This is a genomic window from Trinickia sp. (assembly GCF_057351765.1).
Genome location: NZ_JBMRBK010000075.1, coordinates 1 through 57,671, shown reverse-complemented (window position 1 = coordinate 57,671; position 57,671 = coordinate 1). Strand labels below are relative to the sequence as shown.

The 57,671-nt window shown below is 60.7% G+C and carries 50 protein-coding genes and 2 pseudogenes (1 of these 52 running past the window's edge); 30 read left to right on the top strand and 22 right to left on the bottom strand.

Annotated features, from left to right (window positions below):
* From truB to scpB, 7 genes and pseudogenes are all read right to left on the bottom strand, one after another.
* Nucleotides 1–48, bottom strand: the 5' end (the start) of a protein-coding gene (gene truB / locus ACO1XS_RS20745) for a tRNA pseudouridine(55) synthase TruB (protein ID WP_486391598.1). Its footprint begins 894 nt before the window's first position; 48 of the gene's 942 nt are visible here — the first part of the coding sequence; the start codon lies at nucleotides 46–48; the stop codon falls past the left edge of the window.
* Nucleotides 49–96: 48 nt separating this feature from the next.
* On the bottom strand, nucleotides 97–465 hold the full coding sequence (gene rbfA / locus ACO1XS_RS20740) for a 30S ribosome-binding factor RbfA (RefSeq protein ID WP_331565860.1): 369 nt from the start codon (nucleotides 463–465) through the stop codon (nucleotides 97–99).
* Nucleotides 466–609: 144 nt separating this feature from the next.
* The gene (gene infB / locus ACO1XS_RS20735; protein WP_331565858.1) at nucleotides 610–3,474 is read right to left on the bottom strand and encodes a translation initiation factor IF-2; all 2,865 of its coding nucleotides are present in this window, start codon (nucleotides 3,472–3,474) and stop codon (nucleotides 610–612) included.
* Nucleotides 3,475–3,585: 111 nt separating this feature from the next.
* Nucleotides 3,586–5,061, bottom strand: a complete 1,476-nt coding sequence (gene nusA / locus ACO1XS_RS20730; RefSeq protein WP_331565856.1) for a transcription termination factor NusA — start codon at nucleotides 5,059–5,061, stop codon at nucleotides 3,586–3,588.
* Nucleotides 5,058–5,516: a ribosome maturation factor RimP gene (rimP, locus tag ACO1XS_RS20725; protein ID WP_331565854.1), complete on the bottom strand. Its 459-nt coding sequence runs from the start codon at nucleotides 5,514–5,516 to the stop codon at nucleotides 5,058–5,060. The genes nusA and rimP overlap by 4 nt, the downstream gene beginning before the upstream one ends.
* Before the next feature lie 272 nt (nucleotides 5,517–5,788).
* Nucleotides 5,789–7,567 (bottom strand): 23S rRNA pseudouridine(2605) synthase RluB, encoded by a 1,779-nt coding sequence (rluB, locus tag ACO1XS_RS20720; protein WP_486391597.1) that lies wholly within the window; start codon nucleotides 7,565–7,567, stop codon nucleotides 5,789–5,791.
* Nucleotides 7,568–7,786: 219 nt separating this feature from the next.
* Nucleotides 7,787–8,515: pseudogene (gene scpB / locus ACO1XS_RS20715) on the bottom strand (SMC-Scp complex subunit ScpB); the annotation flags it as partial.
* A gap of 813 nt (nucleotides 8,516–9,328) precedes the next feature.
* On the opposite strand from scpB, the pseudogene ACO1XS_RS20710 reads away from it, so the two are divergent.
* Nucleotides 9,329–9,724, top strand: a pseudogene (locus tag ACO1XS_RS20710) (transposase); the annotation flags it as partial.
* Nucleotides 9,725–10,299: 575 nt separating this feature from the next.
* On the opposite strand, the gene ACO1XS_RS20705 reads toward ACO1XS_RS20710, so the two are convergent.
* Nucleotides 10,300–10,608: a hypothetical protein gene (locus ACO1XS_RS20705; protein WP_173256190.1), complete on the bottom strand. Its 309-nt coding sequence runs from the start codon at nucleotides 10,606–10,608 to the stop codon at nucleotides 10,300–10,302.
* Between the two features lie 262 nt (nucleotides 10,609–10,870).
* Between ACO1XS_RS20705 and ACO1XS_RS20700 the strand changes: the two genes are divergently transcribed.
* The 3 genes from ACO1XS_RS20700 (at nucleotide 10,871) to ACO1XS_RS20690 (ending at nucleotide 12,439) form a co-directional block, all read left to right on the top strand.
* On the top strand, nucleotides 10,871–11,596 hold the full coding sequence (locus ACO1XS_RS20700) for a YdcF family protein (RefSeq protein ID WP_486391596.1): 726 nt from the start codon (nucleotides 10,871–10,873) through the stop codon (nucleotides 11,594–11,596).
* Between the two features lie 175 nt (nucleotides 11,597–11,771).
* On the top strand, nucleotides 11,772–12,017 hold the full coding sequence (locus ACO1XS_RS20695) for a hypothetical protein (protein WP_331565848.1): 246 nt from the start codon (nucleotides 11,772–11,774) through the stop codon (nucleotides 12,015–12,017).
* 164 nt (nucleotides 12,018–12,181) lie between these two features.
* A complete protein-coding gene (locus ACO1XS_RS20690; protein WP_331565846.1) occupies nucleotides 12,182–12,439 on the top strand; it encodes a DNA-binding protein in 258 nt (85 codons plus the stop codon).
* Nucleotides 12,440–12,884: 445 nt separating this feature from the next.
* Here ACO1XS_RS20690 and bamC read toward each other — a convergent pair whose 3' ends face one another.
* The 3 genes from bamC to ACO1XS_RS20675 form a co-directional block, all read right to left on the bottom strand.
* Nucleotides 12,885–14,084: an outer membrane protein assembly factor BamC gene (gene bamC, locus ACO1XS_RS20685; protein ID WP_486391595.1), complete on the bottom strand. Its 1,200-nt coding sequence runs from the start codon at nucleotides 14,082–14,084 to the stop codon at nucleotides 12,885–12,887.
* A gap of 135 nt (nucleotides 14,085–14,219) precedes the next feature.
* A complete protein-coding gene (locus ACO1XS_RS20680) occupies nucleotides 14,220–14,456 on the bottom strand; it encodes a hypothetical protein (RefSeq protein WP_486391594.1) in 237 nt (78 codons plus the stop codon).
* 70 nt (nucleotides 14,457–14,526) lie between these two features.
* Nucleotides 14,527–14,943 (bottom strand): hypothetical protein, encoded by a 417-nt coding sequence (locus ACO1XS_RS20675; protein WP_331565842.1) that lies wholly within the window; start codon nucleotides 14,941–14,943, stop codon nucleotides 14,527–14,529.
* A 668-nt stretch (nucleotides 14,944–15,611) separates the two neighbouring features.
* On the opposite strand from ACO1XS_RS20675, the gene ACO1XS_RS20670 reads away from it, so the two are divergent.
* From ACO1XS_RS20670 to ACO1XS_RS20660, 3 genes are all read left to right on the top strand, one after another.
* A complete protein-coding gene (locus ACO1XS_RS20670) occupies nucleotides 15,612–16,658 on the top strand; it encodes a tyrosine-type recombinase/integrase (RefSeq protein WP_486391593.1) in 1,047 nt (348 codons plus the stop codon).
* Nucleotides 16,659–16,718: 60 nt separating this feature from the next.
* Nucleotides 16,719–17,123 carry a hypothetical protein gene (locus ACO1XS_RS20665; protein WP_486391592.1) on the top strand — a complete coding sequence of 135 codons (405 nt, stop codon included), beginning with the start codon at nucleotides 16,719–16,721 and terminating at the stop codon, nucleotides 17,121–17,123.
* Between the two features lie 736 nt (nucleotides 17,124–17,859).
* Nucleotides 17,860–18,702 (top strand): hypothetical protein, encoded by an 843-nt coding sequence (locus ACO1XS_RS20660; RefSeq protein WP_486391591.1) that lies wholly within the window; start codon nucleotides 17,860–17,862, stop codon nucleotides 18,700–18,702.
* Nucleotides 18,703–19,034: 332 nt separating this feature from the next.
* Here the strand turns inward: ACO1XS_RS20660 and ACO1XS_RS20655 are convergent, their stop codons facing one another.
* Nucleotides 19,035–19,517 (bottom strand): DUF2778 domain-containing protein, encoded by a 483-nt coding sequence (locus tag ACO1XS_RS20655; protein WP_486391590.1) that lies wholly within the window; start codon nucleotides 19,515–19,517, stop codon nucleotides 19,035–19,037.
* A gap of 643 nt (nucleotides 19,518–20,160) precedes the next feature.
* On the opposite strand from ACO1XS_RS20655, the gene ACO1XS_RS20650 reads away from it, so the two are divergent.
* From ACO1XS_RS20650 to ACO1XS_RS20615, 8 genes are all read left to right on the top strand, one after another.
* Nucleotides 20,161–22,944 carry a phage tail length tape measure family protein gene (locus tag ACO1XS_RS20650; RefSeq protein WP_486391589.1) on the top strand — a complete coding sequence of 928 codons (2,784 nt, stop codon included), beginning with the start codon at nucleotides 20,161–20,163 and terminating at the stop codon, nucleotides 22,942–22,944.
* 89 nt (nucleotides 22,945–23,033) lie between these two features.
* A complete protein-coding gene (locus ACO1XS_RS20645) occupies nucleotides 23,034–24,527 on the top strand; it encodes an HK97 family phage prohead protease (RefSeq protein WP_486391588.1) in 1,494 nt (497 codons plus the stop codon).
* A 127-nt stretch (nucleotides 24,528–24,654) separates the two neighbouring features.
* Nucleotides 24,655–24,849 (top strand): hypothetical protein, encoded by a 195-nt coding sequence (locus ACO1XS_RS20640; protein WP_486391587.1) that lies wholly within the window; start codon nucleotides 24,655–24,657, stop codon nucleotides 24,847–24,849.
* Nucleotides 24,846–25,151: a hypothetical protein gene (locus ACO1XS_RS20635; RefSeq protein ID WP_486391586.1), complete on the top strand. Its 306-nt coding sequence runs from the start codon at nucleotides 24,846–24,848 to the stop codon at nucleotides 25,149–25,151. Before ACO1XS_RS20640 ends, ACO1XS_RS20635 begins: the two co-directional genes overlap by 4 nt.
* Entirely contained in the window at nucleotides 25,148–25,561 is a 414-nt protein-coding gene (locus ACO1XS_RS20630) for a hypothetical protein (protein ID WP_486391585.1), read from the top strand. Before ACO1XS_RS20635 ends, ACO1XS_RS20630 begins: the two co-directional genes overlap by 4 nt.
* Nucleotides 25,562–25,947: 386 nt before the next feature.
* On the top strand, nucleotides 25,948–26,403 hold the full coding sequence (locus ACO1XS_RS20625; protein ID WP_486391584.1) for a hypothetical protein: 456 nt from the start codon (nucleotides 25,948–25,950) through the stop codon (nucleotides 26,401–26,403).
* Nucleotides 26,404–26,900: 497 nt separating this feature from the next.
* Nucleotides 26,901–27,134 (top strand): HNH endonuclease, encoded by a 234-nt coding sequence (locus ACO1XS_RS20620; protein ID WP_486391583.1) that lies wholly within the window; start codon nucleotides 26,901–26,903, stop codon nucleotides 27,132–27,134.
* A gap of 702 nt (nucleotides 27,135–27,836) precedes the next feature.
* Complete coding sequence (locus tag ACO1XS_RS20615; RefSeq protein WP_486391582.1) at nucleotides 27,837–28,067, top strand: helix-turn-helix domain-containing protein; 231 nt, start codon at nucleotides 27,837–27,839, stop codon at nucleotides 28,065–28,067.
* A gap of 84 nt (nucleotides 28,068–28,151) precedes the next feature.
* Here the strand turns inward: ACO1XS_RS20615 and ACO1XS_RS20610 are convergent, their stop codons facing one another.
* The 3 genes from ACO1XS_RS20610 to ACO1XS_RS20600 all read right to left on the bottom strand — a co-directional run bounded on the left by ACO1XS_RS20610 (nucleotide 28,152) and on the right by ACO1XS_RS20600 (nucleotide 30,691).
* Nucleotides 28,152–29,108: a DUF4062 domain-containing protein gene (locus ACO1XS_RS20610; protein ID WP_486391581.1), complete on the bottom strand. Its 957-nt coding sequence runs from the start codon at nucleotides 29,106–29,108 to the stop codon at nucleotides 28,152–28,154.
* Nucleotides 29,109–29,485: 377 nt separating this feature from the next.
* Complete coding sequence (locus ACO1XS_RS20605) at nucleotides 29,486–29,935, bottom strand: hypothetical protein (protein WP_486391580.1); 450 nt, start codon at nucleotides 29,933–29,935, stop codon at nucleotides 29,486–29,488.
* A 237-nt stretch (nucleotides 29,936–30,172) separates the two neighbouring features.
* The gene (locus ACO1XS_RS20600; RefSeq protein WP_486391579.1) at nucleotides 30,173–30,691 is read right to left on the bottom strand and encodes a hypothetical protein; all 519 of its coding nucleotides are present in this window, start codon (nucleotides 30,689–30,691) and stop codon (nucleotides 30,173–30,175) included.
* Nucleotides 30,692–30,873: 182 nt separating this feature from the next.
* On the opposite strand from ACO1XS_RS20600, the gene ACO1XS_RS20595 reads away from it, so the two are divergent.
* The 4 genes from ACO1XS_RS20595 to ACO1XS_RS20580 all read left to right on the top strand — a co-directional run bounded on the left by ACO1XS_RS20595 (nucleotide 30,874) and on the right by ACO1XS_RS20580 (nucleotide 34,393).
* A complete protein-coding gene (locus tag ACO1XS_RS20595) occupies nucleotides 30,874–31,617 on the top strand; it encodes a hypothetical protein (protein WP_486391578.1) in 744 nt (247 codons plus the stop codon).
* Nucleotides 31,618–31,888: 271 nt separating this feature from the next.
* Nucleotides 31,889–32,110 carry a DNA-binding protein gene (locus ACO1XS_RS20590; protein ID WP_486391577.1) on the top strand — a complete coding sequence of 74 codons (222 nt, stop codon included), beginning with the start codon at nucleotides 31,889–31,891 and terminating at the stop codon, nucleotides 32,108–32,110.
* Nucleotides 32,111–32,680: 570 nt separating this feature from the next.
* Nucleotides 32,681–33,724 carry a PDDEXK nuclease domain-containing protein gene (locus ACO1XS_RS20585; protein WP_486391576.1) on the top strand — a complete coding sequence of 348 codons (1,044 nt, stop codon included), beginning with the start codon at nucleotides 32,681–32,683 and terminating at the stop codon, nucleotides 33,722–33,724.
* Nucleotides 33,725–33,760: 36 nt separating this feature from the next.
* On the top strand, nucleotides 33,761–34,393 hold the full coding sequence (locus ACO1XS_RS20580; RefSeq protein ID WP_486391575.1) for a class I SAM-dependent methyltransferase: 633 nt from the start codon (nucleotides 33,761–33,763) through the stop codon (nucleotides 34,391–34,393).
* Nucleotides 34,394–34,574: 181 nt separating this feature from the next.
* On the opposite strand, the gene ACO1XS_RS20575 is transcribed toward ACO1XS_RS20580, so the two are convergent.
* From ACO1XS_RS20575 to ACO1XS_RS20555, 5 genes are all read right to left on the bottom strand, one after another.
* Nucleotides 34,575–35,021 carry a hypothetical protein gene (locus ACO1XS_RS20575; RefSeq protein WP_331573488.1) on the bottom strand — a complete coding sequence of 149 codons (447 nt, stop codon included), beginning with the start codon at nucleotides 35,019–35,021 and terminating at the stop codon, nucleotides 34,575–34,577.
* Between the two features lie 118 nt (nucleotides 35,022–35,139).
* The gene (locus tag ACO1XS_RS20570) at nucleotides 35,140–36,081 is read right to left on the bottom strand and encodes an ornithine cyclodeaminase family protein (RefSeq protein WP_331573482.1); all 942 of its coding nucleotides are present in this window, start codon (nucleotides 36,079–36,081) and stop codon (nucleotides 35,140–35,142) included.
* 18 nt (nucleotides 36,082–36,099) lie between these two features.
* Nucleotides 36,100–37,158: an asparaginase gene (locus ACO1XS_RS20565; protein WP_486391574.1), complete on the bottom strand. Its 1,059-nt coding sequence runs from the start codon at nucleotides 37,156–37,158 to the stop codon at nucleotides 36,100–36,102.
* Nucleotides 37,158–38,408, bottom strand: a complete 1,251-nt coding sequence (locus tag ACO1XS_RS20560; RefSeq protein WP_486391573.1) for a D-amino acid dehydrogenase — start codon at nucleotides 38,406–38,408, stop codon at nucleotides 37,158–37,160. Before ACO1XS_RS20560 ends, ACO1XS_RS20565 begins: the two co-directional genes overlap by 1 nt.
* 162 nt (nucleotides 38,409–38,570) lie before the next feature.
* Nucleotides 38,571–39,653, bottom strand: a complete 1,083-nt coding sequence (locus tag ACO1XS_RS20555) for a GlxA family transcriptional regulator (RefSeq protein WP_486391572.1) — start codon at nucleotides 39,651–39,653, stop codon at nucleotides 38,571–38,573.
* A gap of 226 nt (nucleotides 39,654–39,879) precedes the next feature.
* Between ACO1XS_RS20555 and ACO1XS_RS20550 the strand changes: the two genes are divergently transcribed.
* The 7 genes from ACO1XS_RS20550 (at nucleotide 39,880) to ACO1XS_RS20520 (ending at nucleotide 45,794) form a co-directional block, all read left to right on the top strand.
* Nucleotides 39,880–41,034, top strand: a complete 1,155-nt coding sequence (locus ACO1XS_RS20550; RefSeq protein ID WP_331573476.1) for a branched-chain amino acid ABC transporter substrate-binding protein — start codon at nucleotides 39,880–39,882, stop codon at nucleotides 41,032–41,034.
* A 184-nt stretch (nucleotides 41,035–41,218) separates the two neighbouring features.
* The gene (locus tag ACO1XS_RS20545; RefSeq protein WP_481581477.1) at nucleotides 41,219–42,169 is read left to right on the top strand and encodes a branched-chain amino acid ABC transporter permease; all 951 of its coding nucleotides are present in this window, start codon (nucleotides 41,219–41,221) and stop codon (nucleotides 42,167–42,169) included.
* 18 nt (nucleotides 42,170–42,187) lie between these two features.
* The gene (locus tag ACO1XS_RS20540; protein WP_486391571.1) at nucleotides 42,188–43,357 is read left to right on the top strand and encodes an ABC transporter permease subunit; all 1,170 of its coding nucleotides are present in this window, start codon (nucleotides 42,188–42,190) and stop codon (nucleotides 43,355–43,357) included.
* A gap of 17 nt (nucleotides 43,358–43,374) precedes the next feature.
* A complete protein-coding gene (locus ACO1XS_RS20535; RefSeq protein WP_331573471.1) occupies nucleotides 43,375–44,148 on the top strand; it encodes an ABC transporter ATP-binding protein in 774 nt (257 codons plus the stop codon).
* On the top strand, nucleotides 44,148–44,864 hold the full coding sequence (locus ACO1XS_RS20530; protein ID WP_481581480.1) for an ABC transporter ATP-binding protein: 717 nt from the start codon (nucleotides 44,148–44,150) through the stop codon (nucleotides 44,862–44,864). Before ACO1XS_RS20535 ends, ACO1XS_RS20530 begins: the two co-directional genes overlap by 1 nt.
* A gap of 344 nt (nucleotides 44,865–45,208) precedes the next feature.
* Nucleotides 45,209–45,490 (top strand): hypothetical protein, encoded by a 282-nt coding sequence (locus ACO1XS_RS20525; RefSeq protein WP_331573466.1) that lies wholly within the window; start codon nucleotides 45,209–45,211, stop codon nucleotides 45,488–45,490.
* Nucleotides 45,491–45,539: 49 nt separating this feature from the next.
* Nucleotides 45,540–45,794, top strand: a complete 255-nt coding sequence (locus ACO1XS_RS20520) for a hypothetical protein (protein WP_331573463.1) — start codon at nucleotides 45,540–45,542, stop codon at nucleotides 45,792–45,794.
* Between the two features lie 30 nt (nucleotides 45,795–45,824).
* On the opposite strand, the gene ACO1XS_RS20515 is transcribed toward ACO1XS_RS20520, so the two are convergent.
* Together ACO1XS_RS20515 and ACO1XS_RS20510 are read right to left on the bottom strand one after the other, a co-directional pair.
* A complete protein-coding gene (locus tag ACO1XS_RS20515; protein WP_486391570.1) occupies nucleotides 45,825–46,700 on the bottom strand; it encodes a lipid A biosynthesis lauroyl acyltransferase in 876 nt (291 codons plus the stop codon).
* Nucleotides 46,701–46,712: 12 nt separating this feature from the next.
* On the bottom strand, nucleotides 46,713–47,252 hold the full coding sequence (locus ACO1XS_RS20510; RefSeq protein ID WP_331573459.1) for a hypothetical protein: 540 nt from the start codon (nucleotides 47,250–47,252) through the stop codon (nucleotides 46,713–46,715).
* Nucleotides 47,253–47,404: 152 nt separating this feature from the next.
* On the opposite strand from ACO1XS_RS20510, the gene ACO1XS_RS20505 reads away from it, so the two are divergent.
* From ACO1XS_RS20505 to ACO1XS_RS20490, 4 genes are all read left to right on the top strand, one after another.
* Nucleotides 47,405–49,402 carry a methyl-accepting chemotaxis protein gene (locus ACO1XS_RS20505; RefSeq protein ID WP_486391569.1) on the top strand — a complete coding sequence of 666 codons (1,998 nt, stop codon included), beginning with the start codon at nucleotides 47,405–47,407 and terminating at the stop codon, nucleotides 49,400–49,402.
* Nucleotides 49,403–50,007: 605 nt separating this feature from the next.
* Nucleotides 50,008–52,209: a type I secretion system permease/ATPase gene (locus ACO1XS_RS20500; protein ID WP_331573455.1), complete on the top strand. Its 2,202-nt coding sequence runs from the start codon at nucleotides 50,008–50,010 to the stop codon at nucleotides 52,207–52,209.
* A complete protein-coding gene (locus ACO1XS_RS20495; RefSeq protein WP_331573453.1) occupies nucleotides 52,193–53,614 on the top strand; it encodes an HlyD family type I secretion periplasmic adaptor subunit in 1,422 nt (473 codons plus the stop codon). The genes ACO1XS_RS20500 and ACO1XS_RS20495 overlap by 17 nt, the downstream gene beginning before the upstream one ends.
* A 95-nt stretch (nucleotides 53,615–53,709) precedes the next feature.
* The coding region (locus ACO1XS_RS20490; RefSeq protein ID WP_486391568.1) for a beta strand repeat-containing protein at nucleotides 53,710–57,671 on the top strand (3,962 nt) is incomplete at its 3' end.

Genomic DNA, 57,671 nt, shown 5'->3' with positions numbered 1-57,671 from the left:
CCCATCGAGCACGCGACGCGGCACCCGGGGCCTTTGATTCTGATTCATCGGACAGTTGCAAAAAGAGCGGACATACACCGGGACCTCAGTCGGGACTCAATCGTCCTTGGCCCGGCTGGCATTAGCCTCGTCAATCAGGCGCGACATCTCGACGGCCTGTTCGATGGTCTTGTCGAAGTGAAAGTGCAGCGTGGGCACCGTATGGATATGCAGCCGCTTGAACAGCAGATTGTGAAGATGACCCGCCGCGTGGTTCAGTGCGCGCTCGGTTGCCTGAGCGTCGCCCGTCAGCGTCGTGAAATAGACCTTCGCATGCGCGTAGTCGGGCGTGAGCTCGACGCTTTGAATCGTCACGAGCCCGATGCGCGGATCCTTCACCTCGCGCATGATGAGTTCCGACAGATCGCGCTGGATCTGATCGGCAATCTGCACGTTGCGGTTAGGAGAACTACGTTTCTTCGACATGGCGAAAATTCCTGATGCAAACTTTGCGGGCCGAAAGGCCACACAACCGTTCTTGCGGCCATCGTTCGAACAAAGGGCCGCCCAAAAAAACAACGGGCGGGACAGGCTCGTCGCCCGCCCCGCCCCGAGCCGCGCACGTGGCGCTTACAGCGTACGCGCGACTTCGGTGACCTCGAACACTTCGAACTGATCGCCTTCGACGATATCGTTGAAGTTCTTGACCGACATACCGCACTCGAAGCCCTGCTTCACTTCCTTGACGTCGTCCTTGAAGCGCTTCAGGGAATCGAGTTCGCCGGTGTGGATGACCACGTTGTTGCGCAGCACGCGCACCGACGACGAACGCTTCACGACACCGTCCGTCACCATACAGCCGGCCACCGCGCCGACCTTCGGCACGCGGAACACCTGCCGCACTTCGACCATGCCCGTGATGACCTCGCGCTTCTCCGGCGACAACATGCCCGACATCGCAGCCTTCACTTCATCCACAGCGTCATAGATGATGTTGTAGTAGCGAATATCGATGCCGTTGGTCTCCGCCAGCTTGCGGGCCTGAGCATCGGCCCGCGTATTGAAGCCGATGATGACCGCTTTCGACGCCGTGGCCAGATTGACATCCGACTCGCTGATGCCGCCCACCGCGCCGTGCACGATCTGCACGCGCACTTCGTCGGTCGAGAGCTTTTGCAGCGACTGCACGAGCGCTTCTTGCGAACCCTGCACGTCGGCCTTGACGATGAGCGGCAGGTTCTTGACCTCGCCCTCGCCCATTTGCTCGAGCATGCTTTCGAGCTTCGCGGCCTGCTGCTTGGCCAGCTTCACATCGCGGAACTTGCCCTGACGGAACAGCGCGATTTCGCGCGCCTTGCGTTCGTCCTGAAGCACCATGACTTCTTCGCCAGCGGCAGGCACTTCCGACAAGCCCTGGATTTCGACCGGGATCGACGGGCCGGCCGATTTCGTCGCCTTGCTCGTTTCGTCGAGCATCGCGCGAACGCGGCCATAGGCGCTGCCCGCGAGCACGACGTCGCCGCGCGAGAGCGTACCCGATTGCACGAGCACGGTCGCAACCGGGCCCTTGCCCTTGTCGAGCTTCGCTTCGATCACGAGTCCCTTCGCAGGCGCATCCACCGGTGCGGTCAATTCGAGCACCTCGGCCTGCAGCAGCACGTTTTCGAGCAGATCGTCGATACCCGCGCCCGTCTTGGCCGACACCGGCACGAACGGCGAATCGCCACCGTACTCTTCCGGCACGACGCCTTCGGCCACGAGCTCTTGCTTCACGCGCTCGGGGTTCGCTTCCGGCTTGTCGATCTTGTTGATCGCGACGACGATCGGCACACCGCCCGCCTTCGCGTGCGCAATGGCTTCCTTCGTCTGCGGCATTACGCCGTCGTCGGCAGCCACGACGAGAATCACGATATCGGTGGCTTTCGCGCCACGTGCCCGCATGGCCGTGAACGCTTCGTGGCCCGGCGTATCGAGGAACGTAATGACGCCGCGCGGCGTTTCGACGTGATAAGCGCCGATGTGCTGCGTGATGCCGCCCGCTTCACCCGCCGCCACCTTGGCGCGCCGGATGTAGTCGAGCAACGACGTCTTGCCGTGGTCGACGTGGCCCATGACCGTGACGACCGGCGGACGCGGCAGTTGCTCGGCGTCGTTCGCTTCTCCTTCGACGAGCAACGCCTCGGGATCGTCGAGCTTGGCTGCCACGGCACGATGTCCGAGCTCTTCGACGACGATCATCGCCGTTTCCTGATCGAGCATCTGGTTGATCGTGACCATCTGGCCGAGCTTCATCATTATCTTGATGACTTCCGATGCCTTGACGGACATCTTGTGCGCGAGGTCGGCAACGGTGATCGTCTCCGGAACGTGCACTTCGCGCACGATCGGCTCCGTCGGTGCCTGGAAGTTGGCGGCCGCATCCTGATGCTTGCCGCGGCCCTTCGGACCGCCGCGCCAGCCGCGGTCGACACCGCCGCTCGAATCGCCGCGCGTCTTGATGCCGCGACGCTTCGCGGCGTCGTCCTGCCAGCCCGCTTTGCCGCCAGGCTTTTTCTTGTCGGCGGAGGGAGCCGCCGGGGTCGTGCTCGGCGCGGCCGCGGGTGCAGCCTTGCGCGCGGCCGGACGGGCCGCCTCGCCCGGCGGGCGCGCGGGCTTGTGCAACGTGCCCTTCGCTTCGGCGGTCTTGACGGCAGGCTCGGCCGGCTTCGCGGGCGCGGGCTCCGGGGCCTTTACCTGCGCCTTGCGCGGCGTATTCATCATCTCGCGAATCGCGCGCGCTTCGGCCTCGGCCGCCTGGCGGCGCTTGGCGATTTCCTCCTGCTCGGCGCGGGCCTTCTCGGCGGCCTCGCGCGCAGCGTCTTCGGCCTTCTTGGCCGCTTCGCGCTGTGCGGCGCGCTCGGCGGCGGCTCGCTCGTCCTCGCTCGCACCACGCTCGGCCTGCTCGCGCGCAGCGACTTCGGCACGCTTCGCCGTAGCCTCTTCCTCGGCGCGGCGACGCTCCGCCTCGGCGGCTTGCTCGCGCGCCTGGCGTTCCGCTTCCTCGCGCTCGAGACGTTCTTGCCGCTCCTTGAGCTCCTGCGCCTGTTTCTCGAGCAGCTCGGCCTCCCGGCGTGCCTCTTCCTCGCGCCGCTGCAGCTCGGCGCTTTCGGCGTCGACCGCCTGACCCGCCGCTTCGGCAGCCGCTTCACCGGCTTCATCGCGCTTCACGAACACGCGCTTTTTGCGCACTTCGACCTGAATGGTGCGAGCCTTGCCCGTCGCGTCGGACTGTTTGATTTCCGACGTATGCCGGCGCGTCAGCGTGATCTTGCGCTTGTCCGCGTCCGCCGAGCCGTGCGCTTTGCGCAAGTGGTCGAGCAAACGTGCCTTGTCCGATTCGGACAGCGCATCGTCCTCACTCGCTTTTTGGACGCCCGCAGCCTGGAGCTGCTCGAGCAGCACCCCGGCAGGCATTTTCAGTTCCGCGGCAAATTGGGCTACGTTGTTACTCGCCATTCATTCCTCTTAATGCAAGGACCGATTCCTTGCGGTTAGCATCGGGTCGTGCGACCGGCGCGTGCTAAATCTATCGCCGTCGCGATCGTTTCAGTGCGTCATGGTATTCACTCACTGGAACCAGTGTTCACGTGCTTTCATGATCAACGCTTTCGCGGCTTCCTCTTCCATTCCAATCAATTCGACCAATTCGTCCACGGCCAGCTCGGCAAGCTCGTCGCGCGTCTGTATTTGATGCGCGGCCAGCTTCGCGAGCAAGTCGGAATCGACTCCGTCGAGGCTCTTCAGATCGAGCGAGGCGTTTTCGACTTTCTCTTCGTTCGCGATGGCCATCGTCAACAGCGCATCGCGTGCGCGGTTGCGCAGCTCGTGAACGGTGTCTTCGTCGAACGCCTCGATCTCGAGCATTTCGTTGAGCGGCACATAGGCGATCTCTTCGAGGCTCGTGAAGCCCTCGTCGATCAAAATGTCGGCCACTTCCTCGTCGACGTCCAGCCGCGCCATGAACAGGTCGCGCAATACGCCCCGCTCCTGGTTCTGCTTCTGCGCGGATTCGTCCGGCGTCATGATGTTGATCTGCCAGCCGGTCAGCTCGCTCGCGAGCCGCACGTTCTGGCCGCTGCGGCCGATCGCGACCGCGAGCTCGTTTTCGTCCACGACGACGTCCATCGAATGTTTTTCTTCATCGACGACGATCGACTGGACCGCTGCCGGCGCGAGCGCACCGATCACGAACTGGGCGGGATCCTCCGACCATAGCACGATGTCGACGTTCTCGCCACCGAGCTCGTTGCGCACCGCCTGCACACGCGAGCCGCGGATGCCTACGCAGGTGCCGATCGGATCGATCCGCTTGTCATAGGCGATGACGCCGATCTTCGCCCGCACGCCGGGATCCCGCGCGGCGGCCTTGATTTCGAGGAGGCCCTGCTCGATTTCCGGCACTTCCATTTCGAACAGCTTCATCAGGAACTCGGGCGCGGTGCGCGAGAGCTCGATCTGCGGCCCGCGAGCCGTGCGATCGACCTTCGCGATATAGGCGCGCACGCGGTCGCCCACGCGCAAGTTCTCTTTCGGAATCAGTTGATCGCGGCGCAACAGCGCTTCCACGCGCCCCGATTCGACGATGAAGTTGCCCTTGTCGAGCCGCTTGACCGTCCCCGTCATGATCTTTTCGCCACGCTCGAGGAAATCGTTCAGGATCTGCTCGCGCTCGGCATCGCGCACCTTTTGCAGGATGACCTGCTTCGCGGCCTGTGCGCCGATGCGGCCGAACTCGATCGACGGGATCGGCTCTTCGATGTATTCGTCGATTTCGATGTCGGGCTGCTCTTCGCGCGCCTCGAAAAGCAGGATTTCCTGATCCGGCTCTTGCAGACCGGCCTCGTCCGGCACGACGCGCCACCGGCGATACGTTTCGTGCTCACCCGATTCACGATCGATGTGCACGCGAATATCGACGTCTTCTTCGAAGAGCTTCTTGGTTGCCGAAGCAAGGGCGGCTTCGAGCGCAGCGAACACGACATCCTTGTTGACGTTCTTCTCGCGCGCCAGCGCATCCACCAGCATCAATACTTCGCGACTCATTGTTTCCGGCTCCTAAAATCAACGTGCGGGACGAGGCGCGCGCGGTCCATATCCGCAAGCGTAAAGTCGAGCATCGCGGCGCCTTCTTTCCCAACAAATTCCAAACCGATCGTTTCCCCGTTCGGCGCATGGAGAATGCCCCGGTACGTCTTGCGTCCGTCCAACGGTTTTTTCAGCGTAACGACCGCCTCGCTCCCCGCGAATCGCACGAAATCGGCCAATTTCTTCAGCGGACGGTCGAGCCCAGGCGACGACACTTCGAGCCGCTCGTAATCGATATTTTCAACCGTCAAAACGTGCTGGAGCTGACGAGTGACCTTTTCACAGTCCTCGATCGCGATACCGGAGGGCTGATCGATATAGATGCAAAGCATGCCGCGCCCGGTACGCTCGAGATCGACCAACTCGTAGCCCATGCCCGAGACCGTGGTTTCTATCAGTTCCGTCAGTTGCACAAGTGCCCTCTAAGATATTCGCGCGCGACGCGAACATCTTGCGGGCCGCGCGCCTGGCCGGCGCACGGAAGGTCAGTGCAACCCGAGATGCTGAACCGCAACGGCAAAAAAAAATGGGCTGAACGCCCATCTTCTTCTTACCGGTGGTCGCACCTGAGCCGCACGAAAAAGCCGCACGCCCAGCGACTTCGAGATTCTAGCATTTTTCAAGAGCACGTGCCAAGCACGCGCTCTTGCGAACAGCGCCTTTCTCGAATGCGGACCGCTGGCCGTTACCGGCCCCGCGCCCGATTGCGCGGCATTCCGCGCGGCCCGTTGGCGCTCCCGCCCGGGCGATTGCCGCCGCCCGCAGGCCGGTTGCCGCCGGGGCCGCCACCACCGCCGCCCGGGCCGCGCTTGGCACCACCGGCAGGCAACGCGCGATTGCCATCCACGTCGCCACGTGCGCGTTGCGGCCCGCTCTTGCCCCGGTTTGCGCCCGGACGCCCGCCGAAACCGCCAGGCGCATCGCCGAATCCGCCGCCCGGACCGCGCCGGCCCGGACCGCGGCCCGGCTGCTCGAAGCGGCCGTGCGCCGTCAGCACCGGCTCGCGGCTGATGAAGCCCATCGACGTTTGCATCGGATCCGGTTGGCGACGTTCCTGCGTCGCGCGCCGCGCACCCTTGTCTTCGACCGGCGCCTTCAGCCCGACCGCGCTCATGAGGCTGCGCACCTGATTTTCTTCGAGCTCCTCCCAGCGGCCGCGGCGCAACCCGCGCGGCAGCGAGATCGGGCCATGCCGCGTACGAATCAGACGGCTCACCATGAGGCCGACCGCTTCGAACATCCGGCGCACTTCTCGATTGCGCCCTTCCGCGAGCGCAACGTGATACCAGTGGTTCGTCCCTTCGCCGCCGCCGTCCCGAATCCGCAGGAAGTTTGCTGGGCCGTCTTCGAGTTCGACGCCGTGGAGCAGCTTTTGCCGCGCCCCTTCGCCGAGCTCTCCGACTACCCGAACGGCGTACTCGCGTTCGACGCTATAGCGCGGGTGCATGAACCGGTTGGCCAGATCGCCCGACGTCGTGAGCAGCAACAGCCCTTCGGTGTTGAAGTCGAGCCGGCCGACAGCCAGCCATTTCGCCGTTTTCATCGGCGGCAGCTTGTCGAAGACCGACGCCCGGCCCTCGGGATCGGCATGGCTCACGATCTCCCCGGCTGGCTTGTGGTAGACGAGCACGCGCGGCGGCTTCGTCTGCACACGTCGCTTGACCGGCTTTCCATTGATCCTGACCTGGTCCGTCGGCATGATGCGCTGACCGATATGGGCCGGCTCGCCGTTCACCGATACACGCCCGGCAACGATGAGTTCTTCCATTTCGCGGCGCGAACCCATGCCGGCTTCGGCCAGCACCTTGTGCAGCTTCGGCGCATCGTCATCGGGCGACAGCACCCGCTTTTGCGGTGCCTCGCGGCCGCGGCGCAGCATCGGCGCACGAACGCCGGCCGTCGAGCCGTTGTCCGCATCGAACGCCGGCGACGTCACGTACGAGAACAGGTCGTCGGACCCTCCTGTCGCTGCCGCGCCGGGCGCATCGCCACGCGGTTCCTCGGCACGCTTGCCCTCGCCTGCCGGACGACCGGGGCCGGGACCCGGTCCGCGCTCGCGGCGCCCGCCAGCAGGCTTGCGCGGCGGTTTCCCGCCCGCGCTTCGTTTTTGATCCCGGCGCGGCGGCGCGGCGTCGAGCGCGTCGCCTCCTGGCGCAGCGAGCTCGGCCGGCGCATCCGGCTCCGATTGCGCCGCCGGATCGCCGCCCGCCGGACCGCCGGCCGCCTGATCACCGGCCGCCGGATCGCCTTTGGTCTTGGCCGCCGCACGACGCCGCGCGATGAGACTGCGCGGCCCGCGGCGCAGACCGCGCCTCGGGCGCTCCTCGCCGCCGGCATCCGCCGCCTGGGCCTCTCGCTGGTTGGAGCCGTCGGGTGCCTCTTGCGCGCCCAATGTCTGTTCGCGGCCCGCAGCGTCAATAGCGTGCCCGGACGCGGACAAATCGGTGTCGTGGGTATCTGTCAAAACAACCTCGAATGTCAGAGGGCTCGCACTCGTCGCGAGTGCGGCAAAAATTCGGTTAATTCAGGCACGGCGCGAGGCCGCTTCGTGGTTGGCGAACGGGTCGTCGTCGACGCCATTCACCGAATCGTTTTCGTCATGTTCCGAAGGTGCAGCGGGCGACTCGATCGCACGCAGCGCAGGCGCGGGCACCGCGCCCACCGACGCTTCGCCGTCGCCTTCATCCGCTTGCCGTGGCGCGTCGCCGATATCCTCCGCGCATAAATCGTGCTCTGCGGCGTCGCCCGCGCGCACCGGCTCCGCCGGCTCGTCCGCCGCGGCATCGGCCGCGCCGGCGACCTGCGCCTCGTCAGTCTTGCCGGCTGCGTCGAATTCCTGGCTCGCCGACTCGGGAAACTCGATTGCGTGCTGAGCGAGCGGCGTTCCGTCGAGCTGGGCAGCTGGATCTTCGAGCGGCGGCAGCTCGTCGAGCGCCTTCAAACCGAGATCGTCGAGAAATTGCTTGGTCGTCGCATAGAGCGCGGGCCGCCCGGGAACGTCGCGGTGACCGATGACCTCGATCCAGTTGCGGTCCTCGAGCTGTTTGACCACTTGCGTATTGACCGTGACGCCGCGAATCTCCTCGATGTCGCCACGCGTGACGGGCTGCCGATACGCGATGATCGCGAGCGTCTCGAGCACCGCTCGCGAATACTTCGGCGGCTTTTCGGGATGCAGACGGTCCAGAAAATTGCGCATCGCCGGCTTGCTTTGGAAGCGCCACCCCGACGCCAGCGCGACGAGTTCGACGCCGCGACCGGACCACTCGCTTCTCAAATCCTCGAGCAACGCACGGACTGTGTCCGCCGACAGGCCATCGGCGAAGAGCTTGCGCAACTCGCCGAGCTTCAGCGGTTCTTGCGCGCAAATCAAAGCAGTCTCGAGGACGATCTTCGCCTCTTGGGTATTCATGCAGCTAGGCCAGACCCTGTGTGGTCAAACGAACCGGATCAATCAGACGATGTTGGAACAGAAGACGCGCTCGCCCGATTTTGATCGGTCATATTGATGGGAGCACGGACCGGGGGGCGGCGAATCGGACAGCTATCGAGCCAAGCCCAGCCGGACAAAGCGGCGGCCTTCCGAAGATGGCGCCGCGTGATTGAACGTCATCTTACGCAAAAAGGTTCGGTGCGTAAACGGGCAACCGAGCAACAGGGCCCACAACTGCCCCGCGCGCTTTCACAGACGACCCGAAAACGAGCCGGGACGACAAGCCGCTCGGCCCCGGTGAATCGCCCCGCTCCCTCGACGCGTTGGATTCGAGCCGAAAGTCGCTGCGCGCTGCCGGGTTCGCATCGCGCGCCCGGCCCCGCCACCGATGCTGCAGGTGCAAAAGCGCCCGTGTGGCGCTGGGGTACAAGTCGACCGTCGGGCGCCGGGCCAATTTTGCGCATCGCAATATTCGGGCGCCAACGCACCCACGGCGCGCCGTACTGCACTGGATTGGTGATTGTCCCGATTTTCCCCGGCGGGGATTTGGCGTCTTATACGCCCCTAGCTGATCCCCCGACAGGCCCGCCGCCACGCGCCTCGCGGCGCCCGTCGACCCGCGTGGCACGCTTGTTGCATTGATCGGGCCGCCGAAGCCGGTACGGCGCGCTCGATAGCTTGATTGGCGAGCGCGGCCACAGCCGGCGCACTCGGCACTCGTTTTATCGGGTGTTTCGAGCGTGCGCAGCACGGGGCGGCGCACCGGGTCAGTTTCGCTGAGGTGAGGACATGATGCTGTTCGACGATTTGAGAGATAACGAATGGGCGCTGGTGGAAGCGTTGTTCTGCGCGGAACCCGCACGCAGTGAACGGCGCGGACGCCCTCGCGTGGAAGCACGCGCAGTCGTCAACGCGGTGCTCTGGGTGCTGTCCACGGGCGAGGGCTGGTCGAAGCTTCCGGGCCGCTACCCTTCTCCGCCGACTTGCCGGCGCCGCTTCGACGAATGGCAAGCGGACGGCACACTCGCTGAAATCGTCAAGCGCCTGTCGACCTGCGGACGGCAGATTTCGCTGCGCGGACGTATCGGCGCCTCCACCGTCAAACCGCCCGCGCCGCCCAGCCGCGACCGCCTGCGCGGCGCATTCTGGACCAATCCTGAATCCTGGCGCGCGCCGGTGAAGATGGCCTGATCGGCGCGTACGCGAGCGGGTGCGCCTGCGGCCAAACGCAGGCGAAACATCCATTTACCAATATTTACAGCGCGCTTTCGCGGCCCCGCGTACCTTGCCGGTATGCAGACAAGCCTTTTGCGCGGCCTGCCCGCGAACGTCCTGCTGAAGTGCATACCGTTGCTACTGGGCAGCATGATCGTCCCGCTCGTTATCGCGGCGATCATACCGGTGGGAGACGGCGGTGTACGCAGCAGGGGCGCCCGCGCTCAGCCGCATCCCCCACCGAGCGCGTCGACGACCGTTCCCATGCCGGTAGACGTGCCGCGTGGCGATTTGCGCAGCGATATCGTCCGCAATGCGCGGTCGCACCCCGAAGTATCGAGCCCACCGCCCCCACCGCGCCCACGTAACGTTCGCGATCAGCATTGATTCGGTGTTGGAGGGCGTGATTACGACAGCGAAGGGAACCGTGCGCGTTCGCCGCGGTCCGAGTGAATGCCATGAGCACATCGTGGCAGCAGAAATACACCGGTAGCCCGTATCCTTGCGATACGGGCTTTTTTTTGCCGGCTTTCGCCCGCGTTACGGCGCTAACGTGCGACGTCGACTGCGACGGCCATCTTGAATACGTAGTCGTCGGCGCGGCGCGCATCCCAATCGAGGGCGCGCTCCTCGCGGGCGAGACGCGTGAATTCGGCGCGCCCCTTGTCGGTGAGAACGGCAATATCAACCGGCGCATGAAAGCCCGCGCCAGGGGCGACGGTACGCTGACGCACCGTCTCCATCAAGCCGAGTCCTCGCAGATATTCGAAAACACCCGGGCGCCTGGCCCATGGAACCTGACGGTATTGGACCCGCCTTAGCGCTTCGAGCACCGCTTCATTTGAAAACGTGGCCATCTCGACTCTTTTTCAAATCCGGCCATCGCACAGTTCATGCCTGAGCATGCGCCGCACGGCAAGGCCGCACTGGGTGCGGTTTGCCGATTCGGGAGCGATGGTCCGGAACATCCGGCGTCGCCGTATCATCGATACTGTCCGTGATTTACGAGCCCCATTTGGGGGGGCGGCGCCCCATGACATCGGCGTCGCCGATGCGCCGCGGCTGGATCAACCGCCAGCTCACTCGTGGATCCCGAACCCATACGTTACCGCATTCGAATTGATCATATTCACTTTATTCGCGCTTTTTTTTGCAGTTTTCGTACTGTGGCGCCGCGCACGCCTCGCCCTCGGTCCGTCCGCCATCCTTCTGTTGTGGCTGCTCGCCGCCGGGTGGCTCGCGGCGCCTTTGCTCAACGCGGTTCAGGCACGCGCGCCCGACTCATCTCCTATCCGATTCGGTTCACGCACGGTCATCGTGCTGCTGGGAAGCGGTACGGAGTACGACGCCCGCGGCCGGCTGATACCCAAGAAGGACGCCTCGGCTCGCATCGCGAAAGCCGCGTCGGTGTATGCCGAATGCAAAACGGCTGTGCCGCACGGCGAATGCCGTGTCCTCGTGAGCGGCGGCAATCCCCAGCGACATGAGGCGAGCGAAGCCGATACCTATGCGCCGTATCTGCTGCGCTCGAAAGTCGCGCGCGCAGACCTCGTACTCGAAAACGCGAGCCGCAATACTTACGAGAATGCCAAGTTCGTGGCGCATATGCTGCGCGATCGACATTACGATTCGTTGATACTCGTCACGTCGGCTTACCAGATGCCCCGCGCGCTGCTGGATTTCGACCGCTTCGGGCTCCCGGTACAACCGGTCGTTTCCAACGCGCGCGAAGTGCGATGCGGCGCGCTGCCACGCTTGTCGAACCTGGTCAATGCCAATATCGCGCTGCACGAACTGATCGGCATCGCCCAATTCCATGTTTACCGGGCCTTGGGGTGGTTTTGATAAAGGCCACTACAATGGAAGCAATGCGGCAATCGGATGTAACGACATGTAACGGAGCGTCTCTTTTGCCTTACAAAGGAGTCTGGCTCCGAATATGCTCGCTAGAATGCAGTGTCCCGAGAACGGGCAGAATCTCGACCATCACCTATCTACCTTTTTCGCACGGAGGCAAATAATGAAGAAAGCGTCACTGACTGTCCTGGCTTCTCTTTCGATGCTCGCCGGTGCCGCCTATGCGCAGACGGAAGGCGTCCAAATGAGCACTGACCCGGCCAAGGCTGCAGAGGTCGAGCAGCGCGCGCAGGCACTTCAGTCGCAGCAGGAAATGCAGCCACAAGAGACGATGCCGATGGACCATACGAAGCCGATGCGGCATCACAAGAAGGCAATGAAGCACAAGAAGGCCGAATCCGGCGAGTGAAACCGTTGCGGGGTGAGCCCCGCGCAACAGGCAACGACAAGCCGAACCGGCCTCGCCGGTTTCGGCTTTTTTTATAGCCGGAACCGTCCGCCCCGCTGTGCTAAAGTCGCGCTCCGATATTTCTTCGCCAATACTCTCGACGCACCCCGGTGCGGAGGAAAAGCATGAGCAACATCCAACTGGACATCGAATGGACCGAGGCCGCGTCGCGCAAGATCGAGAAACTGATGCCGCGCGGCTCGCAAGAGGCGTTTCTCGCATTGCCGCCTATCGAGTGCCTGCCCGTGGAAGGCGATGTACTCTTTCTCGGGCCCGCGGGCAAACAGCAGCCGTTCATCGTCGTCGAGCGTCAATACCATCATGACGGCGAAGCCGATTGGACCATCGTTCTGATTCTCGACGTCCCCGATACCGCGCATTGACCTGACGTTGGGTTGGCTAAGCCGGCCGCACGACAATCCTCTGGCCACGAAAAAGACCCGCGTTCCGGAGAACGCGGGTGAAACCGTCGCCCTACGAGGATGGGCGACGGGGCCATCGTGTCCGGCATGCTTTCTCCCGCCGGCCATGCCGTTGCCATCCGTATCGCACCGCATGTGGCTCGTCCGCGGCTGCCGGCTCCAGAGAGAGCAGCTAACATGCCAGTTGCTCCCGCCACCGCCAAGTCGCTGATTCGCATCGACAAATTACCGCGGCAAAGCGCAAAGCCGACGCAGGGGTGCCATGTTACGGGGTAACGTCACGTGACAAAGGCCGTGACGTGAGCCGCCCATGGCCGATTCGTCCCGTTGCGACGACGGTCCGCACAAGAAAAAACCCGCCTTGCGGCGGGTTTCTACGGGGTGCTTCCTCGGGAGCGATGCGTAATCAGTGCAATTGGTCCTCGAGCAGTCCCATGATTTGCCGGGCCTGCGGAGTCGACTCGACATCGCCTTTATCGTCGACGACAGCAATGCGAGTTTGATTCGGCGTCAGCGCACGCACGTTGATGCGGTATTGCTTGGCGATCTTTTCCTTCTTGCCGTGGAACACCTGATTCCAGAAGCCCTGCTTGTCCGCGCTCAAGTCTTTCGGATCGACGTAGCGGATGTAATAGAGGCCGCGCGTGCGGTCTTTGTCATCCACCGTAAAGTTGCTTCGGTCTAGCGCGATCCCTACGCGAATCCATGCGTTGTCGTAGCCCTCGCCAAGTTCGACCTCGGACGTTGCCGCGTCGCTGCTCGCCGCTTGCTCTCGCTTGCTGGACTGGGCGGTAAACGCGGCATTTTGCGCGGCAATCGCCGCAGCATCGGACTTCGCCTTGCCCGCCTTGGCAACGTCCGCATCTTCAGCGGGTTCCTCGCCGAGCTGGCTGGCGCCGCGCGAATCGGCCCGCGCGAGCGTTGCCATGAGACGTTTCAGATACTCGGTCTCGAGCGCCGGATCGTTCGGCTTCGGCTGCCATGTGCTCGTATCGTTGTGGACGCCTTCGAGCGCTTCGCGCATGCCCTTCTGACTCACGAACACATAGGTGCCGCCGTTGGGCGCGGTATCGAGGCGCGTCCGATACTTGTTGCGCTCCGCGGCGACGTACGAGTTGCCCATCGCCTTCGACAGCGTGTTGCGAATGAGGCCCTGGTTCACTTCGGGGCGCGTCTCATTCCAATCCGTTTCCATGACGTGCTTGTCGCGCTGATCGACGACGAGCAGGAAGCCCTGTTCCTGCCAGAAGCGCCGCACTTGCGGCCACACCTGATCTGGTGTTTTGCCGTCGATCACGAGCCAGCTCGCGGTACCGTCGCGTTGAATGTGCATGCCCGCGACGGGGGGAACCACCGCGGTTTCGGACGGGGCGGCCTTCTGCACCTGACGCAGCGAGGAAAGCGAAGTCTGCCCGCCGAGAGGCGGCAGCGAACGCTGATCGGAAGTCTCCTCGAGCAGGTTGGGTGGAACGGCAAGGGATGCCTGCTTCGATTTCGAATCGCTCCGGTAGTCGACCTGGGTCGGCGACGGGGAACTGCAACCGGCAACGAGGCCGCCGGCCAAAACGAGAGCTGCGAACCGCGAGGTAAAACGAAGATCAGTCATGTTCGGGAAATCCTTGCGCTTTCGCCACGGGTATTTCCGTGGATCAGCCGCGCATTTTACCGGTCCCGGACCATCGTGTGTAAAACCGGCGCCGCGCGCCCTATCGTTCGCGCTCGGAACGCCGGTTCGCGACGGTCAATGTCGCGGTTCGCCGTGCGAAAGAATCCAGCCCAGCGCGGCCGATTTTGCTGCTTCTTCAGCCTCGGCTTCGGTGGCGAACGGGCCTTGCGTCACATGCACCACATGCCGTTCGGCTTCATCGGTGCCGTTACCGCCTACCCGAAAGCGCGCCGCGAATCCCCGCGCCGCGGCGGGCACCACTTCGATGTCGACATCGACGCCCTCGATCCGATGGGTCACGAATCCGTCCATCTCTATCTCCTTCATCGCGCTGGCGTTCGACGATCGTAGCATTTGCCACGCCGCGCTTGTACGGGGTTCTTCAACCGCTGGTGGATTCGTCGTCGGCATCAGCGTCCGCAGGTTTGGCCATCTCTGTCGGAGCGAGCCAATGCGTCGAGACGAGAGCGTCGCCGTTGAACGTGCATTCGAGCGCGGCGGCCCGGCTGCGCGTTTTGGCGGGCGCAGCGCGGGCCGCCGCGACCGCGCCCGATGCCGCCGCCGATACCTCGCTTGCCGCGGCGGGCCCCTGCAATGCCCCTTCGACGACGACTCGCGAGCCGCCGATGCCCACGCCTACATTCGAAATTTTGAGGCGATCATGCGGGGCGGCTCGAGCGAGCTCACTGCGCATCCGCGTTTCGCAAGCGCTCGGGTTTTGATAAAGCGTACAGCCGCCTGCCAGAAATGGCATGACGAGGAGCAGCCCGGCGAGCGGCGCGATTCGGATCTTGTTCATCGGCGGATCGATTTTTGTGGGCGATCATTTTAACGCTGTGAGCGCTGGCGTGCGTCGGGCTGCGCCGATGGTAGAATCGCGTCCACCCTGCCCGGGTGATGAAATTGGTAAACATAGCGGACTTGAAGCAATTGAGTGCCCGGCTGGAAACGGTCGGTGCAGAACCCTTCAAATTCGGCGAACCCCCTGGTGCATGACATCTGTTCGTTATGGATGTCAGGCGGCCGAGGCAACGCCGAGCCAAGCCCGGTGTGCGTCGTCACCGATGCGCGCCGCGGAAGGTGTAGAGACTAGACGGGGGGCGCCTAATGCTGCGCGGCACATCTCGAAAATGTGCGCGGCGATGGCGAAGGCATAGTCCAGCGCACAAACGGCAATGCAGTCCCTGAGCGCATCGCCGGCATCGAAAGATGCAGTGTGATGAAAATCCGCCGCCTAACGGCTTGCCGGTTCGATTCCGGTCCCGGGCACCAAACAGAAAAATCGGTCATCGCTCGATAGTTTCCGCGATTTTCCGTCTAGCGACAAAATCGATAGAAATCAGCGATTTGTAGCGAACTCGGCAATGATCGCTCCGGAGCCGCGCTCCCGATATTTCCGCCAAATGCGCATATTTGGTAGACTCGTCTGCACACAATCTACACACGCAACTGCACACGAGGCTGCGCATGGCATCTATCACCGCGTACAAAGACGGTTGGCGGGTATTCGTTACGGTCAAGGGAAAGCGGCGAACAAAGACATTCGCCAAGAAGCGGGAGGCCCAGGAGTGGCTCGCGCATACCGAAGCGGCAATGCGCCTAGATCAGTCCACGCCCGAGGCTGAGCGACGCACGGTTCGAGAGGTTCTCAAGCGGTATAGCGCGGAAGTGTCCGAGAGCAAGCAAGGCGCTCGGGCGGAGCAACTACGCATTGCTGCATTCCTTCGAAACTTTCCCGACTTCGCGGATAAGCCTTTATCGGCTGTGCATACGCCCGATATTGCAGCGTGGCGCGACGCGCGGTTACGTGGTTTCACGTCGCCAGAGGGCAAAAAAATTGCAGCAGTGTCTACCGCATCTGTCCTGCGTGACATTAACTGGCTGCGCAACGCCCTTTCCATCGCACGCCGCGAATGGCATTGGATGGAGCACAACCCTTTCGAGGGCTTGCGCATGCCACCGGAGCCGCCGCCGCGCGACCGCCGGATAACCCCCTTCGCCGAAGTACGCCCCATCTGTCGATGGCTTGGGTACAGGACGGGGCATGCTCCAGAAACAAAGAGTCAAGAGGTCGCATTAGCGTTTCTCATCGCACTGCGCACGGCCATGCGCGCAGGAGAAATTCTTAGCCTCGGCGCGGCATCGATAGACCTTGCTAAGCGGGTCGTGACCGTCAAGCATAAGATGCAGTACCTAACGGGCCGCCCTCGATCCATACCGCTTACGAGGGCGGCGGTGCGCCTCCTTCGCCCTATTGCAACTCGCGAGCGCTGCTTTACCGTAACTTCGGCGTCACTCGATGCACTGTTCCGCAAAACGCGGGACCGGCTCAGCATTGCAAATCCCGATATCCGGGGTATCCACTTTCACGACACACGCGCCGAAGCCCTTACGCGGCTATCCCGCAAGGTAGACGTTATGACCTTGGCGAAGATCAGCGGACACAAGGATTTGTCCGTGCTGCAGAACACCTACTACCGGGAGACGGCAGAGGAGATAGCGGCGCGGCTATGATGGCGCAAGCCTAGTGGATGCGTAGTAAACTATAGTGCTTGTACACAAGGAAGCTACGCAATGAAATTCGATCCCAATTCCCCTATTCGAAGCCAGCGAGAAAACATGCAGCCGTACCAGCTACGGCTACCGAAAGAAACAGTTCGCGACCTTCAAATCTTGCGGGTGTTTGCCAGCGTCAAGGTGTCCGAGGAAATAAGAGACCTCGTAGTTAATTACGTCCGGGAACGTCGGCATTTGATCCAGCAGGCGGCCGCTACCGTCATTCCCCCCTCTGGAGACAACGAGTTCCGCGACGCGATTGCGTCGCTCGTGGACAGCGGCGACGCAATCGCGTCGGAGCATCGGACGATCGGCAAGGTTACGGTTCAGGTAGATGCCGATGGTAAGCGATCATTGGTAGACCACCCGCTTACCGATGAGGACAAAGAGCCTCGCGTAGCCGTACGACGGCGCAAGGATTGACGGGCGAGGCGTTGATCGCGCCCTTTATTTTCCTGTTGCGTAGTGTTTTTTATTGCATTACATTTGCGCTTCCGATGGCGCGGCAGGCCTTGTGACTGAAGGGCGTGCGTAGTGGTTTTGTATCACTCCGCAACCACGCAGCGACCGGAAACAGGAAACGATCTTTGATGCAAGCGACATGGTTACGGCCTACCAGTCCGGCGCGTAAGTCCTAGCGATAGGCGGAAACGGGATAAAGAGCCAGTGAGCGCTAGAGACAATCACTCCGGGAAAGTGGGCCGGGTGAAAACGACAGCGCAACGAGCGAGGCGGCATCTCCCCAATGCCAAGGACGCGAGTCCGCTCCTACGCGGTAGCAGCAGAGGCCCTAAGGTCTGCTCCTGCCCCGTGTACAGGCGGTTAGAACTTCGGTTCATAGAGCGTACTCCCTGAGTGCGTTCCATTAACCGAACCACACGAGGAAGACCAACATGCAGACAGTAATGAGCAACAACGACCATTACTCCTATACACGCCTGCACGTCGCCGACGTATGCGACGGGGTTGCAGCAGAGACCGCAGCGGACGACGGACGGTACGTCCTTGCCGTCGATGCGATCTGCCGAGAAGCCGTTTTGCAGGGCCGCATTCGCGAACTTGAAAGACAGGTACGCAACGCCGCTCAGATTCGACGAGGCTAATGCTGTTTCGAATTCGCCGCAGGGCACGGACCAATAAACAAACTGAGGGGTTAAACATGAGAAAACTAATCGGGGCTTCTTTGCTGCTGTCGGCACTCCTGACCGCGTGCGGGGGCGGCGGTAGCGCACCGAGCGCGCCTGCGACGGCTAACGCGTCATCTATCAAGCTGTCCTTCTATGGAAACCCGATGGTTAGCGTAGCGGGCTCAGTAGTCCACAACGCAGCAGCCTCGGGCACAGCCACCACGACCGACGCGAACACGGCTACCGCGCAGGACTTGACGGACGCACTCGCTGCGCAGGGAGTTACAGCTAACGTCAGCGTCCAGGTAATGGACGGGACGACGCTGCACAATCTCATCATGGGATCGAATAACGGATTGCCGCCGACTCCGGATCAATTCAAGACGGACCCCAGTGAATGGCTTATCGCTAACTTCGCGCTTGACGATATGGTTACGCCTGTGGATCAAGCGTCGCAGCGGGCAGCGCTCGCCCAGTTCCAACAGGATTTGACCGTGTTCATTCAGCGGGCGCGGGTGAGCGGGAAGATTACGTTTATCGTGCTCCCTATTCCGACGTGCGACGCACCACAGGGCCTTACAGCGGCGGAGGGTCTCGCGCTCGCCGAGGACAACGCTACGATTACAGCCCCCGCGTTTCTGACAGGTGGGTTGCCATCGGCCTATACGACCGTCAACGGCCAGCCGGTCAACACGTACATTCAGGGGCACGAGGGCGCGGATTGCAGGACGCCGGACGCCTTCTTACAGAACGCTCGTACGCAGTCGGTAGCAACAGACATTGCGGAGCGCGTAAAACTGTCCACCGCTGCGACTACTCCAGTTAGCGGGGGTTCTGACACGTCCTCTGCTTCGGGCACTGCGGGCGCGCAATGATGCGGGATACATCGACCGCCCGCACGAAGCCGCCCCCAACGCGCGGAATCAGCTTTGCGGGTTCCGAGGAACTCCGCGCAGCTTATGCACCGCTGCTCGCAAGACTTCGATGCCAGCGAGCGCGATAAGGAAGCTGACAACGAACATGGCCGTTACCATCATCGCAGCGTTACTCTCGATTCCGGCAGCATGACCGAGCATCAGTAGCGGGTGGAACGTCGCCCACCCGCTCCCGTACAGGAACCAGTCATTGACCGTTGGGTTGTTTGCGAGGCCCAGGTAAACAGGGAGCGTGAGCAGCACCGCAGCAGCTACATCGATTAGCGCGCGCCTCATTGGACTGTCACTGTGCCGTAATAGTCTATCTGCGTACCGGGAATCTTCGCCGTTTGTTGACTCCTAAGCCATGTCCGCAGCGCGGAGAAACTACCAACGCTCGGCAATGTAATGCAGCCCTCTGAAATACCCCAGTAACCCACCGGGTGGAGTCTAAAGTTATTGCGGCGCACGCCCTTAATCGTCAGAAAATCCCCGATGGGCGGGACAGTCGTATATAGAGCGAACCATTCTTCACGGCGCGTACCGTTTACCGCGTCTTCTACAGCATCCACTATACCGCCGTGGCGCCCTCCGGATTGACGTGCGACGATGTAGTACTTTCCTCGCGGGATTGGCCCGTTCTTAGGTACGGCAGTTGAGCCTGGGTCATTCACATAAATGTCGTTACCCGAGAACGCAAGCACACTGCCGAATCCCAAGCAGTCAAGCGTAGATATTCGCTTTCCATTGAGTCGAAAAATACATGTCGCTGGCATAAAGGCCGCTCCGGCTCGAAAAGGCCTCGATTATGCCACGAAAGGACGCTTGTAAAACTCGGAATCGATTTCGCCTCTTTTCACCATATAAAAAGGCCGAGAGCTAAGGAGAGGCCCCGCATTTCGCGACATAAAATACAACATGGCTAAGGAGAGACACTCGATTTCACGATACAAAATAGGACGCAGCTAAGGAGAAAGGGTAAGCGAATTTCACGATATAAAATACCCCACAGCTAAGGAGAGGACGAACCTTTCCCGCTGGGTAGGCATGCCCGAGGTTGCCCCAGGTCCGTGCAAGGCGTCGTATCCCACGATGTAAAACACCCCACAGCTAAGGAGAGCCCCTCTCCGAGCCCGCCCTATTCGGCGTTTCGCGCCACCCACACGCAGCCTGCTACATGTCCGTTCTCTTGAGCGCGCATCGGCAGGTTGTGTTTCTTTGGTCTACCACTGAGGAGTACTAACTAATGTACAAAGGGAAAATTCCCGAAAAACCGTATGAGTCGTCTCGCGTCTTGAGCACCAAGGTAACGCCCGACTTTCATAGGCAGCTACGGCAAATCGCAGCAGACAAAGACGCTACGGTAAGCGCCGTTGTGAAGGCCGCAATTGAGCAGTATGTACAGGTCAACGCGCACTGATGACGAATCAGACGACCGTGAAGGTCACAGCGGACGCCTCCGGATACACCGCAGAGCTAGACAAGGGGCGACGATCCGCAGAAGCGTTTATGCAGACGCAGGAAAAGGCAGCCGAGCGCGTACGCGTTGCCCAGGAGGCAATCGCCGAGGCTGCGCAAAACGGCTCGAACGTATCCGCCCGCGCAATCAATAATTTCGTCTCGCAGCTTGCGCGCACCGCCGATCAGGCGGGAAAGACGCGCGCCGAACTGCTGCAGATGCGGGCGGCGCAGCTGGGGATAGCTGACTCAGTGTCGGCGTACGTGCAACAGATTGACGAGGCCGCGAAGCATACACACGAGTTTTCGCTCAATAGCTCGGGAGCACGGCGGGAACTCCTCGTACTGGCTCACGAGGCATCCCAAGGTAATTGGACTCGCTTTGCGGGTTCTATGGGCGTGCTCGCAGAGCGCACAGACGCCCTCACCCTGCTCCTAAGCCCTCTCGGTCTCGGTCTCGGCGCAGCAGCCGCAGCCGCAGCCGGTTTCGTGGCCCAAATCGTCAAGGGCTACGAGCAAGTAGACGCGTTCAACCGGGCGATTAGCAGCACAAACGGTTATATGGGGCTTTCTGCCGCGGATATGCTGGAAATGTCAAACGGTCTCGTTTCGACTACCGCGCACCTTACCGAAGTTCGAGAGGCTATGGCGCAGGTTGCGGCCACAGGCGCATTTACAGGCGACGAGCTACAGCTTGCAACGCGGGCCGCGCTCGCTATGGCTGCGGACATTGGCATCGGTACGGATAAGGCGGCGGAGCATCTCTCCCGCATCCAGGATAACGTCCTGGAATGGGTGCAGAAGTACCAGGAGGCACACCACGCGTTTAGCGCTGCACAGGTCGAAGAGATAGATAACTTCGTCAAGCAGGGCGATACCGCGCGCGCGGTCACAGCGGTTATGCAGGACTTGACCGCTGAGCACGAGAAGCTTGCCGCTGAGGCAGAAAGGAGCGTTGGCTATCTGACTTGGCTTTGGAAAGCAGCCGCGTACAGCATCGATTTCTATAAGGAAAAGCTGCGCAATATCGGCGCGCCCGAGAGCATCGACAAGCAGGTAGGGGACCAGTACGAGCGAGTAGTAGCAGCACAGCGTAATCTCAAGCAGCAGCAATCGGCGGGTCTGTTCGGTAATGTCTCGTCGGCGCAGCAGGCGCTAGATACTGAGACTAAAAAACTCGATGTATTGCGCCAGCAGCAGGGCCAGATTCATCTGCAGCAGCAGGCGCGCGAAGCGGCGGCCAAGAGCGGCGACGCAAAGGTAGCTGTAGACGCGTACCTCCGCTCCGACAAGTACGCGAACCCGAGCGACAAGCACCAGCACGAGCTAGACGTAGAGAACGAGGCCTTTAAGAAGGCAACAGCGAAGCTCGATCAGAACTCTGCGGATTATCAAGCAGCACTCAAGCGGCACTACAACAACGTCCAGCAGATCAACGACGAGTACGCGAAAAAGACAACGCCCAAGATGAACGAGAGTGGTCTTAACGCGGTGCTCGCGGCGATCCAGGGTGCAAACCAGCTTATCGAAGCGGAAGAACGCAGAGCCCAGGCCACGCTTAAAGCGCAGCATCAAGCGGGCCTCGTAGATACTGAAACGTACTTTGCGCGCCTCCGGGACATGCAAGCGAACGCTCTCGATCAAGAAATCGCGAACGCTCAGAAGCGCGCCGAACTCGCGGCCCATAAGAAGAATCCAGTAGCAGAGCAGCAAGCGCTCACCGAGTACAAAAAGCTCGTCCAGGATCGGTTAGCCGTTGAGCAGACGTACTCGCAATCGCTGCAGGAGTACGAGGCTAAGCGCGCGGCGAACGTGCAGAAGTTCGCGACTCAAGAGGCCGCCGCGCTGCATCGTCAGCAGCAAGGGTATACGGACCTCGACGCTACCCGCTTCTCAAGTTCTCTCGACAAGGCGCGATACACCGCGCAGGCTCAATTGGCGGAGCAGTACTACCAACAGGTAGCATCGCTCAAAGAGCATTACGAGATGGACCCGGCCTCCGATAAGAAGGAGTACCAAGAGAAGCTGCAGGCGGCGCAGGACTCGTACAACGCTCAGCTTACCGCGTTGCAGGACCATCTAGCGCGCGAGCAGTCGGTACGCGAAAGCTATTCCGATCAGATGCACTTGGCGGTAACGAAGCTCGCAGGCGATGGACAGACAACGGCGCAGATGCTCTCGGAGTCCTTCACGTCCGCATGGCAGGACGCGGCTAACGCTCTAGATCAATTCGTGACTACGGGCAAAGGAAACTTTGCGCAATTCACGGCATCGATTCTCGCAGACCTTGCGAAGATTGCGATTCACCAAGCGGAGATGCAGCTATTCCAGACCATCGGAACGGCGTTCTTTAGCGAGGGCGGATCGGTCGGCCACTACGCGGACGGCGGCTCAATCGCTGGCCCTGGTACGGCCACTAGCGACAGTATTCCCGCGATGCTTTCTAACGGGGAGTTCGTCGTCCGTGCGGCACAGGCCAGCAAGTACCGTAGCTTGCTCGAAACGATCAACAGCGGAACGGCGGCCCACTTCGCTAACGGTGGCCTCGTTGGTGCTGCGGGCTCCGCACCTAGCGGTAGCTCACCCGTTGCCGTAACCGTCCATAACAACGGCGGCGGAGGGCTGACAGAGCGGGACGCAAAGGAACTGCATGCGCTCGTGACTGCTTTCGTCGATAGAAGGATGGATCAGAAAATGATGGGCCAGGGAGGCTATAGCTACCGAATGAAGTATGGAATGATTTGACGTAGTAACCGTAGGCGCGTCCGTCGCAGACCGGGCCGGATGCGCCGATATTTCTCGCCGGCCACAACCCTTATTTATTTAGGACTACTTTGCAAAAATCAATCTCGTCGGTTGAAATCAAGTCGCTTGATGAAGATCGACGCGAAATAGAAGGCATCGCAAGCACGCCTACACCCGATAGGGTAAATGACATTGTCGATCCCCTCGGGCTGACCGCCAAGGGCGCTATCCCTCTCCTCCTCAACCACAAGTCGGATCAGCCCGTAGGCACCGTGGAATTCGGCAAGGCCACGGCTAAGGGTCTCCCGTTCAAGGCCAAGGTTGCCAAAGTTGACGAACCCGGCACCGTAAAAGATCGCACAGACGAGGCATGGCACAGCATTAAGACTGGCCTTATCAAGGGCGTTTCTATCGGGTTCATTCCGACCGAAACCAAACCGCTGAGCAATGGCGGCACGTACTTCGCGAAAGCCTCTGTGCACGAGCTTTCGCTAACCGCCGTTCCCTGCAATCCGGAAGCAGTGATCACAGCATTCAAGGCCCTGGAAGCGGCCCGCACACCGCCCGCCAGCAGCAGCGCTCAGCAACCGAAGGCCACCTACATCAATACGACAAAGGAAACTAATACTATGGAAAAACCCAACCACAATACCAGCATCTTTATTCGCTCGGCCATCGCAAAGGCGCTTGCTAATCCAGGCGGCGAGACCGGCTTCGCGGAGACGCGCTGGGGCGCGCAGTCCGGGGTAGCTCGATACATCAAGGCGGCAGTCGGCGCGATGTCTGCCGGGCCGGACGCTACAGGCGCGCTGGCCGCCGGTACTATCAGCCGCGATTATTTTGTTCAAGCTGTATTCAGTCGTTCGATTATTGGTCAGTTGCAGGGTTTGATGCGCGTCCCAGCAATCACGCGTATCAACGTCGAAGCTGAGCCGACAGCGGCGGCATTCTTCGGCGAAGGTGCACAATGCCCCGCTGCTCAGGGGGCCTTCGGCGTCGCATTGGCAGATAAGCGAAAGATCGGCGTTATCTCCGTCCTCTCGCAGGAGTTGATGCAAGCAACTGACGAGGCGGCGGAAGCGGCTGTCACGGGAATCCTGCAGCGTGCCATGAGCCGGGGGCTCGATAACGTGTTCGTCGGAGCGCAAACGCGAGACGACGTATCACCCGCAGGCCTTGCATCCGTCGCGGCGCAGGCATCGAGCTTCGCGGCAGGCGTCGAGGCGCTCACAGGTGACCTGACGATGGCGAGTGTCCTCGTACATCCTCACACAGCGATCACCCTGCGCAGTCCAACAGAAACACAGATTACTGCGAAGGGCGGAGCATACGGCGGTCTGCCCGCTATCGCGTCCTATGCTGTTCCCGCCGGCAAGCTGTACATCGTGGACGGCTCACGCGTGCTCGCCTACATCGGAGCCGCCGAAATTCACCCATTCACGCACGCGGACGTGCGGGGCCTCGCTGGCGTCGCGCCGAACGTGCCGGTAAATATGTTCCAAACATCCCAGGTAGCCCTTGCCGCTGGGCAGTACGCCGATTGGGCCTTCGTTGACGGTGCTGCGGTTGAGGTCACACTGTAATTTCGCGAGCGCGGGTGCAAAACCCCGCGTGAAAATTCAGCAAGCTATCGTCGAGCATCTTTCGACGGTCGCGCAATGAGAGTAACGCGGCGGGAAATCGCCGCATATAAATTAGGACTCCGAATTAATGACAGAACAAGCAGTATCCGGCGCTTTGACAATCGATGAACGCCTCACAGAGCCCGAGCTTACCGCCCTCGTGGCTACTTTGGACGCGGAATGCACACGCCTCCGGGGAATGATTGACGATTACTCAGCCATCAGTGCCAAGGCGCAGCATCGCCTTATCGGTCTGCAACTCGCGGACGCCGAGCGCGAATGAACGAAGATATTCGCTTTCGGATCAGCAAGGCCGCGTTGCGCCGACTGTACCGAGACTCGAACGCGACGGGCATCGCTGCAAGCCAAGCATTCAAGCGAAAGGCTCGTCTCCTCGCACGGACGGCGCGCACGACAGATCCGAAATTCAGCGTTAGTGGTGCTTCCCTGAACCGTGCGTTTTCAGTGGCCCTGCATTCGGACTTGTACGCGAGCTTGGTGCTGATCGCTAAGCGCCTCGACGTACCAGCCCAATATATCGGCGAATTGGTATGCTGCTTCGACCAGACGGGGGAGCTTCAATGAGCCGCGCGCAGCTACTCGCAGCGGCACGCACTCTCGGCATTCGAACGGACCTTGTAGCTGGGAGAAAGCGTCTAGCCAAGAACCCGGACGCCCTCCGTATCGATGTGCTAGAGCGCTGCTATGGGCGCAATCTAGGCAACGTTCGAGCGAAGTCCGCCGCCGAAATGGACGAACGCGTTAGCCGCGCCGCAGACTGTGCTGTAGGCCGCCTCGGATATTTGCTCATGGTCGCACAAGGTTCCATCGCGGACGCACGCAACGCACTGGCCGAATGGGCTCGTATCCGAGAACTCAAGCGTCGTCGGCCAGACGACGAAGCACGGCTGCTGCGCGATGCTCGACACTCGCTAGAAATCAGCGATATTGCGCAGCGTCTGCACGAAACCGAAGCCGGGATGCGCACGAGATGACTGCGGGCCTCCAGATATGGAACTCAAGCGGTCAGATCATCCTGGACGCCACGCAGCGCTGCTCTCGCGTTATAGGCATCCGTACACTAACTGGCGGGCAGAGCGACAGTTTCAGCGACTCTCGCCTAACCGCCGGTACTGTTTTCTGGGCGTACCAGCGAGACAAGTCCTTTCACCTCAGCTACGGCTACGGCGGCATTATGAGTCCTAGCTTTAGCTTTTCAGGAGACACATTGACATGGACTTACACGGCCAAGCAGAACAATTTCGACGAGTACGCCGCTGGCACCTTGATTATTGGCGTTTATTGAGCAATTGAGGAGAACGACATAGCACGACGAAGTAAGGCGGATCGAATCCACGAGATTCTGCTGCTGAACCCGGCTTTGCACCGGGACGATCCCCGAATCAACGAGCTTATCAGCGCGGAGACGCTGCTGCGCCGTACTCAGCGAGCGGCCCGCAACGCCCCGGTAGCAGTGACCACGGGAACGGGTTCTAAGCGTAGTCCGGAGCTTGTCGCCGTCGATAAGGCCGAAACCAGCGTCCGCAGGCTGCGCAACGAACTAGGAATTGATCGTCGCTCGGTTAAACGCAGCGAAGCCGCAGGCGTCAAGATTCGGCGTAGCCAAAAGGCGCAGGCGATCCTTGACCAGCAAGCCGACCGCTACGCAGAGATGGCGGATTTAATGCCGGGGCTCGCGGCTGTTTGGGCCGCATATGGCATCGTCGCCGAGGACTTACCGGAGTGCCATCAAGAGCGATTCCGTAGAGACCTAACGGAGCAGGCGGACCATGTACAACCGATAAGGGAGCGGCTCCAGCAGTTCGGTATGCTGTAACCATCGACGACCCAGGGGGGCGAATAGGTGCTCGTATTTGCATAGTAATTTTTCGGCCAGATTCCTTATATATCAAGGGTTTCCCGCCCTTTCGTCGCGGCAAAAAGTTTTATTTCGACTTCTTGCGATAACACAAGGGAGACCGGTCGGATTCCGGTCGTTTGACCCTCGCACTTTGACCTACCCCCGCCCTCTGCAGCACCCCAGCGGGCTGCCGTATCGCCTCGCTACGCCGCTCTCAGCTACTCGCCAATGCCTGCGCATGCCCGCAGGAGAAGAAGGCCGTAGGCGGGCTTCTATGAGACAGGTACCTATCATCGGTTATCGATAAAGGACGAACCACATTGAGTGAATGCGGCAAACACCCGCAATGGCAGCCGCAAGGCCTGGAATGGAAGTGTCCGTACTGCGTAGCCAGCAAGCCCGCTACGAAGGCCACTGCTAAGCCTACGCGTTACAGCGGTAACCGGGATAAACGTATCCTCGGTAGACAATGGATGGATACCATTCAACGTATCCGACAGCGAGACGGTTACCTATGCCGCTCTTGTGGTACCGCAGTTCGGACCGGAGAAGTAGACCATATCAAACCGCTAGATCAAGGCGGAAGCAACGACGATAGCAACCTGCAATTGCTCTGCGATAGCTGCCACGTCGATAAGACGAACAAGGATAACGGCTACAAGGTAAAGCGTCGGGTGGGCTTGGACGGTATCCCCGATGGATGGTAACTAGGCGACGGCCCGGCCAGCGAGCGAACGCGAGCAAGGCTGTAGGCCGGAGCGGTTACAACCTCGCAACCGATAAGCTGATACGAGCGCGAGCAGTATTCGAGGGGCTATCGCTAGGACGCGCAGCGAGGAAGTACGGGAACGATCTTCGGATAATCACATCCGGATCGAGGTCATACATAGCGAGGGACGAGCACCCGCCATTGATCGATACGGAAATGGTCAGTAACGAGGAGCTAGCCTTGATGTTCCATATCAACGACTTCGCCGAAGGTAAGTCAACGACGTTGAAGCAGTCGAATCCGAGACTGCATGAAAAGATACTGCGTATGTCGGTTGCGATAGCAGCAGAGCGACTTAGCCGACTTCGGCGGGCCAAGCATACGCCGCATGTGCTGGCCCATGCTCGGCATCTATCCGCGTTAGCTAGGTATCGAAAGCTGCATGCGTACGAGGAGCTATCGGAGAGCATTCCGTATTGATCCATTGCACTCGGCCTGCGGCCTCGCCCGCTTTCGCTCGCAATAGCTTTCGGTACTTTCGATAGATATCTATATGCTGGTCGGGAGCTTATAGGGGACCACGGCGCGACGAGGGTTTGCGGGGCGGTGCTCAAAAAGTGGGCACGGTGACATAAGGCCCAGCGGTCCGTCCCTTTTCTCGATTCCTGCTTCGTTGTAAAAAAACTTGCCACGGGAGACCATGACTTTTCCAACCATTGAACAAGCCGTTCGGTACCGGCTTGGGCTGTATCTCGACGCACTCGATGATGAACCGCCGAAGGACGTGCTTCGCATGGTGATCGATGCAGTGGAGCGTCCCGTACTCGAAATGATGCTCGAGCATGCGGGCGGTAATCAGGCGCTTGCGGCCGAGTATCTTGGCATCAGTAGACCAACGCTTCGAGCAAAGTTACAGCATCGAGGAACGTAACCTGTAGTCTCGATTCACAAAGTGAGCAAGGTGGGTTACAGGCAATCGAGCCGGAACGCTTTTCGACGTGCTTTTTCCGGACCGCTAGAAAGGTATGTCATCGTCATCCTTCCGTGGCTTCGTCAACGCTACCCACGACTCATCCCACTCGGCCTGGGAAATAGGAATTAATTCGCCAGTAGGTTTAAAAAACTCCCGCTTAAACTCGATCCAACCCAGTTTATCATGCACCCATTCCTCAACGCTGTCGGAGGCGTAAATTTCCCGGTTTCCCGGTTTAAATTGCCTAGCCTTGAGCCAAGCAACCATTTCATCGTGATTCGTGAAATATATTCGATATTGAGTACCGGTCAGATCAGCAAGCCGCGAGAAAATTGGATGATTCGTGAATAGTATCGTATTAAGTGCCTCATCCTTGTCTTGATTTGAGCGAGACAGGAAATCGACCATTTCGCGGAGTGTGCTCGCCACCGATTTCATATCTTCAAGAACAGACACCTCGGTCATCCGCTGCTGTTGACTCAAATATCGTTGAAAAAGGCCAGCCCACTGCTCTTGAAGAAATGAGGTAACATCCACCATTGTCTTAAAGCCGGCAATCGGATTGTTTTGCGGCAAACCGTGCAGCCTATCGAGAAACGAGTATATTCTAACATCATCGGCATATCTAAATTTCATTGCAGATGATTCCTTGTTTATCTTCCATGTCTGATATTCAGTGAGCGTATTCTGCTCAACAAAAATGTAAACCTGGATACCCCGCTCCAACGCACGGGTAATTTCGCTCTGGGTTATAGAGCTACCATCGTACTCCTTGGACTCCGAGCCGAACTTACCCCCGATGATCGTGACGAATATATCGCAGGTATCGACCTCTCTGTATGCAGACGTCTCCAGCCGAGAGTCCCTAGCGTAAGGGATGGCGCCCGTTTCATGGCGCACGCAGTCGTAGCCGAGCGAACGAACAAAGCGCTCGATATCTTCGCGCGACTGATAGAGATCATAATAGGTCGAACTTAAAAATATTCGTGGCTTTGCCATGGCGCACCCGTTGGCGGTAAAGCTTCAGATTTGAACTAATTTGGTATGGGCAAAGTTTTTACACTTCCACCTTCACGCTTGACAAAACAGAAAAATTATAGCCTTATCGCCTCGGTGATACTCAGCGCGCAGCGAAAAACTTTGCATGCCCTCATGCACTGCAAAAACGTCGGCCACTTTCAGAAGTTTCCACCCGGTCGCCTGCCCGCCCGCGCTACCTCCCGATTGTTGGTAGCATCGGAGGACCTCGGCGCCCTGTTTGTCTCGTCCATACGCATAAGGCTCCACTGTCCGCGAATATCCGTGGTAGCGAAGTTCGAGCGTTCTCCGGCCGTTAATTGCTGTACAGATTGTAAGATTCATGGCTGCGAATTCCGTTATTGTCGCTTTTTCGGGATTTCATAACTCGCACCGCCATCGTACTTCTGACCACACGCAGTGCAAATGTTCTCATTTCTAATTGAACCGCTCGCAGCAACCAGTTGTCTTTGCTTGTGATCGGTTTCCCAGCAACGCAGGCAGTACGCCACGCCCATAGGCTCATCGCTTGCATCCTTCGCGTACATCGCGTCACGGTAGCGTACAAGCGCATCCCTGGACTGAAACGCGTCCTCAAGCTCGGTTATGCGTTTGTCTTTTGCAGAAATCGTCTCTTGTAACTCGGCGAGTTCTATCTTGGTTTCTGCGAGAGCGCCGATGAGTTCGGCTAGTTTGAGTTTCAGCTCCGCTCTTTCTATAGAAAAATCGCTTTCACGAAGAAATTTGGCGATATCGGTCGCCGTCTTTAGACTATTCAAAACGGTAGCGATGGTTGTGATATCAGGCATTATGCCCCCGCGTGTTTAATATCAGGCCGGTTTTGTTGTGCCGGGAGAACCGGAAACCCCGCATCGGCAGCCCATCCTACGTTTCGCCATGGCGGAGGCGGGTACGACTTTATAGGTCCGCCTCGCACATCATACACCGATCATGTCCACGCAACCCTTAATAGAACAGTAGCTGCGAGCAACAGTATTCACACCGGCCTTGCCACGGCCACAGAGCAGCAAAGGCAGATGGCGCGGCTAGCGGTTATGCTCACTAAGCACGCCTGCCTTGCGGAGGCGCCGCAGCGTATCCTCGATACCGCGAACTAGCAATTCGTGACTCACTTTCAGTTCATCCGAATACCGCGTGAGTTGTTGACGATGCCATTCGTACATCTGCTCGTTTACATCGGTTGGCGCCTGAGATTTTACAAAGAAAGATTGCTCCAATTTTCCTATCAGGGTGTTATTGAATCCAACCGAATCAATGAGCGACTTCGCGTATGTGTATGCTTGAATTATGGATTTCCTAAGAGCATTATCATTCAATCGACCTATGAAAACGGCGTTACCGTGGTAGATCGAGAAGTACTCAGAAGATAGCGGCCAATGGAAGAGGAATGGCTGTCCAGATGGGTGTGCGGCAATCTGATCGCCAATCGTCGACCGGTACACCTTATACAGAGTGACTAGCTCGTCGTGCAGCGCTTGTAGTATCGCTTTTACTTGTATATCCTCGCTGCGCGTTTGTGCAACATCTCCCGCCTTGACTTGCATTAGCACGCCGACGAGGGTGCACAAGCCACCTATAAGCGCCCCACCAAGCCCTGACAAAGCGGATATCCATTCCCCTGGCATTCTTGCACCCCGTATCTTTGATTAGTGCCACCGCAGCAACGGCAGGGCATATCGTACACCGTCCTGGTAAGCTGTTAGCTCCGTTCTAACAGCAATCGAACATGGACAAGCACTTTCGACAGAGAATCCAAAGGGCGGTGCGAGGCGGACAGCTTCCGGACATGCGTAATCCGCTACCGTCGGGCGGCTACACTCCGCCAGCTATGGGCACTGCCTTCGCGCGATTCGTGGGTTACTTCGAGCTTGGACCGCATGAGGAGGAGTTCGAAGGAAAGAAGCACGAGCGGGAAAAGATATGGTTAATCTTTGAACTGAGCGGCCCGAATCACGAACCGACCAGCAATCACGACGGGTCGGTAATACCTCACCGTATCACCGTAATGGAAACGCTCAGCATGGACCCGTACTCGTCGTTCTACAAGCTGTTCGCGGCGATGAACAGTGAGTGCAAGGCTACGCACATGGCCGAATTGCTGGGCAATCCGTTTATCGTCGAGGTGTTCCACAATGAGAGCAAGGACGGTAAGCAGGTCTACGCGAACCTCAAAGGGCCGAACGGCTACAACGTGCGCGGTACCACGGTCCAGGACCCTGTATCGGGCCAGCCGGTAGTTATCGAGGTAGCGCCTGCAATCACAGAACTCAAGGCGTTTATCTGGGATATCGCCGATAAGGAAATGTGGGACAGCATCCACATTCCAGGGGAATGGGACGCGCGCAGGGACGAGAAGACAGGAGAGGTTATTTCGCAGGCGCGTTCGAAGAATGTGATTCAGGAGAAGATCAAGAGCGCGAAGAACTGGATCGGATCACCAGCGCAGAAGGCGATCACGTCGGCCGCGTAGCTGAACCCCCAACGTATCGAACCATGTCAATTCGCTATCTCACTATCAAAAAATTCGCCTCGGAGTCGGGCTACACCGAGAACGCCATCCGGACGAAGATTTGCAGGGGTGTATGGCCCGAGGGTTCAGTTTGGCTTACCGCACCGGACGGCCGGCAACTTATAGATGTGCAAGGCTATGAGGCGTGGGTCACGGGTGAGTTTACCCTACTACGAACGGCGTCGAGCAAGACTAGGACTGGGTAGACATTAGTCTCAATCAACTGGAGTACATGACAGAACAGGAAGCTATCGACATGGCGGTCAAAGCGGTTGCGATCTACGCAGCACGTCACCCCAGGCCGCTACATGTCAACATTACCCAAGCAGCTGCTATGCTTGGGCGCAGCCGCCCCACGGTACGGCGGATACTGCTAGAGAACAAAATTCGCCTGAACGCCGCAGGCCTGATTCCAATCGAGGCGGTCGATAAATTGCTCGCGTCCCGCACATAATGTGCACACGAAATCCTCGAAGCCTTGCAAACAAAGGGTAGACGAGTCCGGTCCCGGGCACCATAGAATGTTCCGGCTTGTGCCGATGGGTTCGGAAGAACCCAGCTAGGTCAAGGTTCTCCGGGGGTTGTTATTGCTTTTTGGACCGGCTTGGTCCTTAGACAGCCAGTTGTATACGGTGGTATTTTTGGTGGTATCTGCGACGCTGCCGCCCTTCTCCGATAAGAGATACCACCATGCCGCTCACCGACGCTCAAGTTAGAACCGCGCGGTATAACCCGGGCGGAACGGGTAGGCGGACGGTGGGCGTATGAATCTCCAACTCGACGAATCCGGCGCGAAGTACTGGCGGATGAACTATCGATCCGCCGGCAAAGACAAGACACTCGCGGACTTTCGGAACACGAGTTATCGGAACCGCGTGAATGACCTCACCAACTCAGCCGGTCGATGTCGCCGACCTCGCGCACAGGCAGCGGGCCCCAGTCTTGCCCGGACCGTTGTCCCGACCGGTCTCGCCCGGGATAATGCCCCCACCTGTTGACTAACGCTGCTCGCACGGATGGCTGCATGACCGATTCTCTAAGCCCATGGGGCGACGACGATTACCGACACTGGTTAACCGAGCTTAAGCAGCGGGTTGAACTCGCACGTCAGCGCGCAGCGGCAAGCGCGAATCGCGAACTCGTCACTCTGTACTGGCAGATCGGGCACGATATCTTGGACCGACAACAACGCCAGGGCTGGGGCGCGAAGGTCATCGACCGGCTTGCACGGGATCTAAAGGCGGCTTTTCCCGACATGCAAGGGTTTTCACCACGCAACCTCAAGTACATGCGGGCGTTGGCGCAAGCATGGCCGACGCCCGCAATTGTGCAACAGGCCGTTGCACAATTGCCTTGGTCTCATATCGTGACCTTGCTAGACAAGCTCAAGGAGCCGGGCGCACGCAATTGGTACGCGGCACAATCGCTCGAGCACGGCTGGTCGCGCAACGTGCTTGCGATGCAGATCGATACCCACGCTTATTCGCGTGCCGGTGCCGCGATCACCAATTTTGATGTGCGACTCCCTCCACCGCAATCCGATCTGGCGCGCGAAGCATTGAAGGATCCGTACGTGTTCGATTTTCTGGGGCTGACGGAAGACGCACAGGAACGCCATATCGAAACCGCGCTAACGCGTCACATCACGCGTTTTCTGCTCGAGCTGGGTGCCGGCTTCGCGTTCGTTGGTCGCCAGTATCGGCTTGTCGTCGGTGGCGACGAATTTTTCATCGACTTGTTGTTCTATCACTTGAAGCTACGCAGCTACGTTGTGGTCGAATTGAAGGCGACGTCCTTCCGTCCCGAATACGCTGGCCAACTCAACTTTTATCTGTCTGCGGTCGACGCAGAGCTGAAGGGGCCCGACGATCAGCCGACGATCGGCTTGCTCTTATGTCGAGAGAAGAACCGGCTGGTTGCAGAATACGCACTGCGCGGGATGACCAATCCGATGGGCGTCGCGGAATACCAGCTTCTCCGTCAGGTTCCGGAGCCGCTCGAAGCAGGCTTGCCGTCGATCGACGAGATCGAGGCAGAACTCGGCCCCGATCTGCCCGACGTCGAATGAGGGTGACGACGTGCTAGGCATTGGAGACCTCTTCCCATGACACTCACCGCTGGCGACCTCGAACGGATCAGCACCGCTACGCTGCAGCACTATAACGCGCATGCGGAAGATTTCCGCGAAGGCACGAGCGACCACGACGTCACGCAGAACATCAACGCTCTTTTGCGTCATATCGTCAGCGAGCCGCCTTTTGCGATCCTCGATTTTGGCTGCGGGCCGGGGCGGGATCTCAAGGCGTTCACTTCGCTGGGACATCGCGCAGTCGGCCTCGATGGTGCCGAACGCTTCGTCGCGATGGCACGCGCGGAGACCGGCTGCGAAGTGTGGCATCAGGATTTTCTGCACCTCGACTTGCCAGTTGCACACTTTGACGGCGTTTTCGCCAACGCCAGCCTGTTCCATGTTCCGAGTCAAGCTTTGGCGCGCGTGCTGCGGCAATTGCACTCGACGCTAAAGCATGGCGGCGTGCTATTCAGCTCCAATCCGCGCGGCGCGAATCAGGAAGGCTGGAGCTACGGCCGCTATGGCGCGTTCCATGATCTCGAAGCATGGCGGCGATACATGGTGGATGCGGGATTTGTCGAACTCGAGCACTATTACCGGCCCGCCGGCTTGCCGCGCGAGCAACAGCCTTGGCTCGCCAGCGTATGGCGCAAGCCGTCCGCTTGAAGTGCCAGGCGCATTGGCGAACTCGACGGGCGCCTAAACTTTTATCGTCTGACGAGATCAGCCCGAACGAAGGCTCGTTGCAGCAGCAACCCATAGCCGGATCGAGATTGCGGGGCAAAGAGATATCGTGCAGCCACTGCGCGAACACCCTGACCCGCCATGCCTGAACCACGCCCGCGACTCAATTCCCTTCGCATAACACAGCTGTAATCAAGAGGGGAACCACTTCATGAATAATGGCGTCGCTGCCCGCTTGGCGAACGCGCGCCTCGACCGACTCGGCAGGGCCGGTTACTACCACGCCGTACGATGACGCCGTAGCCGGATGGCCACTTCCCTGTTTGAACATCGCATCGTTCGGTTCGTACCCGAAGACCGCATAGACGCGAAAGCCGAATGCCGTCAAATTACTGCCGTGCACTGGCCGAAACGCGTTGACCGAGTTCGGCTCAATGCGCATGGGCTTCGCCTCGATGGCCTTGTCGCCCACAAGCGCGGCGATGAACTCGTGCGCATTCGATTTACAGTCGAGTTGCGGATCGAGCGCATGGGCATCGCAGAGCACCGGAGGCAGTCCAGCGCCCAACGCCGTAACGAGGGTTAGCGTGTTGAAGGCGACCTTTCCCATCGTAGCCACGCACGTCGTTCTATCAGATTGCATACTCGCACGCCCAGCATTTGGCGTCGGTACGGTGGCGCTCCATGTTGCGCGCCACACGACCGGGACATCTGGACGTCTGGTCCCGTCAAAGAACCGCCCCCCCACATTCCGGCGCTGCCATAGCCCTGCGCGTGACTAACTCGCCGAGCGCAACATCGGCAAGCGCGATCCCCAGGGATTTGAAGACTGTTATTTCGCCACGCGGTCGCTCCTGGACATAGCCATTGGCGATGACGTCGCCGAGCTCCACAATGTTGCTCCAGTCAACCACCCCCGGCGCCGCCATCAGTAGGTCCCCCGCCTCTTCCTCTGCCTGCGCGAGCGATTCGACGACGATCATGCCGGCTCGAGAAAGCGTCGTGTCGTCGATTTCGCGCGCGCTCGGCTTGCTGGAGCCGATCGCTGCGACGAAGGTTCCCGGCTTGAGGTTGGCACCGTCGAAGAGCGGGATGGTGCTGCGCGTAGCAGTGACAACGACGTCGGCTGCCTGCACCGCCGTTTCGGCCGTGGACGCCTCGAAGCATACGCCAGCGTAGCGTGTCTGCATTTGCGCAACCGTTTCCTGCACGCCCTCGCTGCCGACAATCAGCACGCGCTCGATGCCCGATTTCTCGACGAGAGCCCGGATGTGCGCTCTGGCCTGCACGCCGGTTCCGAATATCGCGAGCACCTTCGCGTCGGCGCAGCCGAATGCGTCAAACGCAATGCGGGTCACCGCCGCTGTGCGATATTCCGTGAGCGCTCCGCCATGGATGATGGAGAGCAACCTTCCGTCATGTGTGGAGAACAAGGGAATCACGAAGTCGAAAACCCCCTTGTGCGTCGAATATACCTTCGCGCCGCACACACCAGCGCCGGGCAAGATTGCTCCCATGGTGCTCAACGACACGTCTTCGCCGAGCGTCCGTACGCGTGGCTGGATCTTCGCTCTTCGCCTGCCTTGTTCAGCAAGCGCGAAGCGCAGCGCTTCAATGGCGTCGCTCATCGTGATCAGGCGGCGGACCTGATCGTCGGTCACTATGTACATTGTGTTTCCTGGCAGGGGTCAAAAGCGATAGAAGGCTGCCTGCAACGCGCGGCGCTCGTCCGGATTGGTCAGCATCGCCAGCATCAAGAGAATGCGAGCCTTCTGAGGCGGCTGATCGTCAACGACGATCCAGTCATAATCGTCGTCAGGCTGTGCGCCGTTGCGGATCACTACGCCGCTCCCGGTCCGTGAGGCCCTCACCACGTGCAGCCCCTCACGCGCGGCCTCCCGCAGCGGCTCGACCATATGTTCGGCGATGTTGCCATTGCCAGTGCCAGCGAATACAAGGCCGCTCGCATCCGCTGCAATGGCGCGGACCAGTTCACTCTCAAGCGCGCCATAGGCATATACGACGACGACTTTCGGCAACACCTCGATGTCGTCGATAAACCACGGCGTGGAAACAGTGTGATCTCGCGATGGCGTACGGTAGTAGCGAGGCTTGCCTTGGATCACATAACCGAGCGCGCCGTAGGGCGAGCCGAATGCCTCGAGCTTGAAGCTGTTTGTCTTCGTGACGTCTCGAGCAGTATGGATCTCCTGGTTTGCGACGACGAGCGTTCCTTTTCCATGCGAAGACGGATGAGTGGCTACCGCGATCGCGTCGTATAGATTCAGCGACGCGTCGGAGCTCATCGCCGATGGCGGCCGCATGGAGCCGACCACGACGACGGGCTTCACGCTCTTCAACGTCAGGTGCAGAAAGTACGCGGTCTCCTCAATGGTGTCGGTGCCGTGCGTGAGAATGACGCCGTCTACCGTATCGTTCTTGAGTACCTCGGATATCCGCTTCCCGATCATGAGCAGGTGCTGTTCGTTGAAGTTCTCCGAGCCGCTCTGCAGCAGCTGTTCCGCGCTCAGGTTCGCAAGCGACGACGCTTCCGGAATGGCTGACAGGATTTCGTCGATCGCCAGCACGGAGCACGCGTAGGAGGAGGTGTCGACGGCGCTTGCGCCGCGGCCGGCAATCGTACCGCCCGTGCCGATGACCACAATATTGGGCTTGTCTTTCATTCGGTATCGATTCGAGGAATTTGTGAGGGAGGACAACCGCGCGTCACACCTTGTACGGCTCATTAAACGAGCGAGAAAAAGTTGGACAACGACTGATCGGGCTTTCCGTCGATCCAACCCGTGAGCAACGCGGCCGACCCGGCGGCCAACGTGAAACCGAGCGCGCCATGCCCAATGTTGAGCCAGAGATTCGGATAACGCGTGGGCCCGATAATCGGTGTGCCGCGAGGCGTGGCGGGCCGCAGCCCGGTCCACTCGGTCGCGTCGGCGTGATCGGCTACAACCTGAGGGAACAGCGCGGCGACCTCCGCACGTAGCGCGGCAACGCGCGACGGATCCAGCTTGAGGGAGTAGCCGTCGAAGTCAGCCATGCCCGCCACGCGCAACCGGTCACCAAGACGCGCATAGACCACTTTGCGTGCGAAATCAGTGACACTCAACGTCGGCGCGATCGACTGCGGTCTCAGCGGGTAGGTCAAGCTGTAGCCCTTGAGCGGATAAACAGGAACGTGAAGGCCCAAAGGCTGAAGCAGATGCGTTGCGCCGGCCCCGGCAGCCACGACGACATGGTCCGCTTCGAGCGCCCCGCCACAGCTGCGCGCCACGATGTGTCCGCCTTTGGCGACCTCCAGTGCGTCGATGCGCGTATTCATCGAAAACCGCACGCCGCGCGCCCTCAAAATGGCTTCGAGACCTTTGCTGAAGCGATGGCAATCGGCTGTATCTTCGCTGCGCGTATAGATGCCGCCGACGATCCGTTCGCGCACATGAGCCAGCGCGGGTTCGAGCGCGACGCATTCGTCGGCGGATAGCGCCTCCTGCTCGCAGCCGAGCGAGCGCTGAAAATCGAGCAGATCGATGGCGCCTTGCATCGCAGCAGCGTCGCGGTGCAGGACGAGCTTTCCAGAGTGCTGAAAGTCGAAGTCGAGCGTGGGTTCGTCGCGCAGGAGTTGGTGCATGAGCGCACGGCTCGCGAACGAGAGCGAGAGCAGTTCGCTCGTGGTGAGATTGCTACACCGTTGCGTGCAAGCGAACAAGAATTTCAGGCACCAGAGCCACTGCTCCGCGCTCATGAACGGTCGAAAGCGCACCGGCGAGTCCCGCCGAGTGAGCCACGCCGGCAGCTTCGACAATACGCCCGGCCCGGCCAGTGGCGCGACGTAGCTGTACGATAACTGGCCACCGTTGCCGAAGCTGGTTTCGGTAGCCACCTCACCATGCCGGTCGATGACGATGACCTGATGTCCCGCCCGGTTCAGATAATAGGCGCTCGACAGACCGATGACACCTGCACCCAATACGGCAATCTGCATGTCGCTTGTTTCCCCTGGTTCACGGTCCACTCACATGAGACAGGATGTTGAGCCAGGCGACACCAGCGGGATTGCACCGATGAGCAAAAAAATAGAAGAAACGCGACAACGAACCGCCGCCGGACAGGGGCGCGATGATGGCATCGCCGCCGTCGCCGAGCTTCAGTCTCCGCTTGGACCTGTGCGCGAGCCGCGCAGCTTGCCCGGCGTCACGCCGTAGGTCTCGCGGAAGACCCTGATGAAATGCGCGGAATCAGCGAAACCGCACTCGTATGCGATGTCCGTGACCTTGCGCCCGGTGTTCAGCAGCATCCAGCGTGCGTATCGTAGCCGCATACCGCGATAGAACTCATTCGGCGACACCTTCATTTCGGCCATGAACGCCCGCTCGAGCTGACGCACGCTAGTGCCGATCATCTTCGCGATCACCGCGATATTGAGCGGCGCTTCGAGGTTTTCCTCCATGAGCAGCGCAGCATGGCGGACGGTTGCGTCGTCCACCGACAGGTAGCCAAGTGCGCGGCGGCGCTCGATGAACGATGCGCCGGCCTGCCGGCTGACGGTCATCTGGTGAATCACCTTTGATGCGCGGTCAGGTCCGCAATGCAGATTGACGAGCCGCGCAGCGAGCTCGATGACCGAGATGCCGCCCGCACACGTGATGCGATCCCCGTCGATGAGGTAGTCGGCATGCGTAACGACGCGTAGTCCGGGAAACCTGTCGCGATAGTCGTCGAAGTGAAAGCTGTGCACGCACGCGACGTGATCCTGCATGAGTCCGGCATGGGCGAGGACGAAGCTGCCGGTGCAGATGCCGACCAGCGGAACGCCCGCTTGTGCAGCGGCGCTCAGATAGTCCCAGTAACGCCTGTCCACCTTATCGAGATGCGGCAGCAGGCCGCCGATGACGACGATGTAGTCGAACTGCCCGACTTCCGGAAAGGCCGCCTGCACCGGAACAGCGATTCCGCAGCTCGATTCGACGGTGGTGTCGTGCACGCCAATCGTCGTCCAGAGACAGCGCAACTGGCGACTCTGATCGCTGCGATCGGCAGCGTGACGTAACGCGTCGCAGAGCCCGCCGAGCGACAGGAGCGGAAAGCGCGGCCATAGCAGGATTCCGACGTTGAGCTCCGCGCCGGCGCGCCCCTGGGGCGAGTCGGGCGCCGTGGAAAGTGAATCAAGCCGCTCCACCAGTTTGTGGGCCGGCGGCGCTTTGGCCGGGGGAACGTCGGAGGAAACCATGGGCGGCGCGAATGATCGTGTGACGCCATTATAGGACCGCGCGACACGCATCGCCGCTGTCGCATTTCTTCTGTTTTCTGGCAAATCGGTGCAATGCCGCTAGTTTGTGTCCGCATAAATTTGTCTCGCCAGCGCAGACCACATGCCGCGCGGTACCAGGACGGAGGCGACGGGGACAATCCGGCGGATCGACCTCGATGCAGATAACTATCGATGAGGTAATGCAATGACCAAGAGCACAATATTGGGTCGCCGTGCGACGACCTTTGGCATTCTGGGGGCCCTGGTCTCCGTTTCTGCCGGGGTGGCGCATGCCGACGAAACCGTGAAGATCGGTGAAGTCGCGCCTCTGACCGGTCCGGCTTCATATCTGGGCAAGGACACTGAGAACGGCGCGAGGCTTGCGGTCGAGGAAATCAACGAAAAGGGGCTTGTCGTCGGCGGAAAGAAAGTCGTACTGGTTCTCGACGCCGAAGACGATGCTGGCGATCCGCGCCAAGCCACGCAGGTCGCACAAAAGCTTGTCGACGACAAGGCAGTGGCGATAGTCGGTCACATGAATTCGGGAACGACGATTCCGGCGTCCAAGATCTACCGTGATGCCGGTATCGTGCAGGTCTCGCCCTCCGCTACGAATCCGGCGTACACGCAACAGGGCTTCAAGACCGCATACCGCGTGGTTGCAACCGATGCCCAGCAAGGGCCGGCCCTCGCCGATTACGCGACGCGGACGCTAAAAGTCAGGACGGTCGCTATCGTCGACGACGCCACCGCATACGGGCAGGGTCTGGCCAATGAATTCGAGAAACGTGCGAAGGCAGACGGCCTTTCAGTGGTTTCGCACGACGCGACCAACGATAAGGCCACCGACTTCCGCGCGATCCTTACAAAAATCAAGGGTGAGCATCCCGACGTGATCATGTATGGCGGGCTCGACGCGACCGGTGGCCCGTTTGCGAAGCAGGCTAAGCAGCTCGGCATGACGCAGAAGATTCTTGCAGGCGACGGCCTGTGCGCCGACGACCTTTCAAAACTCGCCGGCGCCGCAGCCGACGACGTGATCTGCTCCATCGCAGGCTCGCCGCTCGAGAAGATGCCGAAGGGTCCGGCCTTCATGCAGCGCTACGAAAAACGCTTCGGTACACACCCTGTCCTGAACTCGCCATTCGCTTATGACGCTGTGTACGTCATTGCCGAAGCGATGAAGCGTGCGGGTTCGACGGCCCCGGACAAGATTCTTGCCGCAATGCCAGCGACGAACTATGAGGGCGTTCTCGGCCAGACGCAGTTCGACTCGAAGGGCGACCTGGTCCACGGGACGATTTCTCTCTACAAGTACGTCGGTGGAAAGCAAACCCTCCTCGACTACCTGAAGAATTAACCCGCCAGGATCTGCTGGTCAATCAGGCACAGCTGCAGCGATGCGGCTGTGTCTGTCCTACGCTTCTCCTTTTTCCTCACTCCCGCCGCATTGATAGCGAAAAGCGCCGGCTACCAAGGGGCGGTCCCGTCGCGCAGGGTGCAACTCCTGCAAACGCACAACGGCAGGACGTTCTGAACCGGATATGGACATCTTTCTTCAGCAGTTGATCAACGGGCTGGTGCTTGGAAGCATCTACGCCATCATCGCACTGGGTTACACCATGGTGTACGGGATTCTGGGCATCATCAACTTCGCGCACGGCGACGTGCTCATGGTGGGCGCCATGGTCGCGCTCTCCGCGATCGACGTGCTCCACAATCACTTCCCGGGCCTCGGGAACATCCCCACGCTCTGCATTGCGCTCGCGGTTGCCGCGGTCGTGTGTGCGGTTGTCGGGTACACGATCGAAAAGGTCGCGTACCGGCCGCTGCGTCGCGCGCCGCGCCTCGCACCGCTGATCACCGCGATCGGTGTATCGATCCTGCTGCAGACGTTCGCCATGATCATCTGGGGCCGCAATCCGCTGGCGTTCCCCCAACTCGTCTCGACCGACCCAATCAACGTCATCGAGCCGACCGAAACCGGCGTGGGCGCCGTGATCTCGATGACGGAAATCGTCATCATCGTCGTCGCGTTCGTCGTGATGGCGGGTCTGCTGCTCCTCGTGCACAAGACCAAGCTCGGCCGCGCCATGCGCGCGATTGCCGAGAACCCGAACAATGCTTCGCTGATGGGCGTGAACCCGAACTTCGTGATCTCGGCCACGTTCATGATCGGCTCGGCGCTCGCCGCGCTGGCCGGCGTGATGATCGCCTCGGAATACGGCAACGCGCACTTCTACATGGGTTTCATCCCCGGCATGAAGGCCTTCACGGCCGCGGTGCTGGGCGGTATCGGCAACCTCGGCGGCGCGATGGTCGGCGGTGTGGTGCTCGGCCTGATCGAGCAGCTCGGCGCAGGCTACATCGGCAACCTGACCGGCGGTGTGTTCGGCAGTAACTATCAGGACGTCTTCGCATTCATCGTGCTGATCGCCGTGCTCGTGTTCCGTCCGTCGGGGCTGTTGGGCGAACGTGTCGCGGACCGCGCATAAAAGAGGGAGTAGCAGAACATGACTTCAATTCAATCGATCGAGCCGTCCACGACGCTCAACCCCGACAAGAACACGACGAAGACCCTCGCAGTGGGCGTCGTGACCGCCATCGTCGTTGCCGCGGCGCCCTTCGTGGTCGGCGCCGCGGGCGGCAACTACTGGGTGCGCGTGCTCGACTTCGCGATGCTCTACGTGATGCTCGCGCTGGGCCTGAACGTGGTGGTGGGCTTCGCCGGCCTACTGGATCTGGGCTATATCGCGTTCTACGCGGTGGGCGCCTACGTCGCCGCGCTGCTCACTTCGCCGCATCTCACCACGCAGTTCGCGTGGATCGCCAACATGTTCCCGGGCGGGCTGCATACGCCGTACTGGATCGTGGTGCCGTGCGCCATGGCGCTCGCGGCGATCGCGGGACTCCTGCTCGGCGCACCGACGCTGCGGCTGCGCGGCGATTACCTCGCCATCGTGACCTTGGGCTTCGGGGAAATCGTCCGGATCTTCATGAACAATCTCGACCGTCCGGTGAACATCACCAACGGGCCGCAGGGCATTACCGGCGTCGCGCCGCTGCAGGTGTTCGGCTTCGATCTCGCGCAGCCGCACGAGATCCTTGGCTTCACGTTCACGTCGGTCTACATGTACTACTACGTGTTCGTGATCTGCGCGCTGCTCGTGATCTGGGTCTGTACGCGGTTGCAGCACTCGCGTATCGGTCGCGCCTGGGCCGCCATTCGCGAAGATGAAATCGCCGCCAAGGCGATGGGCATCAACACGCGTAACGTGAAACTGCTCGCATTCGCGATGGGCGCATCGTTCGGAGGTCTGTCGGGCGTGATGTTCGGCGCGTTCCAGGGCTTCGTGTCGCCGGAATCGTTCACCTTCTGGGAATCGGTTGTCGTGCTGGCGTGCGTGGTGCTCGGCGGCATGGGCCACATCCCGGGCGTGATCCTCGGCGCGGTGCTCCTCGCCATCTTCCCGGAATTCCTGCGTTCGACGATGGGTCCGCTGCAGCACTGGATCTTTGGTCACCAGATCGTCGATACGGAAGTGATCCGTCAACTCCTCTACGGTCTTGCGATGGTGCTGATCATGCTGTACCGCTCCGAAGGCCTGTGGCCGTCGCCGAAGCATGAAGACAAGATCGCGAAGCTCGCGAAACGTAACGGCAACAAACCGGTGCGCGCCTAAGGACTGGGAGACTGCACATGAGCGATAACATTCGACTGTCCGTGACGGGCGTGACCAAGCGCTTCGGGGGGCTGCAGGCGCTGTCCGACGTCGGCCTGGAAATTACGGAAGGCAATATCTACGGCCTGATCGGCCCGAACGGCGCTGGCAAGACGACGTTCTTCAACGTAATCACCGGGCTCTACACGCCGGACTCCGGTCAGTTCAAGCTGGACGGCGAGGCGTACACTCCGACGGCCGTTTATCAAGTTGCGAAGGCGGGCATTGCCCGTACGTTCCAGAACATCCGTCTGTTCGGTGGCATGACCGCGCTGGAGAACGTGATGGTGGGCCGCCACGTGCGCACGAAGCATGGCCTGTTCGGTGCCGTGTTCCAAACGCCGGCGGAACGCCAGGAAGAGCGAGAGATCAAAGAACATGCAATCGAGCTGCTCGAATACGTCGGCATCGCACAGTACGCGGACTACACCTCGCGCAACCTCTCATACGGTCACCAGCGCCGTCTGGAAATCGCGCGCGCGCTCGCGACCGATCCGAAGCTGCTCGCGCTCGACGAGCCGGCTGCAGGCATGAACGCGACCGAGAAGCTCGAGCTCACAAAGTTGCTCGACAAGATCCGCGGCGACGGCAAGACGATCCTCCTCATTGAACACGACGTGAAGCTGGTGATGGGCCTATGCAACCGCATGACCGTGCTCGACTACGGCAAGGTGATCGCCGAAGGTTTTCCACAAGACGTGCAGAAGGACGCGAAAGTGATCGAGGCATATCTGGGCGCGGGGGTCCACTGATGGCTACGGCAATGTTGAAAATCAAGGGGCTGCAGGTCAACTACGGCGGCATCCAGGCGGTCAAGGGTGTCGATCTGGAAGTCGCGCAGGGCGAACTGGTGACGCTGATCGGCGCGAACGGCGCGGGCAAGACCACGACGATGAAGGCGATCACGGGTCTGAAGCCGTACTCGGCTGGCGACATCGAGTACATGGGCCAGTCGATCAGGGGCGTGCCGGCGCACGAGTTGCTCAAGCGCGGCCTCGCGATGGTGCCGGAAGGCCGGGGTATCTTCGCGCGCATGTCGATCCTCGAAAACATGCAGATGGGCGCGTACCTGCGCAGCGACAGCGACGGCATCCGGAAGGACGTCGACCGTATGTTCGGCTTCTTCCCGCGCCTGAAAGAACGTGCGACGCAGCTCGCAGGCACGCTCTCGGGCGGCGAGCAGCAGATGCTGGCCATGGCACGCGCGATCATCAGCAAGCCGAAGCTTCTGTTGCTCGACGAGCCATCGATGGGTCTCTCGCCGATCATGGTGGAGAAAATTTTCGAAGTCGTGCGCACGATCTCGTCGGAAGGCATTACGGTGCTGCTCGTGGAGCAGAACGCGCGTCTTGCGCTACAGGCGGCCAATCGAGGCTACGTGATCGACTCGGGTCTCGTGACGATGGAAGGCGAGGCCAAGCAGATGCTCGACGATCCGAAGGTGCGCGCAGCGTACCTGGGAGAGTAAATCGCCAACCCCCGTTTCACGATAACGCCACCCTCAACGAGTTTGCGCAGCGCGCGACTAACCTGGGCTTCGCTACCGAAGCGCGCGAAGTCTGTTCGCAAGAACACGTCGGCCGGCCGCTCCCACAGCAGGATATTGGCCGGCAGCGCGCGAACTCAGCACTGGCACGGCGAAGCCCAAAGCCCAAGCCGGAGCCCCGCTCGGAGCGAACGCTCAAAAACCGGATTCGGGGGTTAACACCCACAATTTGTCAACACCGCGGAAAGCTTCGCGAAGGAATCCGCTTTCTATAATCGGCCTCATATGTCGTCAGCCTGCAACCAGCACAACGTTTGGACCCTGCGATGAAAGATGCCGAAATCGACCGGTGGCCATTTGCGATCCTCATGTGCGTTTGTCTGGGCGGCCTGTTGTTGAAGTCGTACGCGCTAGGGCACCACACTTCGCCGCTCGATGGCGCGTTCGCCCGCACATGGAGCGACCTGCTGCTCTTCCTCGGAGGTGTGGGCAGCGCCGCGCTTCTCTGTGTCAAGGTCTTGGGCCCCGCCAGGGTCGAGAGCATGCTTTTCTGGGTGTTCCTCGCAGGCATCATCGCCGCCGCGATCCTGTTTTGCCGGGGAATCTGAGCGAAGGCATAAGCATGGCGCGCATCATGGATCGACGCAGGAGTGAGCGATGACCGAAGGCCGGATGTCCTTACGCGCGGTCATCGACAAATGGGTTGGCCGCACGGCGACGAACCCCATCAAGATCGTTCGACACGGCGATGCACGCTCGGGCCGCTACGTGCTCGTCTCGCTCTCACGCTCGGCGACGATGCAAACGATCTTCTTCTTTCGTCACGATAACGGTAGCTGGAACGTCTTCCCGCCCGAAACCCAACGCCCCGCGATGACGCATCTGCAATACGGGCTGCATGGCATGCGCTGATTGCCGATTGCACGTTTTGCCCTTTGCGCCTCAGTACACCCCTGGCACCCCAGGCGGACGGTGCTTGAAGCGCCGGTGCACCCAGTAGTATTGATCGGGGAATCGCCGAATCTGCGTCTCGAGAAACGCGTTCATTCTCGAAGCATCGTCCATATCGCTCCCCGACGGAAACCCGTCGAGCGGCTCGAAGATCGTCAGCTTATAGCCCTTGAAATCCGGGAGTACCTCGGTCACGAACGGCACGACCCGGGCGCGGCCCAACTTCGCAAGCCGCGAGACCGAAGTCAACGTACACGCAGGAACGCCGAAAAACGGTGCAAAAACAGAGTTCTCGATACCGTGATCCATATCGGCTGCCAGCATCACGGGCTTGCCCGAGCGCAGGATCGAGAGCACCTTTCTCGCGCTCGTCGAGCGCTCGATCATTTCCGCGCCGAACCTGCCACGCTGACGCTTTGCCAGGTCGCACATGCGCGTATTCGACATGCGCGTGTACAACGCCGCGACAGGCAATTGCATCGAATACAGCATGCAGCCCACTTCGATGCCGACGAAGTGAAATCCCATGAAGATCGTCGGCGGCGCATTCGGGTCTTCGAGATCGAGCTTGCTGTCGATCTGGACGATCGCCCTGATCGCCCGGGCGCTACCGAACCACTGAATGCCCCGCTCCAGATAGCTGCGGACAACCTGCCGAAAATGAGCTTTCGCGAGATCGTCGTGCTCACGCTCGCTTTTCTCGGGAAAGCACAGGCGCAAGTTCACCAATACGATATGTTTTCGGCGGCTCGGAAGCATGTACAACATCGTGCCGAGCATACTGCCAAGTCTCGCGACCAGCGCATAAGGAAGGACCGAGAACGCGCGCAACACCGCGACGAGAAATGCGTGACCGAGTTGTTCCACGAGGTGCCCCGATCAGCCAGGCCGGCGGAATTCGCTTTCCACCCAGGCCGCGGCACTCGCCTTGGTCAATTTGAACGCTGCCGCCACACGCACCTGCGCAAGCCGTTCGCCGGCGGAATCGAGCGCGCTCAGTAGTGCGTAGGGCTCGTCCTCGTCGGGCACGATATCCAATGTGATCTCGAGTTGATCGTCGCCCGTTGCCGCCGCGACTGTCACCCGCTTATGCAACTGCGCGCGCAGTTGCTGCTCATGCCTGCGCAATACCTCGGAAGCCGTTTTCACGAGGGTATTGAATGCCGACGTGTCCAGTGGCTTCGGATCCTTCTTGTTGCGGCCCATTGTCCACGGGCCGACAAGCGCGGGTTCCGGTTCCCCGTCCTTGATCATCTGAACGGCCCAGCCATCGTCGTCTTCGTTCTTGACCACGCGCGCAGTCCAGCCCCCGTCTCGCCACAGACGGTCCTCGTGCACGGTTTCGACAACTTCGCCGCAAAGGCCCTCCGCGGCGGGACTGGTGGAGAGGTCGGACGATGAAAACAGCGTATCGGTCATTTCGGGTTGATGGTCGTTCGTGGGCGGCAGCATTCGGCACAAGGATGGGATTCTACTCGCCCGGTGGACCGATCTGTTCAAGTTTGCCCTGAATCTGCCGTTTACCCGGGGTTGGCCCGACACGGCACCCATCGAACTCCTGGAGCTCATTCATGAACGTATCGCGCGCGCGCAGTCTCAGCATCGGCGCACGGCTTGCCGCCCTGTCCTGCACGCTCGTGGCACTGCTGTTTCTCGCATTCTCGTGGGCGTTGACACAAGCCGCGGGCACACAGGTGCGCGAGCAGGTCATGAAACAAGTGGATGGAAAAAATCGCTCGATCGGCGAAATGATCAGCGTGGTCGATCAGACGCTGACGGCCGAGGTGGGCCGTTCGATGACGCTTTTTGCAAGCTTTCTGTCCGGCCCGTTCACGATCGACGAGAACACCAAAATCGACGTCAACGGTGTGGCCACGCCGACGTTCAAAGCCGGCGAGCGCGTGCTGAACCTCGATTTCACGATACCCGATCAATTCCTGGAGCGCAGCGGCGCAGTCGCCACCGTATTCGTACGCAATGGCGACGACTTCATCCGCGTCACGACGTCGCTCAAGAAGCAAGACGGGTCGCGAGCGATCGGCACGCTGCTCGACCGCAAAGGTCCCGCATATGGGCCCGTCATGGCGGGGCGCACCTATACGGGGCTCGCGGCGCTCTTCGGCAAACAGTACATCACTCAATACAAGCCGATCACGGATGGGTCTGGCCGTATCGTCGGCGCGCTTTTCGTCGGCGTCGATATCGAGGCGCAGATGCAGGCGCTGCAGGACCAGATTCGCAAGCTCAAGGTCGGCGAAAGCGGCTATTACTTCGTGATCGACGCGTCGAGCGGCGCGAACCGCGGCAAGTTCATCGTGCACCCGGCCGCAGCCGGACAGCGCTTCGACGACAAGAACGGGCCCTACACGCGCATGCTCGAACAAAAGGAAGGCCGCATCGATTATGCGTCGGCGGACGCCTCGCTCGGCGAGACCGCTGCACGGGAGAAGACGGTTTCGTTCATCACCGTGCCCGAATGGCAATGGATCGTCGGCGGTGTCGCGTTGCGCGACGAGGTCATGGCGGAGATCGCCTCGACTCGCAACCGCTTCGCCGCGATCGGTGTGGCCTTGCTGATCGCTTTCGGCGTGTTCTTTTCGATCGCGGTGCGCCGCGTGGTGAGCCGCCCGCTCGAGCGGATCGCTGCCGCGGCGGGCCAGCTCGCTGCGGGCGACCTGGCCGTGCGGCTGAGCGGTAGTGGCACAGCCCGTTCCCGCGCCGGCGTGCGAGACGATGAAATCGGCCGGCTCATGCGCGCCATCGACGGCGTCGGCGAAGGCCTTGCGCGCATCGTCGCCCAGGTACGCGAAGCCGCCGCCGGCGTCAGCGCAGGCACGGCACGCATTTCGGCGAGTAGCGGCGACGTCGCGTCCCGCATCGCCACACAAGCAGCGAGCGTCGAACAAACCGCCGCCAGTATGGAGGAGATCACGTCGACGGTTCAGCAAAATGCGGATCACGCCGCACGCGCCAACGCCGTCGTCGGGAGCGCCGCGGACGCGGCGCTCGGCGGCGGGCAAGCCGTCGAGCGCGTCGTCTCGACCATGAGCGACATCAATCAGGCCTCGCAGAAAATCGCTGACATTACGACCGTGATCGAGGGCATCGCATTCCAAACCAATATCCTTGCGCTCAACGCAGCGGTCGAAGCTGCGCGCGCGGGCGAACACGGCCGAGGGTTCGCCGTCGTGGCGTCCGAGGTTCGCGCGCTCGCGCAACGCAGCGCCGCAGCCGCCAAGGAGATCGCCACTGTAATCGGCGAATCGACATCCACCGTGCAAAACGGCTATCGGATTGCCGCGGAAGCCAGCACGGCGATGCAGGGTATCGTGGCGCGCGTCGATGAAGTGCGCGCGATCATCGGCGACATTGCTGTCGCATCGCGTCAACAGTCGGCCGGCATCGAGCAGGTCAATATCGCCATTACGCAAATCGGTCAGGCCACACAGCAAAACGCGGCGCTCGTCGAAGAAGCCGCCGACGTATCGCGATCGCTCGAAGCCCAGGCGTTCAGCCTCGATGGCGCAGTCTCGGCGTTCAAGCTCACGAGCGACGCCCCGGGCGCTTGAGCTGGCATCCAGTGGGGGCACAGGCCTGGCGCGCCTCATCGGAGGTCGACATGCTGCTCGACGATGCCGCACAGGAGGTTCTGCGCGGCCGGCGGCGAACTCATCGTTCTGCCGGCCGAGCGCATGCCTTCACGCCCAGGCTTGAGCGCCATCTACCGATTTCGTACCTGTGCGTGAGACCGCACGTCACGCAGGTACCACAACGGTCGTCGCAGAAATGAGACACGTCGGACGCGCTCAATTGGGCGCGTCCACCTCACGAGAACCTGTGCATACGGGCCTTTGCCGCGAGCTGCCAGCCGACTTCCTCGTTCCCCCAGCCTTGAGTTCGTCTTACGTCTGAGACGAAATCGCCAGCTTTCTGCCTCGCATCCCTCCTTTTTGCGGCGGGTGCCGCATGGCTGCTGGATGCGCCGCCAATGGCGCAGTGCTTGCTAAAGCAGTCCGCGCATCGGTAGCGGGCAACGATCGGTTCCGTAGAAGAACCATAAGGACCAAGGAAGGGGGATCTCATGGACAAGGCTAACGCGCTGCTAGCGAGGCCTTCAGCGCTCGGGGGAGCGCTGAATCAGGGTGCTCATCGCATTTTCGCGCGCTTGTTTTAAATGCATTCCGCCACACCGGAAGCCGCCACCGAGCCGGCAAGCGAGCCCGCTGCTCGAGGATGGGATGTCCCACCGACCTCCGGAATCGAAAACGATCCGTTGCTCGGCTGTCTCATCGCGCTCGCCCGGCTATTCAACCAGCCAACGAGTGCCGACGCGCTCGTGGCAGGCCTGCCACTGAACGATCAGCACCTGACGCCTGCGCTTTTCATTCGGGCGGCGGCGCGTATCGGCATATCGGCGAAGCTCAACAGACGCCAGCTCGACAGCATTACCGACATGCTATTGCCGGCCGTCCTTCTCTTGCGAGATCAGCAGGCCTGCGTCCTGTTGCGCAGGAACGGCGGCGGCAGTATGCAAGTCGTTCTCCCGGAAACAGGCGACGGCGAACAAGAAATCAGCGTAGCCGATCTGCAGGAACGCTATACAGGCCTCGTTCTCTTCGCGCGCCCTGCTCACCGGTATCACGAGTGCGATCCGGACAGCGCCGTGCCGCGCGCGAGCCACTGGTTCTGGGGCGTGGTGAAGCAGGCATGGCCGATCTACGCGGAAGTGATGATTGCATCGCTGATGGTCAATGTGTTCGCGCTAGCGATGCCGCTTTTCACGATGAACGTCTACGACCGGGTGGTCCCGAACCACACGCATGAGACGTTATGGGCTTTGACGGTCGGCGTCATGGTGGTGATAGTGTTCGATTTGCTCATGCGATCGCTACGCGGCTATTTCATCGACGTGGCCGGCAAGAAAATCGACGTGATTCTTTCCGCCAATCTGTTCGAGAAAGTGCTGGCGATTCAGATGGCCGAGCGACCGCCTTCCGTGGGTGCCTTTGCCTCGAACATTCAGGAGTTCGAAGCAGTAAGGGAATTCCTCACCTCGGCGACCGCCTCCGCGTTGATCGATCTCCCCCTTTGCGTCGTTTTCATCGCAGCGATGTTCTGGGTTGGCGGCGCCCTCGGATGGCTCCCGCTGATCGCCCTGCCGCTCGTCGTGGGATTCGGCCTCGCCGTACAAGGGCCATTGGCCGCGACGGTCGAGGTCAGTCAACGCCACACGGCTCAACGGCAAGCCCTATTGATCGAATCGCTAGTGGGACTCGAGGCCATCAAGATCAACGGCGCCGAAGGCCAAATGCAGTCGTTGTGGGAACAGACGGTCGGCCAGTTAGCCCGTCTTGGCTTGCGCTCGCGCTTTCTTTCGGCGTGCGCAGTCAACTTCGCCGCTTTCACGCAGCAGGCCACCTATCTCATCGTCGTCGTATGCGGTGTCTACTTGATTGCCGACGGCAAGCTCACCACAGGCGGCCTCATTGCCTGCACGATTTTCACCGGTCGCGCATTGTCTCCCATGAGCCAGGTTGCGTCCCTGCTGACCCGCTATCACCAGTCGCGCGGCGCGCTCGCATCGATCCAGCGATTGATGCATCTGCCGGTCGAGCGCCCTGCCGACAAACGGTTCGTGCACCGCCCTGCGCTGCGCGGGAGCATCGAATTCAAGAATGTCCATTTTTCATATCCCCGCCAAACCGGCGCTGCGCTCGAAGGCGTGTCGTTCCGGATTGCTGCCGGAGAACGTGTCGGCATCATCGGCCGGGTCGGCTCGGGAAAGACTACCGTCGAAAAACTGATTCTCGGCCTGTACCCGCCCGCTTCCGGGAATGTGCTTGTCGACGGCGTCGAGTTGCGACAGTTCGATCCTGCACAACTGCGGCGCGGTATCGGCCACGTTCCGCAGGATGTCGTGCTCTTCAACGGCTCCGTGAGAGAAAACATCGTGCTCGGTGCGCCGAGCGCGGACGATGCGGCCGTACTGCGCGCGGCGCGAATTTCCGGGGTGGCGGACTTCGTCGACCGTCTGCCGAACGGATTCGACCTGCCCGTCGGCGAACGAGGCGAAGCATTGTCCGGCGGTCAGCGGCAGGCGATCGCGATCGCGCGCGCCGAGTTGCTCTCGCCGCCCATTCTGGTGCTCGACGAGCCGAGCAGCGCAATGGACAACCGCTCCGAAGAGCTCTTCAAGGCGCGGCTCGCCCCGCAACTCGAAGGGCGTACGCTGGTGCTGATTACGCATCGTGCATCCCTGCTGGCGCTCGTCGACCGGCTGATCGTCATGGATCAGGGACGCGTCATCGCCGATGGGCCCAAGGATCAGGTCTTGGCCGCCCTTGCCGGAAGGAGGCTTCATGTCGCGGCCGGCTGAGCACAACGGCGCGGATTCGTCGACCGTGCACCGCGGCACGCTCGCGGCTCTGGCATATCGCATGAGTGCCGCGCTGCGGCCGCGGCCCGACGATACGGCGTTCATGCGCGAGCGCTGCGCAGCCGTCATGGAAGGGCCGCGCTATTTCACCCACTGGATCCTCTGGGCGACATTGGCCTTCTTCCTCGCCGCATTGACTTGGGCCGCGTTCGCCAACGTAGACGAGGTCATCGTTGGAGAGGGAAAGGTTATCCCGACACGCCGAATTCAAGTCGTGCAAAACCTCGATGGCGGCATCGTCTCCGAGATCATGGTCCGTGTCGGGCAAGTCGTGCGGAAAGACGAGCCGCTGTTGCGCATCGACGACACACGGTTTGCATCGTCGTACAAAGAGGGAAAAACCAAGGATGCCGCGTTGATCGCGAGGATCGCACGGCTCACTGCGGAAGCGAACGACACGGCGTTTATCGCTCCTCCGCAATTGGAGAAAACGGATCCGTCGCTGCTCAATCAGGAACAATCGCTGTTCGAATCCCGTCAGCGTGAATTGCAAGCGAACCTGGCCGTGCTCAAACAACAGTCGGAGCAACATCGCCAGGAACTGGCGGAGAAGCGTTCGCGCGAGGTGCAACTGCAGCACAGTTACAGCCTCGTCGCCAAGGAACTCGAGTTGACGAGCCCACTGGTCCAAAAGGGTGCCGTTTCCGATGTGGAAGTGTTGCGGCTGGAACGCCAGGCCAACGATATGAAGGGCGAGCTGGATGCAACGCGACTCGCCATGCCAAGGCTGGACGCTGCGTGGCGTGAAGCTCGACAAAAGATCGACGAGCTCACCGCGCGCTTCCGGGCGGACGCGATGAAGGAACTGAATGAAACGCGCGCCGAACAAGCGGCCCTGAGCGCGGCCAACGTTGCACTGGAAGACCGTGTCACGCGCACGACCGTGCGGGCGCCCGTGAAAGGCATGATCAAGCAAATCAAGATCAACACCGTGGGCGGTGTCGTTCAGCCGGGCATGGACCTGCTCGAAATCGTGCCGCTCGACGAGACGTTACTGATCGAGGCACGCGTGAAGCCTTCGGACATCGCGTTTTTGCACCCGGGTCAGGACGCAACGGTCAAGCTTTCCGCTTACGACTTTTCCATTTATGGCGGATTTCCCGCGACGGTCGAGGACATCAGCGCCGACACCTTGGTGCCCGAGCGCCCCGGCGAAAAGCCGGAAAGTTACTACCGTGTCCTCGTTCGCACGAAGACGAACAAGCCCAGCGGCCAGCGCGAGCCTGTGCGGATCGTGCCGGGGATGATTGCGACCGTCGATATCCAGACCGGGCGCCGAACTGTACTGCATTACCTGCTCAAGCCCGTGATCAAGACGAAGGAAACTGCGTTACGCGAGCGTTGAGATCAAGCGGATTTCAGTTTTATTCACATACGGCTCGGCGGCATCGCTTCGTCGAGACTGGTTGTGCCAGGCACTAAACAAAACGGGGAAGACTCATGGCTACCATCACCAGCGGAACGACTGTCTCGATCAGCAACACGCCGCAGGCCACCGACGACGTCTATACATCCGCGCAGACAGGGCTGACCGACAACTCGCTCGGCGTTGTCTACCTGAATGTGATGGCCAACGATCTCGGCGGAGCGGCGAAGACACTCTACTCCGTCGATAGCGGTACCGAGACTACGCTGACGCAGGAACAAAGCGCGCTGTTGACTCAGGACACCACGCGCGCGGAAGCCGTCAGTACGGACTACAGTGCGCATGGTGCGCACATCTGGATCACGTCCGACGGAAAAGTCGGATACGATGCCAGCCACATCGACTCTTCCTGGCTTGCAAACAGTTTCAACACGCTGGGTTACGCGCAAGACAGCTTCAACTATGCGATTCGACTCGGCAACGGCACGCTCAGTTGGGCGACGGCCTATGTCGACATTGCGCCGCCGGCGCCTGTCGTGGCATTGGCAAACGACACGGGGAATTCCGCGCACGACTGGATCACCTCGGATGGCACGCTCTCCCTGGGCGGCCTTGCATATGGTGCCACCGTGCAGTACAGCACCGACAATGGCGCGCATTGGAGCAGTAGCTTCACTGCCGTTGGAGGACTGAATTCCGTCGAAGTGCGGCAGGTCGATGTCCTTGGCAATGTTTCGGCAACGTCGACCTGCTCGTTCATGCTCGACACAACGGCCGCGGCGGCTCCTGGGGTAGCCCTGACGACGGACTCGGGCAGCAGCGCATCGGATCACGTGACGAACGTCGGTGCGTTGAGCCTCACCGGTGTTGAAGCGGGCGCGACGGTACAGTACAGCACCGATAACGGCGCTCATTGGACCAGCGGTTTCAGTGCGGTGCAGGGGCTGAATTCTGTCGAGGTGCGGCAAATTGATACGGCAGGCAACGTATCGGCGGCGACCACGTTCAGCTTTACGCTCGATACGTCGGCTGCCGCGCCGGGGGTGACCCTTGCCACCGACTCCGGCAGCAGCACGAACGACCACGTCACCAACGTCGGCACGCTGAACGTCAGCGGTGTCGAGAACGGCGCTACGGTACAGTACTCCACCGATGGCGGGCAGAGCTGGAGCAGCAGCTTTACCGCCACCGAAGGCACGAACAGCGTCGAGGTGCGTCAAACTGATGTGGCCGGGAATGTCTCGAACGCCACGACCTTCAGCTTCACCCTCGATACAACCGCCGCCGCCCCGGGCGTGACCCTTGCCACCGATTCGGGCAGCAGCACGACCGACCACGTCACCAACGCCGGCACACTGAACCTCAGCGGTGTCGAGAACGGCGCCACCGTACAGTACAGCACCGATAACGGTGCTCATTGGACCAGCAGTTTCACTGCAGTCGAGGGGTTGAATTCTGTCGAGGTGCGGCAGACCGATGTGGCCGGCAACGTCTCCAGCGCCACGACCTTCAGCTTCACCCTCGATACAACCGCCGCTGCCCCGGGCGTGACCCTTGCCACCGATTCCGGCAGCAGTGGCTCGGATCACATCACCAACGTCGGCACGCTGAACCTCACCGGTGTCGAAAACGGCGCCGCCGTACAGTACTCCACCGATGGTGGCCAAAGCTGGAGCACCAGCTTCACCGCCGTCGAAGGCACGAACAACGTCGAAGTTCGTCAAACCGATGTAGCGGGCAACGTCTCGAACGCCACGACCTTCACCTTCACCCTCGATACAGCGGCCGCAGCCCCAGGCGTCGCGCTTGCCACCGATTCGGGCAGCAGCGCCTCGGATCACATCACTAACGTCGGCACATTGAACCTCACCGGTGTCGAGAACGGCGCCGCCGTACAGTACTCCACCGATGGTGGCCAAAGCTGGAGCACCAGCTTTACCGCCGTCGAAGGCACGAACAGCGTCGAAGTCCGGCAAACCGATGTAGCCGGCAACGTCTCCAACGCCACGAGCTTCAGCTTCACCCTCGATACAGCGGTGGCCACCCCGGGCGTGAGCCTTACCGCCGATTCCGGCAGCAGCGCCACCGACCACGTCACTAACGTTGGCACACTGAACCTCACCGGTGTCGAGAGCGGCGCTGCGGTACAGTACTCCACCGATGGCGGGCAAAGCTGGAGCGGCAGCTTAACCGCCGTCGAAGGCACGAACAGCGTCGAAGTTCGTCAAACCGATGTAGCCGGCAACGTCTCGAACGCCACGAGCTTCAGCTTCACGCTCGATACAACCGCCGCGGCCCCGGGCGTGGCGCTTGCCACCGACTCCGGCAGCAGCGCGACCGACCACATCACCAACGTCGGCACGCTCAATCTGAGCGGTGTCGAGAGCGGCGCCGTCGTCGAATATTCGACTGATGGCGGGCAAAGCTGGAGCAGCAGTTTCACCGCCACCGAAGGCACGAACAGCGTCGAAGTGCGCCAAACCGATGTGGCCGGCAACGTCTCCAACGCCACGAGCTTCAGCTTTACCCTCGATACAGCAGCAGCCGCGCCGGGCGTGACGCTTGCCACCGACTCCGGCAGCAGTGCCTCGGATCACATCACCAACGTCGGCACGCTCAATCTCAGCGGTGTCGAAACCGGTGCGGCTGTACAGTACAGCACCGATAACGGCGCTCATTGGACCAGCAGTTTCAATGCAGTGGAGGGGTTGAATTCTGTCGAAGTGCGCCAGACCGATGTTGCGGGCAACGTCTCGAACGCCACCAGCTTCAGCTTCACCCTTGATACGGCGGCTGCCGCCCCGGGCGTGGCGCTTGCCACCGATTCGGGCGGCAGCACGACCGACCACATCACAAACGTTGGCACGCTCAATCTGAGCGGTGTCGAGAGCGGCGCTACGGTACAGTACTCCACCGATGGCGGGCAAAGCTGGAGCAGCAGCTTCACCGCCGTCGAAGGCACGAACAGCGTCGAGGTGCGTCAAACTGATGTGGCCGGGAATGTCTCGAACGCCACGACCTTCAGCTTCACCCTCGATACAACCGCCGCTGCCCCGGGCGTGACGCTTGCCACCGACTCCGGCAGCAGTGGCTCGGATCACATTACCAACGTCGGCACACTGAACCTCACCGGTGTCGAGAACGGCGCTACGGTCGAATACTCCACCGATGGCGGGCAAAGCTGGAGCAGCAGTTTCACCGCCACCGAAGGCACGAACAGTGTCGAGGTGCGCCAAACCGATGTGGCCGGCAACGTCTCGAACGCCACGAGCTTCAGCTTCACCCTTGATACGGCGGCTGCTGCCCCGAGCGTGGCGCTTGCTACCGACTCCGGCAGCAGTGGCTCGGATCACATTACCAACGTTGGCACACTGAATCTGAGCGGTGTCGAGAACGGCGCCGCTGTCGAATATTCGACTGATGGCGGCCAAAGCTGGAGCAGCAGTTTCACCGCCGTCGAAGGCACGAACAGCGTCGAAGTTCGTCAAACTGATGTAGCGGGGAATGTCTCCAACGCCACGAGCTTCAGCTTCACGCTCGATACAGCGGCCGCAGCCCCCGGCGTCGCGCTTGCCACCGATTCGGGCAGCAGCGCCTCGGATCACATCACCAACGTCGGCACACTGAACCTCACCGGTGTCGAGAACGGCGCTACGGTCGAATACTCCACCGATGGCGGTCAAAGCTGGAGCACCAGTTTCACCGCCACCGAAGGCACGAACAGCGTCGAGGTGCGCCAAACCGATGTGGCCGGCAACGTCTCCAACGCCACGACCTTCAGCTTCACCCTCGATACAGCGGCTGCCGCCCCGGGCGTGAGCCTTGCCACCGACTCCGGCAGCAGCGCGACCGACCACATCACCAACGTCGGCACACTGAATCTGAGCGGTGTCGAGAACGGCGCCGCCGTCGAATATTCGACTGATGGCGGTCAAAGCTGGAGCAGCAGCTTCACCGCCACCGAAGGCACGAACAGCGTCGAAGTGCGCCAAACCGATGTGGCCGGCAACGTCTCCAACGCCACGAGCTTCAGCTT

Bases quoted from the DNA above. Each gene is read 5' to 3' on its own strand.
- ACO1XS_RS20535 (WP_331573471.1), top strand. From the start codon at position 43,375: ATGAGCGATAACATTCGACTGTCCGTGACGGGCGTGACCAAGCGCTTC.
- ACO1XS_RS20655 (WP_486391590.1), bottom strand. From the start codon at position 19,517: ATGCCAGCGACATGTATTTTTCGACTCAATGGAAAGCGAATATCTACG.
- infB (WP_331565858.1), bottom strand. From the start codon at position 3,474: ATGGCGAGTAACAACGTAGCCCAATTTGCCGCGGAACTGAAAATGCCT.
- ACO1XS_RS20690 (WP_331565846.1), top strand. From the start codon at position 12,182: ATGAGCAACATCCAACTGGACATCGAATGGACCGAGGCCGCGTCGCGC.
- ACO1XS_RS20605 (WP_486391580.1), bottom strand. From the start codon at position 29,935: ATGCCTGATATCACAACCATCGCTACCGTTTTGAATAGTCTAAAGACG.
- ACO1XS_RS20520 (WP_331573463.1), top strand. From the start codon at position 45,540: ATGACCGAAGGCCGGATGTCCTTACGCGCGGTCATCGACAAATGGGTT.
- ACO1XS_RS20670 (WP_486391593.1), top strand. From the start codon at position 15,612: ATGGCATCTATCACCGCGTACAAAGACGGTTGGCGGGTATTCGTTACG.
- nusA (WP_331565856.1), bottom strand. From the start codon at position 5,061: ATGAGTCGCGAAGTATTGATGCTGGTGGATGCGCTGGCGCGCGAGAAG.
- ACO1XS_RS20540 (WP_486391571.1), top strand. From the start codon at position 42,188: ATGACTTCAATTCAATCGATCGAGCCGTCCACGACGCTCAACCCCGAC.
- ACO1XS_RS20555 (WP_486391572.1), bottom strand. From the start codon at position 39,653: ATGGTTTCCTCCGACGTTCCCCCGGCCAAAGCGCCGCCGGCCCACAAA.
- ACO1XS_RS20560 (WP_486391573.1), bottom strand. From the start codon at position 38,408: ATGCAGATTGCCGTATTGGGTGCAGGTGTCATCGGTCTGTCGAGCGCC.
- ACO1XS_RS20565 (WP_486391574.1), bottom strand. From the start codon at position 37,158: ATGAGCCGTACAAGGTGTGACGCGCGGTTGTCCTCCCTCACAAATTCC.
- ACO1XS_RS20680 (WP_486391594.1), bottom strand. From the start codon at position 14,456: ATGGACGGATTCGTGACCCATCGGATCGAGGGCGTCGATGTCGACATC.
- ACO1XS_RS20650 (WP_486391589.1), top strand. From the start codon at position 20,161: ATGACGAATCAGACGACCGTGAAGGTCACAGCGGACGCCTCCGGATAC.
- ACO1XS_RS20665 (WP_486391592.1), top strand. From the start codon at position 16,719: ATGAAATTCGATCCCAATTCCCCTATTCGAAGCCAGCGAGAAAACATG.
- ACO1XS_RS20640 (WP_486391587.1), top strand. From the start codon at position 24,655: ATGACAGAACAAGCAGTATCCGGCGCTTTGACAATCGATGAACGCCTC.
- ACO1XS_RS20600 (WP_486391579.1), bottom strand. From the start codon at position 30,691: ATGCAAGTCAAGGCGGGAGATGTTGCACAAACGCGCAGCGAGGATATA.
- ACO1XS_RS20595 (WP_486391578.1), top strand. From the start codon at position 30,874: ATGGACAAGCACTTTCGACAGAGAATCCAAAGGGCGGTGCGAGGCGGA.
- ACO1XS_RS20530 (WP_481581480.1), top strand. From the start codon at position 44,148: ATGGCTACGGCAATGTTGAAAATCAAGGGGCTGCAGGTCAACTACGGC.
- ACO1XS_RS20620 (WP_486391583.1), top strand. From the start codon at position 26,901: ATGGATACCATTCAACGTATCCGACAGCGAGACGGTTACCTATGCCGC.
- ACO1XS_RS20500 (WP_331573455.1), top strand. From the start codon at position 50,008: ATGCATTCCGCCACACCGGAAGCCGCCACCGAGCCGGCAAGCGAGCCC.
- ACO1XS_RS20630 (WP_486391585.1), top strand. From the start codon at position 25,148: ATGAGCCGCGCGCAGCTACTCGCAGCGGCACGCACTCTCGGCATTCGA.
- ACO1XS_RS20695 (WP_331565848.1), top strand. From the start codon at position 11,772: ATGAAGAAAGCGTCACTGACTGTCCTGGCTTCTCTTTCGATGCTCGCC.
- ACO1XS_RS20675 (WP_331565842.1), bottom strand. From the start codon at position 14,943: ATGAACAAGATCCGAATCGCGCCGCTCGCCGGGCTGCTCCTCGTCATG.
- ACO1XS_RS20550 (WP_331573476.1), top strand. From the start codon at position 39,880: ATGACCAAGAGCACAATATTGGGTCGCCGTGCGACGACCTTTGGCATT.
- ACO1XS_RS20525 (WP_331573466.1), top strand. From the start codon at position 45,209: ATGAAAGATGCCGAAATCGACCGGTGGCCATTTGCGATCCTCATGTGC.
- ACO1XS_RS20590 (WP_486391577.1), top strand. From the start codon at position 31,889: ATGACAGAACAGGAAGCTATCGACATGGCGGTCAAAGCGGTTGCGATC.
- ACO1XS_RS20575 (WP_331573488.1), bottom strand. From the start codon at position 35,021: ATGGGAAAGGTCGCCTTCAACACGCTAACCCTCGTTACGGCGTTGGGC.
- ACO1XS_RS20570 (WP_331573482.1), bottom strand. From the start codon at position 36,081: ATGTACATAGTGACCGACGATCAGGTCCGCCGCCTGATCACGATGAGC.
- bamC (WP_486391595.1), bottom strand. From the start codon at position 14,084: ATGACTGATCTTCGTTTTACCTCGCGGTTCGCAGCTCTCGTTTTGGCC.
- ACO1XS_RS20580 (WP_486391575.1), top strand. From the start codon at position 33,761: ATGACACTCACCGCTGGCGACCTCGAACGGATCAGCACCGCTACGCTG.
- rbfA (WP_331565860.1), bottom strand. From the start codon at position 465: ATGTCGAAGAAACGTAGTTCTCCTAACCGCAACGTGCAGATTGCCGAT.
- ACO1XS_RS20510 (WP_331573459.1), bottom strand. From the start codon at position 47,252: ATGACCGATACGCTGTTTTCATCGTCCGACCTCTCCACCAGTCCCGCC.
- ACO1XS_RS20505 (WP_486391569.1), top strand. From the start codon at position 47,405: ATGAACGTATCGCGCGCGCGCAGTCTCAGCATCGGCGCACGGCTTGCC.
- ACO1XS_RS20660 (WP_486391591.1), top strand. From the start codon at position 17,860: ATGAGAAAACTAATCGGGGCTTCTTTGCTGCTGTCGGCACTCCTGACC.
- ACO1XS_RS20545 (WP_481581477.1), top strand. From the start codon at position 41,219: ATGGACATCTTTCTTCAGCAGTTGATCAACGGGCTGGTGCTTGGAAGC.
- ACO1XS_RS20610 (WP_486391581.1), bottom strand. From the start codon at position 29,108: ATGGCAAAGCCACGAATATTTTTAAGTTCGACCTATTATGATCTCTAT.
- ACO1XS_RS20495 (WP_331573453.1), top strand. From the start codon at position 52,193: ATGTCGCGGCCGGCTGAGCACAACGGCGCGGATTCGTCGACCGTGCAC.
- ACO1XS_RS20615 (WP_486391582.1), top strand. From the start codon at position 27,837: ATGACTTTTCCAACCATTGAACAAGCCGTTCGGTACCGGCTTGGGCTG.
- ACO1XS_RS20635 (WP_486391586.1), top strand. From the start codon at position 24,846: ATGAACGAAGATATTCGCTTTCGGATCAGCAAGGCCGCGTTGCGCCGA.
- ACO1XS_RS20585 (WP_486391576.1), top strand. From the start codon at position 32,681: ATGACCGATTCTCTAAGCCCATGGGGCGACGACGATTACCGACACTGG.
- ACO1XS_RS20705 (WP_173256190.1), bottom strand. From the start codon at position 10,608: ATGGCCACGTTTTCAAATGAAGCGGTGCTCGAAGCGCTAAGGCGGGTC.